Source organism: Yinghuangia seranimata, assembly GCF_029953285.1.
Classification (GTDB): Bacteria; Actinomycetota; Actinomycetes; order Streptomycetales; family Streptomycetaceae; genus Yinghuangia; species Yinghuangia seranimata.
The window spans coordinates 168,693-225,122 of the sequence record NZ_JASAOI010000014.1 but is presented as its reverse complement, the minus strand read 5'-3'; the positions used below and the strand labels follow the sequence as shown (position 1 = coordinate 225,122).

Genomic DNA, 56,430 nt, shown 5'->3' with positions numbered 1-56,430 from the left:
ACGGCACGCCCGCCGCCCGACGGCCGCGCTGCCGACGGCCGACTCCCGCGACGCGCCGCCTCGGGCCGGGCATCAGACGGCGGCGTGCCGCGCGCGGGCAGCGTACGCGCCACGCGACCGCCGCATGCGCGGGTCCGCGTCTGCGGGGCCGCGTCTGCGGGTCCGCAGGTCCGCCGGTCCGGCCGGTCTGGTCGGCAGGTGTCGCCACTGTTCAGCGGCCAGACGAAGGCGGGCTGTCGACCACGCGTGCAAACGCGCGGTCGACAGCCCGCCTTGTCCGTCAGTGCCTCCGTCAGGCGGCGAACCGCCCTACGGGCACAGGCCAGCCCAGGCCAGAACCCACGTCACATGTTGATCATGTGCCCCGCGAGGCCGTGGATGGCCTCCTTCACGGCCTCGCCCAGGGTCGGGTGGGCGTGGACGTTGCGGGCGATCTCGTGGACGGTCAGGTCCCACTGCTGCGCGAGGGTGAGCTCCGGGAGGAGCTCGGTGACCTCGGGGCCGATCAGGTGCGCGCCGAGCAGCTCGCCGTACTTGGCGTCGCTCAGGATCTTGACGAAGCCGACCGGCTCGCCGAGGCCGTGGGCCTTGCCGTTGGCGGTGAAGGGGAACTTCGCGACCTGCACGTCGTAGCCCTGCTCGCGGGCCTGGGCCTCGGTGAGGCCGAAGCTGGCGATCTGGGGCTGGCAGTACGTGGCGCGCGGCACCATCACGTACTCGATCGGCATGGTCTCGGCGCCGCCGATGGTCTCGGCCGCGACGACGCCCATCGACTCCGCGGTGTGCGCGAGCATCAGCTTGGCGGTGACGTCGCCGATCGCGTAGATGTGCGGGACGTTGGTGCGGCAGTACGGGTCGACGTCGATCGCCCCGCGCTCGGTCAGCGCGACGCCGGTGTTCTCCAGGCCGTAGCCCTGCACGCGCGGCGCGAAGCCGATCGCCTGGAGCACCTGGTCGGCCTCGATGACCTGCTGGGCACCGTCCTTTCCGGTGACGGTGACCTTGACGCCGGCCGCGTGCTCCTCGATGGCGTCAACGCGGGTCGAGGTGAGGAGGGTGATGCCGAGCTTCTTGTAGCGGCGGGCGAGTTCCGCGGAGACGTCCTGGTCCTCGAGCGGCACGACGCGGTCGAGGAACTCGACGATCGTGACGTTCACGCCGAAGCTGTTCATCACGTAGGCGAACTCGACGCCGATGGCGCCCGCGCCGACGATGACGATGCTGGACGGCAGTTCGTTCGCGAGGATCTGCTCCTCGTACGTCCGCACCCGGGCGCTCAGCTGGGTGCCGGGCAGCAGGCGGGTGGTGGCGCCGACGGCGATGATGCAGTTGTCGAACGTCACGCGGGACGACGTGCCGTCCGAGCCGGCGACCTGGAGGGTGTGGTCGTCGAGGAAGGTGCCGATGCCCGCGTACTGCGTGATGGCGTTCTTCTTCATCAGGTAGTGGACGCCCTTGACGCGGCCGTCCGCGACCCGGCGGCTGCGCGCGTGGGCCTCGCTGTAGTCGAGCGAGACCGGGCCCTCGATGTTGATGCCGAAGCCCTTGGCCTCATGCGTGACGAGGTGCGCCAGCTCGGCGCTGCGCAGCAGCGCCTTGGACGGGATGCAGCCGACGTTGAGGCAGACGCCGCCCCAGTACTTCTCCTCGACGATCGCGGTGCGCAGCCCCAGCTGCGCGGCGCGGATCGCGGCGACGTAGCCGCCCGGGCCAGCTCCCAGGACCACCACGTCGAAATGTCCGTCGGCCATGCCGGAATCCCCTCTCCTTCTGTTCGGTGCGTGTGCGGCGCGGCCTTGTGGGCCGTACTCGCTCGCCGTCACACAGCTGTCCCACCCTGCTATCCCAACATTGCGGCCCGCGGGCCGCACAACCGGGTCTCGGGTTCGGCGGCGTGCCGCGGCTCAGCGTGGCAGCCGACGCCACAACGGGCGCGGCATCAGCCGCATTCCCGCGAACACCGGCCGCAGCGCGCCGGGCACCCAGACCTCTCCTCTGCCGCGCAGCAGGGCCTTGACAGTCGCGTCGGCGACCTGGTCAGGGGTGCTGGACAGCGGCGCGGGGTCCATGCCCTCGGTCATCCGGCCGATCACGAAGCCGGGGCGCACGAGCAGCAGGTGGACGCCGCTGCCGGCGAGGGCGTCGGCGAGTCCGCTGGCGAAGCCGTCCAGGCCGGCCTTGGCGGACCCGTAGACGTAGTTCGCGCGCCGGACGCGGACGCCCGCGACGGAGGAGAACACCACGAGGCGGCCGTGTCCCTGGGCGCGCAGCAGCGTGGCGAGGTGCGTGAGGATGCTGACGTGCGCGACGTAGTCGGTGTGGACGACGGCCAGCGCGTGCTCGGCGTCGGTCTCGGCGCGGGCCTGGTCGCCGAGGATCCCGAACGCGGTGACGACGACGTCCAGCGGTCCGTACGTGTCGGCGGTCTTGTCGAGGAACGCGCGGTGGCCGGCGACGTCGTCGGCGTCGAACTCGACGCGCACGACGTCGGTGGCGCCCGCGGCGCGGAGTTCTGCTTCCTGCTCGTCGAGGTCGGCGCTGCGCCGTGCGGCCAGGATGACGCGCTCGGCGCCGCGTCCGGCGAGGCGTACCGCGACGGCCGTTCCGATCTCGCTGCGGCCGCCGAGGACCAGCACTGTTCCCATCACGGGGACAGTCTGCCGGATTCCGGGCCGCGCGAGGTCCAGTCCGGCGTCCGGCCCGGGTGGCGGAGCGCTGTCCGGCCGCGGCGTCCCCCGCCGGACCGGCCGCTCCGGTCCGGCGGGGGCGGGGTCACTGGCCGGCCAGCGCGCTGTGCGTGGTCCAGGCCGTGTAGTCGGCGTTCCAGTCGCCGAAGCCGTTGCCTGCGGTGACGACGCTGCCGCCGGTCGAGCCGCTGACCTTGACGATGTCGCCGAGGGCCGCGCGGTCGAAGAACTTGCGGGCGTCGGCGTCGCCGAGGCCGACGCAGCCGTGGCTGAGGTTGGCCTTGCCCATCGAGGCGGCGTTCCAGGGGGCGGCGTGGACGAAGGTGCCGGACAGCGTGAGGCGTACCGCCGAGGAGACGTCCTTGTCGTACGCGGTGCCGAGGCCGACGGTCTCGGAGTTCATCCGGACCTTCTCCTGCTTCTCCAGGACGACCATGGTCCCGTTGTAGGTGGGGGTGGCCGTGGCGCCCGCGGAGATGGGGGCGGTCATCACGGTGGTGCCGCCTTCGGTGACGGTGAGCGTCTTGGCGGCGACGTCGACGGTGGTGACGCGCGCGGTGCCTATGGTGAAGGTCGTCTGGTAGTCGCGGACGAGGAAGCGGTCGTCGCCGGTGCCGACGCCGTTGAGCTTGGCGTCCATGGTGACCTTGGTGCCGGGCTTCCAGTACTCCTTGGGCCGCCAGTCGACGCGGTCGTAGCCGAGTTCGTCGGTGAGCCAGCCCCAGGAGCCTTCGGCGGCGGGCTCGGTGGTGACCTTGAGGGCGCGTTCGACGGCGGCGCGGGCCTCCTTGCCCTTGACCGGGAAGTCGAACTTGAGCGACACGGGCATGCCGATGCCGACCGTCTGGCCCTTGCTCGGCTGGATGGTGACCTTGTTGACCTTGGCGGGCGGCGCGCTGCTGGAGGGCGGCGCGGAGGGTGACGCGGGGCCCGGGGCGGGCGGGTTCGCGGCGTCGGGTCCGGGCGCGGCGGGTGCCGGGCTGCCCGACTTCGCGGCCGGTTTGCCGCCGTCGTCCGAGCAGGCGGTCGTCACTGCGAGCAGGGCCGCGAGGAGCGCGGCGACCGCGGGCAGGGTACGTCGCCGCGGGGCGCGGTTCCGGCTCACCGGCCGCGCGCCAGGTAGATCTGGAACGCCCGGTGGAGCGGCCTGTTGAGCGGGTAGACCCACTCCCCCAGGTTCTCCACGACGTGTCCACCGGTGCCGAGTTTCCAACGCAGTACTCCGAATCTACGGTCGTCGGGGTCGATGACCGGGCTGACCCCGCGCATGTCGTGGACGGGTACGCCTCGTGCGTACGAGTCGCGGATGATCCGCCACTGCAGCGCGTGGCTGGGCCGGACGCCGCGCCCCCGGTCGGCGGACGCTCCGGTCTGGTACCAGGCCCGGCGCCCGGCGCTGACGAGCGTGTGGGCGGCCAGCAGTCGGCCTTCGTGGCGGGCCAGGTAGAGCTTCATGCGCCCCGGTTCCTCGTCGTTGAGGACCCGGTACTGGCGCTGGTAGTAGCCGAGGGTGCGGCCGAGGCGGAACCCGTTGCGCGCCTCGGTCTCGCGCAGCAGGTCGAAGAACTCCGGCAGGTCGGCCTCGGTGCCGATGCCGAGCTGGACGCCGGACTTGTCGGCCTTGACGATGCCGCGCCGCCACTCCTGGTTCATGCCGGCCCGGATCTCGTCCAGGGTGCGCCCGTGCAGCGGGAGGTGGAAGACGTGCCGGGGCTGGGCGTCCTCGCGTCCGTCTCCTGAGCCGGGGCGCCAGCCGAGGGCGTGCAGGCGGTCGGCGAGGGTCGCGCCGACCGGGTCGATCTCGTCGGGGATGACCTGGTCGAGGTGGGTGCGGCCGGCCTTGACGGCGGCCTTGACCGTGGCACCGTACCAGCGCCGGTGTTCGGGCGCGGGTCCCATGCGGACGGTGAACACGCCGGCGCGCTTGAGGTGCTCGAGCAGCGGGTCGAGCCAGCGGCCGAGGTCGTGGTCGGCCCAGTCGATGACGGGGCCTTCGGGCAGGTAGGCGAAGCTGAGCGGAAGCTGCGGCACCCGGCGGTAGAGCACGAGTGCCGCACCGACTTGGCGGCCGCCCACGTCGAACCAGCCGAGACTCTCGCCGTGCCAGCCGTCCTTGACGTCGGCCCAGGACGGGTACTGGAGGAATCCGGCGTCGCCGTGTGCGGCGAGGTACGCGAGGTGGGCGCCGCGTTCGACGGGGGCGACGACGAAGGCGCCCGGAGCGTGTGCGGCGGGGCCGGTCCGCGGATTCGGCACGGCGTGCAACGTGGGTGCGGGCGGCGGGGGTTCAACGGGTGGAAGGGGGGCCGGGTACGGAGGGGTGAGCGGGGAGCGCTGCCGGATACGGGTGGCCGGGTGTGCGGTGTCACGCCGCAAAGTGACCAATTCTCCTCCTGTGTCGTCGGGACGCCTCAACCCTTCGAGTCCGCGTGATGAGTCATTCGTTGCGCGTTTTGAGCGGCTGATTTCGGATGTGTCGGATGTGCAACGCGGGGCGGTGGTGATCGCGTTATAAAAGTGGACACCCATGCCCGGAGCGGGAAATCAGCAGAGAGGGGGCGCATGACGCACGTAGGGACCGCGCCCACGCGCACGGAGTCGGCCGGGGCGGGCCGGGGTGCGACGGCGGCGAAGGTGCCCGCTCCGCGGGGACGTAGCCGGATTTCTCCGGTTCTGGGCGGTGCCGCGCTCGCGGTGGGCTCGGCGGTGTCGCGGCTGACCGGGTTCGCGCGCAGCGCGATCGTCGTCGCGGCGCTGGGCACGGGGTTGTTCGCGGACGGCTACAACGTCGCCAACACGGTGCCGAACATCCTGTACATCCTGCTGGTCGGCGGCGCGCTCAACTCGGTGCTGGTGCCCCAACTGGTGCGCGCGGCGCGGCGGGACGCGGACGGCGGGGCCGGGTACACCGACCGTCTGGTGACGGCCGTGTGCTGCCTGCTCCTGCTGCTGACCGCGGCGACGGTGGCGGCGGCGCCGTGGATCGTGTCAGCGTACGCGCACTTCACGGGCGCGCAGCGGAACCTGACGGTGGTGCTGGCCCGTTACTGCCTGCCGCAGATCTTCTTCTACGGCGCGTTCGCCCTGCTGAGCGAGGTGCTGAACGCGCGCGGCAAGCCGGGCCCGCCGGCGTGGACGCCGATCCTCAACAACGTCATCGTGATCGCGGTGTTCGGCTCGTACCTGAAGGTCGCGCACGGCGCGAACCACGCGGGCGAGGTGACGCCGGGTCAGCTGCGGCTGCTGGGCCTGGGGACGACGCTCGGCATCGTCGTGCAGGCGCTGACGCTGCTGCCCTACCTGCGCGGCGCGGGCGTGCGGCTGCGGCTCCGGTTCGACTGGCGCGGGCACGGGCTGGGCGCGCCGCTGCGGATGGCCGGGTGGGCGGTCGCCCTGGTGGGCGTCTCGCAGGTGGCGTACTGGCTGACGACGCGGCTGGGCACGACGGTGTCGAACCGCGCGGAGCAGGCCGGGATCGGGCACGGCGTCGGCTACACGGCGTACGCCAACGCGCAGTTGCTGTGGATCGTGCCGCACGGCGTGATCACGGTGTCGCTGGTGACGATGCTCATGCCGAAGATCAGCCGGGCCGCCGCCGACGGCGACATGCTCTCGGTGCGCGACTACGTGGGGCGCGGTCTGCGCTGGAACGCGGCCGCGATCGTGCCGTGCGCGTTCTTCTTCCTGGCGCTGGGGCCGCAGATCACGGCGGTGGTGTTCCAGCACGGGGCGACGACGGCGGCGGACACGCGGGCGATGGGGCTCATGCTGTGCGCTTTCGCGCCGGGGCTGATCGCGTACTCGGCGCAGCACATCGTGCAGCGCGGGCTGTACGCGCTCCAGGACGCGCGCACGGCGTTCTGGGCGAACGTCGCGATGGCGGTGACGGGGTCCGCGCTGTCGCTGGTGGCGTACTGGACGCTGCCGCTGCGGTGGTCGGTGACGGCGATGGCCGGGGCGTACAGCCTCACGCAGGTGGTCGGGCTGCTGTGGCTCGCGGTGGTGCTGCGCCGCCGACTGGGCGGTCTGGGGTCGGTGCGGGTGATCGTCGCGCACCTGATGCTCGGTGTGGCGGCGGGCTGCGCGGGGGCGCTGGCGTGGCTGGCGGCCCGGTCGTGCCGGGCCGCGATGGGCGAGGGTCCGATGGCGGCCGGGGCGGCGTTGGCCGCGGGCGCGGCGCTGTTCGGGCTGCTGGTGGGTCCCGTGGCGTGGTCGCTGCTGGACGCTCCGCGCCTGCGCCGCCGCTCGAAGGCGGCCGGCGGGCCGCTCGAGGTGCCGGACGCCTGACGCCGGGTCATCATTGCGCTGATGGGGTGTCAGCGTCCCGTGCCCGGTCATCCTTTCGGGCGCGGCCGCGCGCGCCAAGTGGCGGCCCGCGCGCGCTCCCCGCAGTGTTGACGCATGATCGTGGCGCACGGGCTGACGAAGAGGTTCGGCGAGAAGACGGCCGTCGACGGGGTGGACTTCAGTGTGCCCGGCGGCACGGTGACCGGCTTCCTGGGGCCCAACGGCGCGGGCAAGTCGACGACGATGCGGATGATCCTGGGCCTGGACCGGCCGACGGCCGGCGTGGTCACCGTCAACGGGCGGCGGTACGACCACCTCGCGGCACCGCTGCGTGAGGTCGGGGCGCTGCTGGACGCCAAGGCGATGCACGGCGGCCGCAGCGCGTACAACCACCTGCTGTGGATGGCGGCGTCGAACCGCATCCCCAAGCGCCGGGTGTCCGAGGTCATCGAGATGGTCGGTCTGAGCGACGTGGCGAAGAAGCCCGCGAAGGGCTTCTCGCTGGGCATGGGGCAGCGGCTCGGCATCGCGGCGGCGATGCTGGGCGACCCCGGGGTGCTGATGTTCGACGAGCCGGTCAACGGGCTCGACCCCGAGGGCATCCTGTGGATCCGCAACCTGATGAAGCAGCTGGCGTCCGAGGGCCGCACGGTGTTCGTGTCCAGCCACCTGATGAGCGAGATGGCGCTGACCGCCGAGCACCTGGTGGTCATCGGGCGCGGGCGGATCCTGGCCGACACCGACATGCGCACGTTCATCGACGAGAACTCCACCAACTACGTGCGGGTGCGCTCGCCGCAGCCGGAGGCGTTGCGCGACGCGCTGGCCGCGCAGGGGATGCAGGCGGAGCCGGACGTGGCCGGGAAGGGCGCGCTGCGGGTCGAGGGCGCGGACACCGGCCGGGTCGGCGACGCGGCCGGGCAGGCCGGCGTGTGGCTGCACGAGCTGACGCTGGTGCAGTCGTCGCTGGAGGAGGCGTTCATGCGGCTGACCGCGGAGAGCGTCGAGTACCACGCGGGCGTGCCCGGCACCCACGTCCCGTCGCATCCGCCGCACAACGGCGACCCCGAGCCGGGCGCGGAGCAGCCGGTCGGCGGCGGCACCCCGGGATGGGGTCCCCCGCAGCAGCCCGGGGGCTGGGGTCCGCCGCAGCCGCCGGGCGGTCCGGCCGGCACCGAGGGAGGCAACTGATGACAACGGTGACGGCGCGGCGCGGGATGGTCCCCGAGGGCGACGCGGAGCCCGAAGGCCGGGTCGGGTTCGGGGCGTTCCTGAACGCCGAGTGGATCAAGGTCCGCACGGTGCGGTCGACGTTCTGGACGCTGGTGACGATGGCCGCGCTGAGCATCGGCCTGACCGTGATGATCTGCGCGGTGGTGGCCGACAGCCTGTCCAAGGACGTCGCGGAGGCGGCGGTCACCGGCAAGCGGCTGGACGCCTACCCGGACCAGTTCGTGTTCTGGGGCATGACGTTCGGGCAGATCGCGGCGCTCGTGCTGGGCGTGCTGGTGATGTCGGCGGAGTACGCGACCGGCATGATCCGCTCGACGCTGACCGCGATGCCGCGCCGCACGCAGGCGTTCCTGGCGAAGGCGTCGATCCTGGCGGTCGTGCTGCTGGTGCTCGGCATGCTGATCGCGCTCATCTCCTACCTGGCCGGCAACCCGTTCCTGGAAGCGAAGGACATCGGAGTGGAGCTGAGCGACCCGGGCGTGGGTCGCGCGCTGATCGGCAACGGCCTGTACCTGGCGGTGCTGGGGCTGTTCGGGTTCGCGTTGGCGGCGCTGCTGCGGCACACGGCGGGCGCGATCACCATCGGGCTGGCGCTCATCTATGTCATCGGCGGGCTGGTGGGGCTGCTGCCCGGCAAGTGGGGCGAGTGGGTGACCAAGCTGATGCCCGGCAACGCGGGCGGGCAGGTCGCGGTCGCGCGCCGGTGGGACGACACGATGCTCAGCCCGTGGGTGGGGTTCGGGGTGTTCTGCGCCGAGGTCGGCGTGCTGCTGATCCTGGGGTGGTTCCGGTTCACCCGCAAGGACGCGTGACCCGGACGCCGCTCCCCCGCGTTCACCCGTACAGCCCTGCCCGCGCAGGGCCGTACGAGTGAGCGCTGTCAACCACACGGGTGTACGCCCCGGATGGCGGTCACCCGGCCGCGCGGCGCACGGCAGGGTCTTCGTGTGACCGACGCGCCAACCGCTCCGCCGCCAACGAATCCCGCGTCCGCGGCCCCCGGCGACCCGCTTGTCGTCCTCAAGGGCGTCAACAAGCACTTCGGGTCGCTGCACGTGCTGCGCGACATCGACCTGACCGTCGCCCGCAATGAAGTCGTCGTGCTGATCGGCCCGTCCGGGTCCGGCAAGTCGACGCTGTGCCGCACCGTCAACCGCCTCGAGAGCATCGAGACCGGCAGCATCACGCTGGACGGCGAACCGCTGCCCGCCGAGGGCCGCGCGCTGGCCCGGCTGCGCGCCGAGGTCGGCATGGTGTTCCAGTCGTTCAACCTGTTCTCGCACAAGACCGTGCTCGACAACATCACGCTCGCCCCGACGAAGGTCCGCAAGCTGGGCCGCGCCGAGGCCGAGCGGCGCGCCCGCGAACTCCTCGGCCGGGTCGGGCTGACCGAGCACGCGCACAAGTTCCCCGCGCAGCTCTCGGGCGGCCAGCAGCAGCGCGTCGCGATCGCGCGGTCGCTGGCGATGGACCCCAAGGTGATGCTCTTCGACGAGCCGACCTCGGCCCTCGACCCCGAGATGATCAACGAGGTGCTCGAGGTGATGCGCTCGCTCGCCGCCGACGGCATGACGATGATCGTGGTGACCCACGAGATGGGCTTCGCGCGGTCCGCCGCGAACCGCGTGGTGTTCATGGCCGACGGCCAGATCGTCGAGGCCCGCCCGCCCGCCGAGTTCTTCGCGTCGCCCGAGAGCGACCGGGCGCGCGACTTCCTGTCCAAGATCCTGCACCACTGAGGGGGCGGAGCATGCACGCACGCACCCGGCGCGGTGCGCTCGCCCGCGGCGCGGCGGCGGCCCTGCTCGTCCTCGTGCTGGGCGGCGCGGCGACGGCCTGCGGCAAGGCCGGCACGCCGCCGCCCAAGGGGCCCGACCAGGGCGCGCTGCCGGCGTACCCGGTGAACCGGGCGGCCGACGTGCCCGACTCGCCGACCTGGAAGGCCGCCAAGGAGCGCGGGAAGCTGGTCGTCGGCACCAAGGCCGACCAGCCGTACGTCGCGCAGCAGGACCCGGCGACCGGCGCCTACTCGGGCTTCGACGTCGAGATCGCCAAGATGATCGCGGCCGACCTCGGGTTCGGCCCGGACCGCGTCGAGTTCAAGACCATCACCTCCGCGAACCGCGAGACGGCGCTGCAGAACGGCCAGGTCGACTACTACGCCGGCACGTACACCATCAACGACAACCGCAAGAAGCTCGTCGGGTTCGCGGGCCCGTACTACCTGGCCGGGCAGTCGCTGCTGGTGCGCGCCGACGAGAAGAAGATCGACGGGCCGCAAAACCTCGCCGGGAAGAAGGTCTGCTCGGTCGCCGGGTCGACGCCCTACCAGCGGCTGCAGAAGGACTACCCCGACGTCCAGCTGGTCGGCTACGACAGCTACTCGGTGTGCGTCGACAACCTCATCAGCTACCAGGTCGACGCCGTGAGCACCGACGACACGATCCTCAAGGGCTACGCCGCCAAGGTGCCCGACCAGCTGAAGATCGCCGGGCAGCCGTTCTCGCAGGAGCCGTACGGCATCGGCGTGCCCCGGGGCGACCGCGCGTTCCGGCTCGCGATCGACGACGCGCTCGCCAAGTACGAGGCGAACGGCGACTGGAAGGCCGCCTACGACGCGACGCTCGGCCTGTCCGGGGTGCCCGCGCCCGCGCCGCCGCCGATCGACCGCTACTAGTCACTTCTCTGGGGCCGGGAGCCGCACGATGAACGTCCTGACGGAAAACTGGGACACCTACTGGGAGGGCTTCCTCGGCACCGTCAAGCTGACCGCGGTGTCGGCGGTCCTGGCGCTGCTGCTGGGGGTGTTCGTGGCGGCGTGCCGCGTGTCGCCGGTCAAACCGATGCGGGTGTTCGGCGGGGTGTGGGTCAACATCCTGCGCAACACGCCGCTCACGCTGCTGTTCTTCGCCGTCGTGCTGGGGCTGCCCCGGTTCGGCGTCGTGCTGCCGTTCTTCACGTTCGCGGTGCTCGCGCTGGGCTGCTACACCTCGGCGTTCGTGTGCGAGGCGGTGCGCGCCGGCATCAACACGGTGCCGACCGGGCAGGGCGAGGCGGCGCGCAGCCTGGGGATGACGTTCGGTCAGACGCTGGGCCTGATCGTGCTGCCGCAGGCGTTCCGCTCGGTGATCCCGCCGCTCGGCAGCACGATGATCGCGCTGGCGAAGAACTCGGCGATCGCGGGCGCCTTCAGCGTCGTCGAACTGCTGGGCACCTACCGCACGCTGAGTGAACTCGGCTTCAACATCGTGTGGACCTTCGTCTGGATCGCCGTCGGCTACCTGATCATCACGCTGTCGATCAGCCTGGTGTTCGGCCTCATGGAGAAGCACTGGGAGGTGGCGCGATGACCGGCCCGGTGACCGGCCCCGCGACCGCGACCGTCACGCTCGAGCCCGAGCGCAAAGGGAAGGCGAAGGTCGAACAGGCCTCCGCGCTGTACGACCCGCCCGGCCCCAGGGCGCTCGCCCGGCATCGCCTCTACGGGATCCTCGCCCTCGTCGTCTTCGCGGGGATCTTGGCGTGGATCGGCTACAAGCTGGTCGACACCGGCCAGTTCGCCGCCGACAAGTGGAACCCCTTCACGTACCAGGGCATCCAGGACCTGCTGCTGCGCGGCCTGGGCAACACGCTGCGGGCGTTCGTGTGGGCGGCGGTGCTGTCGCTGGCGCTCGGCACGGTGCTGGCCGCGGGCCGGCTGTCCGACCACCGGGTGGTGCGCTGGGCGGCCACGGCGGTCGTGGAGTTCTTCCGCGCGATGCCGGTGCTCGTGATGATCTTCTTCGTCTTCGTCGCGCTGAAGACCGAGCCGCGCGTCGCGCTGATCACCGGGCTGACGCTGTACAACGGGTCGGTGCTCGCCGAGGTGTTCCGCGCGGGCGTGCACGCGGTGCCGCGCGGGCAGCGCGAGGCCGCGTACGCGCTGGGCATGCGGAAGACGCAGGTCATGACGTATGTGCTGATCCCGCAGGGGGTGCGCACGATGCTCCCGGCGATCGTCAGCCAGCTGGTGGTGGCGCTGAAGGACACCTCGCTGGGCTACCTGATCTCGTACGAGGAGTTCCTGTACGCGGGCAAGCAGGTCGCCACGAACCTGGACTACGGCCTGCCGTTCATCCCCGTCGTCATGGTCATCGCGCCCGTCTACATCGGCATGTGCATGCTGCTCTCGGGCCTCGCCACGTGGCTGGACCGCAGGGGGCGCCGGTCGGCCCGGACGTCCGGCTGAGCGCGTCGAACAATCGGTCGGTCGCTTTCCGGATTGTTCTCCGGATTTCCGGTTATTGGTACGAAGAGTACCGATAGGAGTCTTCATGACCATCGCCGGCGGACTGGCCCTCATCATCATCGGCGCGATCCTCAGGTATGCCCTCGAGTGGCAGCCCACGTGGGTGGACCTGGACGTGCTGGGCACGATCCTCATGATCGGGGGCGCGGTCGGCCTCGCCGCCGGGTTCGTGATGACCGCGATGAGGCGGCGCCGGCAGGCGGCCGCGCAGGTGTACGAACAGCGCTACTACCGCGACCCGCCCAGCCCCTGACACGGCCGCGGCACATGTGCCGCACCCCACACCCCCGACCGGGATGCCCCGGTCGGGGTTTTTTGTTGTCCACGCCGATGAGTTCGGCACGGCGCGGGAGTCGGAAAAGGAGAAGCGCGCGGGGCATTGCGGAAAGTACCTTTCCTATATCGCCTCTAGAGTCGTGACGAACACGACGACGGGAAACCGGGCGTCGCGAGGGGCGGGCGGACAACGGGGTTCCGCCAGGGGATGAGGAGTCGAAGCATGGAACGCAGCGCGATCAAGAGCACCGTCACCGGCAACGGTCCCGTCGCCTCGTTCCTCCGCTTCGTGGCGTTCGGCGGCGGCACCGGGCTCGCGGCGAGCGGCCTCCTGGTCGCGCTGTCGGCGTACCTGTCCCTGGCGGTCGCGAACCTGGCCGTGACGGTCGTGTCGACCTACGTCGCCAACGAACTGCACAGCCGCATGACGTTCCGCAGCGGCGAGCGCGGGTGGCGGATGCACGCCAAGTCGACCGGCACGGCGGCCGCGAGCTACGTGTTCACCACCGCGGCGATGCTGGCGCTGCACGGCGTCATCGCGGCGCCGGGCGTGCTGACCGAGCAGGCCGTGTACCTGAGCGCGTCGGCGCTGGCCGGCATCGGCCGGTTCGCGGTGCTGCGGGTGTTCGTGTTCGCGGCGCGCGGGCACGAGGCCCGGCCGGTGCGGGTGCAGCCGGTGCTGGACCGCACGGCGGTCGTGGTCGCGGCCTGACGGTTCGCCCGGCCGCCCGGTCGCCCGGTCGAACAGCGTGCGGGTCGTTCACTCGTTCGAGAGAATCCGGCCGGTTCGCGTAGGCGGGTCCGGGCGGCGCGGCGTAGCGTGCGACAGGTACGGGGGTTGCCCGGACGTCCTCGGAGGCCGCCATGTCCGAATCCCTTCTGCTGGCCGTCGGAACCCGCAAGGGGCTCTGGCTGGGCCGCTCGCACGACGGCGGCGCGGGCTGGGAGTTCACCGGCCCGCACCACCCGATGACCGGCGTGTACTCGGTGCTGATCGACACCCGGCCGGCGGTCGGGGGCGGCCAGGTGCGGCTGCTGGCGGGCGTGGTCAGCGAGCACTTCGGCCCGGCTGTGGCGGCGAGCGACGACCTGGGCGCGAGCTGGGGCGAACCCGTCGTCGCGACGGTGGCGTTCCCGAAGGACACGGGCGCGTCGGTGGAGCGGGTGTGGCAGCTGCAGCCGGGCCCGCCCGCCGAGCCGGAGACGGTGTACGCGGGGGTGGAGCCGTCCGCGCTGTTCCGCTCCGGAGACGGCGGCCGGTCGTTCGAGCTGGTGCGCGGCCTGTGGGACCACCCGCACCGGCCGCACTGGGAGCCGGGGTTCGGCGGCATGGCGATCCACACGGTGCTGCCGCACCCGACCGAGCCGGGCGACGTGACGGTGGCGATGTCGACCGGCGGCGTGTACCGGACCACCGACGACGGCAAGACGTGGCACGCGTCCAACACCGGCATCCGCGCGTACTTCCTGCCGGACAACGAGTACCCGGAGTTCGGGCAGTGCGTGCACAAGATCGCGCGGCATCCGGCGTACCCGGAGCGGCTCTTCCTGCAGAACCACCACGGCGTCTACCGCAGCGACGACGGCGGCGCGACCTGGGTGTCGATCGCCGACGGCTTGCCGAGCGACTTCGGGTTCCCGATCGCCGTGCACCCGCACCGGCCCGAGACCGTCTACGCGTTCCCGCTGACCGCGGACGCGATGCGCTTCCCGCCCGAGGGGCGGTGCCGCGTGTACCGCAGCGACGACGCGGGCGGCACGTGGGCGCCGCTCGGGGACGGCCTGCCGGGCGGTGGTTTCTGGACCGCGGTGATGCGCGACGCGCTGTGCCTTGACGACGCGGCCGAGCCCAGCGTGTACTTCGGCACGCGGTCCGGCGAGGTGTACGTCGGCCGCGAGGGCGGCGCGCACTGGACGCGGATCGCCGAGCACCTGCCCGACGTGCTGTGCGTGCGGGCGGCCACCGTGTGAGCGCGGCGCCGCGGCCGCCCGCCCCCGGCGGTCCTGTGCGGCCGTGTGCGGCCCGCGCACGCGATCACTAAGCGAGGCTTACCGGTCGTTACAAGCTTTGGCGTTGTTCCGATCCCCCGGGTGCCAGATCGTTGACCTGCAACGATACGAACCTGGGAGAGGAAGCATGACCGAGAGCACGACCCAGGAGCAGCCGCGCCGTCCCGACTTCGGTGTCGAGACGTTCCGCCTCGCCGTCATCATCGGCAGCGTGCGGGACAACCGGGTCGGCACGGTCGTCGCGGACTGGTTCATCCGTCAGGTGGAGCGGCGCGCCGAGCTGGACATCGACGTGATCGACCTGGCCGAGGTGGACCTGCCGGTCGCGGTCGGCCGCAAGCCCGCCCCGCCCGAGTCCCCGACCGCGTACACCGTGCGCCGCCGCCTCGACGCGGCGGACGCGTACGTCGTGGTCACCCCCGAGTACCAGCACGCGTGCCACAACTCGCTCAAGCGCCTGGTGGACTGGCACAGTTCGCCGTGGCAGGCCAAGCCGGTCGGGTTCGTGTCGTACGGCAGCGCGGTCGGCGGGAACCGCGCGATCGAGCTGCTGCGCCCGGTGTTCGCCGACTGCCACGCGATGCCCGTGCCGGACAAGGTCGTCCTGCCGACCATGTGGAACCTGCTGGGCACGGACACGCTGACCCACCGGCCCGCGCCGTTCGACGCGGCCGCGGAGACGATGCTCGACCGCGTGGCCTGGTGGGCGGTCACGCTGCGGCGCGGCCGCGAGCTCCGCCCGTACGCCGCGTGACGCGCGGGGCCGAGGGCATGGAGACACCGCCGTACCGGCAGCGCATCGACCTGCCCGCCGCGGCGGCCGGCGGCTACCAGGCGCTGGCCCGGCTGGACAGCCTGATCCGCCGCGACGGCCTGGTCGACGACCGGCTGCGCGAACTGGTCAAGCTGCGCACGTCCCAGATGAACGGCTGCGCGCTGCACCTGGAGCGGCACTCCCGCGAGGCGCGCCGGCTGGGCGAGCCCGAGCAGCGGCTGCACCAGCTGGCCGGCTGGCGCGAGTCGCCGCTGTTCACCGCGTCGCAGCGGGCCGCGCTGGCGCTCACCGAGGCGGTCACCCGGCTCGGTCCCGACGGTGTGCCGGACGACGTGTACGACGACGCCGAGCGGCACTTCGGGCCGCAGCAGCTGGGGAACCTGATCCTGACCGTCGCGGTGACGAACGCGCTCAACCGCATCGCGGTCACCGCGCGGCTGCAGCCTCCGGCTCCGGAGCCGGACGCGCCGCCGCGGCGCCCGGCGCGCTGAGCCGCCGCACGTCCGGGGACAGCAGGGCGCCCGCGGTCGCGACGACGACGACCGCGGCGCACGCCAGCACGGCGCGGTGCGGCCCTATCGCCTCCGCGAGCGGCGCCGCGAGCACGAGGCCGAGCGGGCCGAACATGAAGGAGCCGAGCGCGTCGTAGGCGCTGACCCGGGACAGCGCCTCACGCGGGATCTCGCGCTGCATGGTGGTCTCCCACAGCACGCCGAACACGTCGAACGCGGCGCCGAGCAGCACCGACCCGAGGGCGATCGCGACCAGCGGCGCGTGGACGCCCAGCAGCACGAGGGGCACCGCGGGCACGAACACCATCAGCGTGGCGACCAGCAGCGGGCGGCGCGGCCGGATCCGGATCGCGATGAACACGCCCGCGAACATGCCGACCGCCTCGCCGCCGAGCACGACCGACCAGCCCGTCGCGCCGCCCAGGTCGGCCTTGGCGATGACCGGGCCGAGGACGCCGAGGACCGCCTGCAGCGCGCCGATGACGAACGCGAACTGCAGGACGATCGCCCACAGCCACTGCCGCGACCTGAACTCGACCCAGCCCTCGCGCAGTTCGTCGAGCATCGAGCTCTCGCCGCGGACCGTGACGGCGGGCAGCCGCAGGCTCGCCAGCAGTACGGCCGAGGCTACGAAGCAGCCGGCGTTCACTGCGAGCGCCCAGCCGGGCCCGACCAGCGCGACGGTGCCGCCGGCGAACGCGAGACCGAGCACCTTGGCGGCGTTGACGCCCATGCGCAGCACGCCGTTGGCGGTCTGCAGCCGGTCCTCGGGGACGACTTCGGGCACGACGCCGGTCAGGGCGGGGAAGAACATCGCGATGGCGATGCCGGTGATCGCGGCGAAGGCGGCGACCAGCGGGATCGGCGCGTACCCGGTGACGAACATCGCGGCGAGCGCGCCGAACGCGGCGGCGGACAGCAGTTCGGCGCCGGTCATGACGCGCGAGCGCGGGAAGCGGTCGGCGACGACGCCGCCGAACAGCAGGAGCAGCACCTCGGGCACGGCCTGCGCGGCGAGTACGACGGTGAGCGTCGTGGCGTTCGCGTCCGGCAGATCGAGGACGCCGAACGCGAGGGCGACGGGCCCGAACCCTGAGCCGAGGACCGAGATGGTGCGGGCGAGGAACAGGGCGGTGAACCTGCGGTCGGCGAACAGGTCGCGACCGCGGGGTCGTTCGGGGTCGGCGTCGGTGTCGGCGCCGGTTTCGGGGCCGGCCGTTCCGATGTCCGCCGTCATGGCCGCAGCCCTCCACCGCCCGGGTCCGGGGCCGCCGCCCGGGCTGCTGTCGTCCAGCCGTCGCCGCGTCGCCCGCGTGTGCGCGCACCGAGTCCGGCACGCCGCCGCGCCAAGTTACTGCGGCGCGTTTGGCTCGGCAACGGACTTATCCGCGCCGCGCATCCGCACGGTTGCGGGGCCTCCGGGGAACACCGGGTGAACGCGCGTCGACACGTCGGGGGCATGATCGTCGCGGAGTCCTCATCAGTCGCCTCCCGGCACTGCGGCAGGGCTCCGGACATGGGATCGTGTTCGCATTCGAGAAGGGGGTGACAGCCATGGTGTGGCTCATTGTCAGCGTGGTGCTCTTCGCCGCGGTTGGCGTGTACGCGCGTGGCGTGATGAAGGCCGGCAAGGCCCGCCGGGTGGTCGCGCCCGAGACGGGCTCGCTGGACCTGTACCACCTCGCGTTCCTCGCGGGTGGTCCCGGCCGCGCGGCCGACGTCGCGCTGCTGGCCGCGCGGGCGCGCGGTGAGGTCCAGATCGCGCCGGACGGGCGGATCGCTCCCGGCCAGGGCGCGGGCGGCGGCGACATGTACGGCGCGGCCGTGGACGCGGCGGTGCGCGGGGCGGGCGGCAACGCGACGGTCGCGGGCGCGCGTGTGGTGGTCGCGGGGCACGGGTCGATCCGGGCGCTGCGCGACCGGCTGTTCCAGCAGGGTCTGCTGAATCCGGCCAAGCACACCGCGAACCTGGGCACCGTGCGCCTGGCGCTGTGGATCGCGCCGCTGGTCGCGATCGCGGGCCTGTTCATCAAGCCGCTGGCCGGCTCGCCGACCCACCACACGGGGCTGTGGATCGGCAACCTCGCGCTCGTGCTGCTCGGCACCCTCGGGTGCGCGACGATGCTGTTCTTCCTCTTCACCCGGTACGACAAGCTGCAGTCGCCACTGAACGACCAGTCGATGTTCTACCTGTGGAACCAGGTGCGCGACCCTCAGCAGTTGCAGCACATCTCGCAGGCGGTCCCGGGTGGTCCGGGGCTCGGCGAGGTCGCGCTGTTCGGCCTGGACCGGATCCAGGACCCCGCGCTGCGCGGGGTGTTCACCCAGGCGGTGCAGGTGACGGCGGGCCAGATCACCAGCGACGGCTGGAACGAGCAGCAGTGGCGGCAGGCCGCGGAGTCGCGCGGTCCGCTGGGCGCCCCGTCGTACAACGACGTGCGCTACGCGGCGCAGCAGCAGGCGCAGAACCCGGGGCAGGCCCCGGGCCAGGTGCCGGGCCAGCAGGGCGGGTACCCGCAGCAGCCGGGGCAGCAGACCGCGTACCCGACGCCGGGGCAGGCGCTGCCGAACCACGGCATGTACGGCGGCGGCGCGCAGGCGTACCAGGACCCGGTGCGGGCGCCGTGGGAGGACCAGCCGGGCCAGCACTGAGTCCCGACGCTCCAACGCGGCCCCGCCCGCCCGGAACACACCGGGCGGGCGGGGCCGTTCGTCGTGTGCGGGTGCGGTTCAGGCCGGGACGGGGGCGCTGGTGATGACCGCGAAGCGGGCGCCCTCGGGGTCGGCGACCAGCGCGAAGCGGCCGATCGCGGGGTTGTCGTCGACCGGCGTGACGACGCTGCCGCCGTGGGCGGTGACCGCGGCGACGGCCGCGTCGCAGTCGGCGACCTCGAAGTACGGGTGCCAGCCCACCGGGACGGCCGCGCCGGAGCCGGTGGTGACGCCGCCCTGGCGGCGGTCGCCGTCGCCGGTGCCGGTGGCGACCACGAGGTAGGTCAGGCCGGGGATGGGCGCGTCGGAGTAGGTCCAGCCGAGGACCTCGCGGTAAAAGTCGCCGGCGCCGCCGACGTCGCCGGTGAACAGCTCGGTCCAGGTGAGCGCGCCGGGCGCGTTGACCAGGTCGACGCCGCCGTTGAGGCCGGGCTGCCAGACGGCGAAGTCGCCGCCGGTCGGGTCGGTGTAGTGGGCCATGTACCCGAGGCCCATGACGTCCATGGCCGGCATGCGGACGGTGCCCTCGGCCTGTTCGACGGCCTTGGTGGTGGCCTCGGCGTCCGGGGTCTGGAAGTAGATCGTCCAGGCGGACCTGGCGCCTTCCTCGGTCAGCGGGCCGATGGCGGCGACGTTCTTGGCGTCGACCGTGAACATGCCGTAGCCGCCGGCCTCGGGGCCGGCGGAGACGTACTCCCACCCCAGGACGGCGCGGTAGAACGCGGTGGCGGCCGGGATGTCGCGCGAGCCCAGGTCGAGCCAGATCGGTGCGCCTGCGACGGGGGCGGTGTTCAGCATGGTCCCTCCGGGGGTCCGACGTGCGCCGCCCCTACCCGGGACGGCGGCCTGCACAAGTGCAGACTCCCGGGACCGCGCGGACTCATCGGTCCGACCACCACATTCGAAAGAATCTTCGAACGACTAGTGTGCCGAGGGTGAGCCTCGTGAACAGCGGTACCGTGCCGGGCCCGAACGACGCCGACGCCGGCTTCGTGGTGGGCTTCGACCTCGACATGACGCTGATCGACGGCCGCGTCGGCATCGCCAGGGCGTTCCGCGCGCTGTCCGCGGAGACGGGCGTGTTCGTCGACGCCGACCTCGTCGTCTCGCGGCTGGGCCCGCCGCTCGAGCAGGAACTGGCGGAGTGGTTCCCGCGCGAGGACATCCCGGCGGTCGCGAAGCGCTACCGCGAGTTCTACGGCGAACTGGCCATCACCAGCACGGTCGCCCTGCCGGGGGCGCACGAGGCGCTCGCCGCCGTGCGCCGCCACGGCGGCCGGTCGATCGTGGTGACCGCGAAGAACCAGCCCCAGGCCCGGCTCCACATCGACCACCTCGCCCTGGAGGTCGACGAGGTGGTCGGCGGCCTGTGGAGCGACGGCAAGGCCGCCGCGCTGCGCGAACACGGGGCGTCGGTGTACGTCGGCGACCACCTCGGCGACGTGCGCGGCGCGCGGGCCGCCGACGCCGTGTCGGTGGCGGTGGCCACCGGGCCGATCTCGGCCGCCGACCTCGCGGCCGCGGGCGCCGACGCCGTCCTGGCCGACCTGACGGCGTTCCCGGCCTGGCTCGACACCTACCGCAAGGCCACGACGGGCTGACCGACACGCGCCCCGCCAACCCGTTCGGGCGCGACGGCGTGCGGGTACGCCCTGCCCGGCCGACGATGGAATCTCGGGCGGTCGGCACCGCGGCGCGCCTCGGCGCGGGGTCCGGCCCCCGGGAAGGGGCTCCGGTGTCATCGGGTGCGTTGCCGTGGGTCGACCAGCGCATGCTCGCGCTGCTGCTCGACGGCACGCCCGCAGGCGTCGGCGTCCTGGACCGGAACCTGCGCTACGCCTACGTGAACCCGGCGCTCGCCCGCATGAACGGCGTGCCGGCCGCCGAGCACATCGGCCGCACGATCGCCGACGTGCTCCCCGGCCTCGACGCGGGCATGGACCAGCTGCGCGCGCTCCTCGCCGACGGCCGTCCTCGCGAGATCCTGACCAGCGGCCAGACCCGCGCCGAGTCGCCGTACGGCCGCCGCTACTGGTCAGGCGTCTACCACCGCATCGAGGTCAACGGCGTCGTGCTGGGCGTCGCGGGTGTCGTCGTCGAGGTGAGCGAAGCGCACCGGGCGCACGCCGAGCTGGAGCAGACCAGCCGGCAGCTGGCGATGTTCGACGACGCGGCCCAGCGCATCGGCACCACCCTGGACATGGAGACCACCTGCGCCGAGCTGGCCGACTTCGCGGTGCCGCTGCTCGGCGACCTGGCCGCCGTGGACGTGTTCCCGCCCGACCACGAGGCGCCGGTCCACACCACCCCGCACGGCGTCCTGCGGCTGATGCGCGCGGCGCTGGCCGCGACGCCCCGGCTGCGCTCGGTCGCGGACGCGGTCGACCAGCCGGGCGACATGATCGACTTCCAGGAGGGCTCGGCGATCCACCGCTGCCTGGCGTCCGGCTCCGTTGTGGTGGAGAACTTCGCGACCGACGAGGTCCTGGAACGCGCGGCGCCGAACGCCTCGCGCCTGGCCTTCTACCGCGCGGCGGGCGCCCACTCGGGCATGGTCGTGCCACTGTCCGCGCGTGGGCACGCGATCGGCACGATGACCATCCTGCGGGCCGGCGGCTCCCCCGGCTTCGACGCCCAGGACGCGGTCGCCGCGCGTGAGCTCACCGGCCGGGCAGCGGTAGCACTCGACAGCGCCGTGCACTACACGCACCAGCACGCGATCGCCCTGGAACTCCAGCAGGCGCTGCTGACCGAGCCGCAGGTTCCCCAGCTCGACCTGGAGATCGCGTCGAGGTACCGCCCGGCGGGGTCCAGTGTGCTCGTGGGCGGCGACTGGTTCGACGCGATCCCGCTGTCGGGCGGCCGCACCCTCCAGGTCATGGGCGACGTCATGGGCCACGGCGTCGAGGCCGCCGTCGCGATGAGCCACTACCGGTCCATGCTGCGAGCCCTCGCCGACACCGACCTCGCACCCCACGACATACTCACGCGGCTCGACCCCATGGTGTCCGCCGCGGGGTTCGAGCGCGCGGCGACCTGCCTCCTGGCGATCCTCGACCCGGCCGCCGGCGAATGGGTGTTCGCCAACGCCGGCCACCTGCCGCCGGCCCTCGTCGAGGCGGGCCGCGTCCGCCTCCTCGACGTGCCCGCCGGCCCGCCGCTGGGCACCAACATCGGCGGCTACAGCGCGACCACCGTGCCTGCGCCCGCAGGCCCCGTCCTGCTGATGTACACCGACGGCCTGGTCGAACGCCGCGGCGAGGACATCGACGCCTCCCTCGCCCGCCTGACCGGACTGGACCTGCCCCGCGACACCGGCCTCGAGGAACTCCTGGACACCGTCCTGGACGCGCTCGCGCCCGGCGCGGAGGACGACATCGCACTGCTCGCCTCACGGCAGCGGCCCGACCCCGGCACGAAGGAACGACCATGAACCGCTTCACCGACCGCAAGGCGCTCGTCACCGGCGGCGGGTCCGGCATCGGGCAGGCCACCGTCCTCCGGCTGCTCGCCGAGGGCTGCACCGTGGCCGCGATGGACATCGCCGCCCCGGGCCTCGAGGACACCGCGGCGAAGGCCAACGAGGCGGGCCACGGCGAGCGGCTCAGCACGCAGGTCGTCGACATCGGCGACGAGGCCTCGGTGACGACGGCCGTACCCGCCGCGATGGAACGCCTCGCCGGGCTCGACGTCCTGGTCAACGCGGCGGGCATCCTGCGCTCCGCGCACACGGCGGCCATGCCGCTGGGCGACTGGAACCAGGTCATCCGGGTCAACCTGACCGGCACGTTCCTGATGACCCGCGAGGCCCTGCCCGCACTCCTGGCCTCGGGCCGCGGCGTGGTGGTGAACTTCAGCTCCACGTCGGCCGCGTTCGCCCACCCGTACATGGCCGCCTACGCCGCGAGCAAGGGCGGCGTGCAGTCCTTCACCCACGCGATCGCCCTCGAATACGCCGCCCAGGGCCTGCGCGCGGTCGCCGTCGCCCCGGGTTCGATCAGCAGCGGCATGACCGACGCCTCAGGAGCCAGCGGCCAGAACCGAGGCCCGGGCATCCCGGAAGACGCCGACATGCGGCTGTTCTCCAAACTGATGCCCGCCCTGAACCCCTCCGGCTCCGAATTCGGCTTCGCCGGCCCAGAGGCGATCGCCGGCATCGTGGCCGCCCTCGCCTCCGACGACGGCGCCTTCGTCACCGGCACCGAAATCCGCATCGACGGCGGCACCCACATGTAGCCGGTGACGCAAGTGTGACGCGAACACCCCCGAATGAGGGAGTTCTGGTGATTCGCATACGTGACGGCAAAGTGATGGGGGGTCGGGCCCGCGCGCCCCACGCTGGAACGCCAACCCGGCAGCGCAACAAAACCCGCAACAAAACCGCACCGCACCCCACGCAAACCGCAGCCCGGCGGGGAAACGAAACAAAGCACCTTCACACCCCGCGCCCCTCCCGCTAGTTGCGAGGTGTTCAGCGCGGACGGCTCGCGGGTCAAGGCGCCCCCTCGAACCCAAAACAGGTCACCTGACCCGCGTCAGAGACACCGCGCCTTGACGCGCGGGCCGTCCGCGCGAAAATCAAAGAGCGGGAGGGGCGTCAGGCCACCGAAAGCGAACCAGACCCCGCTAAAGCCAGCCCTTGTCCGCCGCGAGCCGCGCGGCCTCGGCCCGGTTCCGCGCCCCGGTCTTCTGCATCGCCGTGGACAGATAGTTCCGCACCGTCCCCGACGACAAATGCAACCCCGCCGCGATCTCGTCGTTGGTCGACCCCGAGCCGACAGCCCGCAAGACATCCCGTTCGCGGTCGGTCAACGGACTCGCCCCGTCGGCAAGCGCCGCCGCGGCCAGGGCGGGGTCGATGACCCTCTCCCCCGCGAGGACGCGCCGTATGGCCGCGGCGAGTTGGGCCGCCGGCGCGTCCTTCACGAGGAACGCGTCCGCCCCCGACTCCATGGCCCGACGCAGGTAGCCCGGTCGTCCGAACGTGGTCAGGATGACGATCTTGAGGTCGGGGAACGACGCCCGCAGGACACCGAGCGCGTCGAGCCCGCTCATCCCCGGCATCTCAATATCCAGCAGGGCGACGTCGACGTCGTTGGCCCGGACCGCGTCCACAACAACGTCACCCCGAGCGGCCTGGGCGACGACACGGATGTCGGGTTCGAGCTCGAGGAGCGCCGCCAGCGCCTCCCGCACCATGGCCTGGTCCTCGGCGAGCAGCACCCTGATCATGGCGTCGAGGGTAGGGGCACGCGGGCGACCAGGGCGAACCCACCCAGCTTCCCCGGTCGGGCGTCGAGCGTCCCCCCGACGTCGGAAAGCCGCTCGGAGAGGCCGGTGAGCCCGTTCCCATACGTCGAACCGCCGCCCCCCTGCCCGTCATCCTCCACCGCCAGCTCGAGAACAGGCCCGTCGAGCGTCTCACGCCGCGTCAACGCCACAGTGCAGCGGTCGGCCCCACTGTGCCGAACCACGTTGGTGACAGCCTCACGCAGAGCCCACGCCAGCGCGGCCTCCCCCTCGGCGTCGAGCCCGTGGTCGGCGTCGACATCCGCAGGCAACCGAGCAGCGACACCGGCAGCGGTCAACGCCGTACGGGCCCCGGCGAGTTCGCCGGGAAGCGTAGGCCGTCGGTAACCGGTAACGGCCTCACGGACATCGACCAGCGCCTGGCGGCTGACCCGTTCGATGTCGGCGACCTCGCGCGCGGCCTTGTCGGGATGGTCGGGCAGCATGCGCCCGGCGAGCTCGGACTTGAGCGTGATGAGCGAGAGCGAGTGGCCGAGCAGGTCGTGCAGGTCGCGGGCGAGCCGGAGACGTTCCTCGTTCGCCGCGAGCTGGGCGACGGTCGCCCGGGCCTGCCGGAGTTCGGCGGTGGTGCGGACGAGCTGCCGTACGCCGATCATCGCGAACCCGCCGAGAAGCGCAGGCACCAGCAGCGCGGGCAGGAAGTCCCGTGCCGCCTCGGTGATGCTGCCGACCGCGAGGAGCAGCAGCACGGTCCCCAGCACAGCCCAGCGCGCGAGCCGTCCCGGCAACACCGCCCCGCAACCGACCGCGACGTACACGAACAGCACGAGCCACGCGGCACCGAGAGTCAGCGAGAGCACCAGCGCAAGCGCCACGAGCACGACCAGCGGCCCGAGGATCTCCCGAGCGATCATCGCCTTGGACGTGTTGCGGAAGACCAGCACCAAGTAGCAGCCGACGAACACCACGAGCCCGGTCCAGCCCACGATGTCCGCGAACAAGGTGTGGTTGTCGTGCACGAGGTCACTCACAGGCGCGCCGAGATAGGCGAGCCAGATGCCGATCCACAGCAGCTTGACGACGGCCTGCTGCCGGTTCTCGGGCGCCTGGCCGATGGACACCCGGTCGGCCTCGGTCTCGCGCAACGCGTTCGCGGTCATGCGCGAGGCGAACGGTGTCCAGCGGTTCCAGCGTTCGTCGGCCACCGTGTTCACCGTTCCGTTCCCGTGCCTTCGTCGTCGTTGATGCCTGCCCCCCGTCTCAGGCCTTCAGCGTGTCCTTGCGGTACAGCCAAGCCGCCCCGCCGGTGAAGAGCAGGAGGTAGCCGACCATGACCGCCACGTCGGAGGCCGCGGGCGCGTCGCCGACCTCGATCGCCCGGCCGATGGCAGCGTACGCGTGCGTCGGCAGCCAACGGACGACGTCGTTGAGCCACTCGGGGTACCCGGTGGTCGGGAACCACAGTCCGCCCAGGATCGACAGCCCGAAGTAGATGATCATGGTGACCGGGCGGACGGCATCGCCGGAGACCAGGTACCCGATGGCCACACCGAGCGCCGCGAAGACCATGCTCCCGGCCCAGATCGACCCGGTGAGCGCGAGCCACTGCCACGCTTCGAGCCGCACGTGCTTGGCGGTCGCGGCGAGCCCGAACACGATGAGGATGGACGGCAGGCTGACCACGGCCGCCGAGGCGACCTTGGCGATGACGTAGCCGCGTCCCGGAAGCGTGGTGAGTCGGAGCTGCCGCACCCAGCCCTGCTCGCGTTCCTTGGCGATCCGCTCGCTGTTGCCGACGAGCACCGAGGTGAGCGCGCCGAACGACGCCATCGCGACGGTGTAGTAGAGCGTCAGGGTGAGGTTGGTGCCGGACACCTTGTCGTTCGGGTCCGCGCTGCCGGCGATGGCCAGGAACAGCCCGGCCGGGTAGAGCAGCGAGAAGAACATGAACTTCTTGTTGCGCAGGGTGCGCGCGATCTCCAGGCGGATGAGGGTGTTCATCGGGCCGCCTCCTCAGCGGTCGCGGCGTCGCGCTCCTCGGCCGTGGCGGCGTCGGTGATGGCGATGAAGGCCTGTTCGAGGCCGAGCCCGGCCACTTCGAGGTTGCGGGGGTAGAGGCCGAGCGCGTACACCGCGTGGACGGTCGCGTCGGCGTCGGAGGACTGGATGCGGACGGTGCGGCCCGACACGTCGAACGCCGTCAGCGCCGGCAGTGCGGACAGCCGGCTGCCGGCGTCGGAGGCCAGGTCCGCCGCGTCGAGGTCGAAGGTGACGCGTCGGGCCCCCGCGCGGGCCTTGATCTCGGCGGCGGTGCCGTCGGCGAGGATGCGGCCGCGGTGCAGGACGAGGATGCGGTCGGCGACCTCGTCGGCCTCTTCCAGGTAGTGCGTCGCGAAGAGGACGGTGCGGCCCTGGTCGGCCTGCTCGCGGATGGTCGCCCAGAAGGCCTGCCGGGCGCTGACGTCCATGCCGGTGGTCGGCTCGTCGAGCACGATCAGGTCGGACGCGCCCGCGGTGGCGAGCGCGAAGCGGACGCGCTGCGCCTGGCCGCCGGACAGCTTGTTGACGAGCCGGTCGCCGATGTCGGCGAGCCCGGCGCGGGACAGCACCTCGTCGACCGGGTGCGGGCGCGGGTGCAGGTCGCAGGCGAGCCCGACGAGCTCGCGGACCCGGACCTCCTCCATGAGCCCGCCGCTCTGCAGCATGGCGCCGACCAGGCCGCGCTCGATGGCCTCGCGCGGGCTGACGCCGAACAGTTCGACCTCGCCCTGGTCGGGGCGGCGCAGGCCGAGCAGCAGGTCGAGGGTCGTGGACTTGCCGGCGCCGTTGGGGCCGAGCAGTGCCACGGTCTGGCCGGGCAGCAGCTCGACGTCGAGGCCGTCGACGGCGCGGACCGTGCCGTACGCCTTGGTGACGCCCCGGAACGCGACGGCGGCGCGGTGGGTGGTGCGCGCGCTGTCGGTCGCGGGGACTGTGGTGGCTGTCATGGCTCTACGATCGCGCCGCACAAGGCGCGGTCGGCAGTGCCGCCGCGCGCGTGTGCGGCATGACAGATGTCATGCCGCACACGTGACCGGCGGTCGCCGTCAGTCGAGCAGCGCTTCCTCGGTGATGACCTCGGTCTCGGCGTTCAGCGTCTCGCCGCGGAAGAAGGCGGGGTAGTAGACGTTCAGCGCGAGCATGACGAACACGCCGAGCAGCAGCAGGCCGACGCCGATGACGAACACGCTGCCCATGCCGAGGATCTGCGAGCCGCTGCCGTACTCCGGGTCCCAGATGTCGTACAGCGTCTTGAGGAAGACGGCGCTGAGCATGATGCCGCCGACGACCGGGATCGCGGACTTGACCGTGAAGTCGCGCACCGAGGCGGTGGCCTCGCGGCGGAAGTACCAGGCGCACGCGAACGCGGTGAGCGCGTAGTAGAAGCAGATCATCAGGCCGAGCGCGTAGATGGCGTCGACGAGGAAGTTCTCGCTGGCGAAGGTCAGGACCGCGTAGAAGATCCCGGTGGCGACGCCCTGGATCACCGTCGCGAAGACGGGCGTCTTCAGCCGCGGGTGGACGGACGCGAAGCGCGCGGGCAGCGCCTCGTACGCGCTCATCGCCAGCAGCGTGCGGGCGCCGGGGATGAACGTGGTCTGCAGGCTGCCGGCCGAGCTCGCGAGCACCGCGAGGAACAGCAGCAGGCCGAGGCCCGAGCCCATCACGGGGTTGGCGAGGGTGGCGAAGACGTTGTCCTGGGTCTCGGCGTTGTTGAGGCCGAGGCCGGAGGAGCCGGTGCCGGCGTACATGAGGGCGGCGACGCCGCACAGCACGTAGGACAGCACCAGGACGACCATCGAGAGCAGTGCGGCGCGGCCGGGCGTGTGGGTGCTGCCGGCGGTCTCCTCGTTGGCGGAGAGCGACGTGTCCCAGCCCCAGTACATGAAGATCGACAGCGACAGGCCGGCGGTGAACGCCGCGAACGAGAACCCGCTGGCCGGGTTGAGCCAGGACCACGAGAAGTCGAGCGAGCCGGGCGTGCCGCCCTGGCCTATGCGCACGAACAGCATGACCGTGAAGACCACGAGCACGGCCATCTGGAAGAAGACCAGGCCGTACTGGAGGGCCTTGCCGTCGCTCATCTTGCGGCAGCTGAGCGCGGTCGCGACGGCGATCACGACCAGGCAGGTCAGCACGTGCAGCGGCTTGTTGTCGTCGAGCGAGGAGATCCAGTCGCTGCCGGTGGCCTCCCCCGCGGTCAGGTAGAGGAACGAGGTGGCGACGCCGGCCTGGCTGGCGAGCACGATGACGGTGGAGAGCATCATGCCCCAGCCGCACATCCAGCCGACCCAGGGGCCGAACGCCTTGACCGTCCACGTGAAGGACGTGCCGCAGTCGGGGATGCGCCGGTTGAGCTCGCGGTAGGCGAACGCGACGAGCAGCATCGGCAGGAAGCCGGCGAGGAAGATGGCGGGCAGGTGCACGCCGACCTCGCCCGCGGTGGGGCCGAGGGTGGAGGTCAGGGCGTAGACCGGGGCCACCGAGGAGAGGCCGATGACGGTGCTGCCGAGCAGGCCGAGCGATCCTCCGCCGAGCCCCTTATCTTTCGGGCCCGCCACACGGTCCCGCACAGTTCCTTGGTACACGAGGCGAGACCATAACCCGGGTCCTGACCTGCGGCGAAACCGGAGGTTGCCGGTTTTGTCCGAGGCCCGACCGTCAACAGACAGGCTGTCAGGACCTGCGGGCTGAGGTCTCCCGGACGTCGGATCCGGGGGCCGGGAGGGGGTCCGGAACCGCGTCGGGCGTGGGCGGGCTGATGATCCACAGCACCTCGGCCGGACCCGGTCCGGGGTTCACGAGGCGGTGCGGCACCGAGGTGGAGTACTCGACGCTGTCGCCCTCCTCCAGGTGATGCTCCTCACCGCCGATCTGGACGCGCGCGCTGCCGCGCAGCACGAGCACCAGCTCCTGCGCGTCGCCGTGGGTGTACGCGTCCTCGCCCGTTGAACCGCCGGGCTCGAACTCCGCCGAGTAGACCTCGAGGTGTCGCAGCGGCGGCCGGGTGAGCATGAACTTGCGGGCGCCGAGGCCGAGGCCCGCCTCGGGCCGGTCGGCGCGGCGCAGCACGCGGTGGGCGGCCGGCGCGCCGGTCTCGATGAGGTCGGCGACCGCGACGCCGAGGGCGGTGGCGAGCCGGCGCAGCGTGCCGACGCTGGCGTCGGTGCGGCCGTTCTCCAGTTGGCTGAGGAAGCTCGCGCTGACGCCCGCGGCCGCGCCGAGCTGACGGAGAGTCAGTCTGCGCATGCGGCGGTAGTCGCGGACCCGTTCTCCGATGTGCACAAACGGGAAAGTAGCGATCACCGGATCCGCCGGGCAACCACCCGGCCGGCCGCGGGCCGGAGGTGGCGCGGCGACCTGATAGCGTCACTGAACAAGTTGTTCAGTGGTGATGAACATCGCGTTCATCCATGATCGGGAGTGCTTTCTCATGCGGATCCTGCTGGTGGGAGCGGGCGGCGTCGGTTCGGCCGTGGTCAAGATCGCGGCGCGCCGGGACTTCTTCACCCACATGGTGGTGGCGGACTACGACGCGGACCGGGCCGCCAAGGCCGCCGCGGCGCCCGGCGACACCCGGTTCAGCGCCGCCCAGGTGGACGCCTCCGACGAGGCCGCGGTGCGGGCGCTGCTCGCCGCGTACGGCTGCGACGTCCTGCTGAACGCGACCGACCCGCGCTTCGTCATGCCGCTGTTCCGGGCCGCGCTGGCGTCGGGCGCGCACTACCTCGACATGGCGATGTCGCTGTCGTACCCGCACCCCGAGAAGCCGCACGAGCTGACCGGCGTGAAGCTCGGCGACGAGCAGTTCGCGCTGGCCGGCGAGTGGGAGGAGGCCGGGCGCCTCGCGCTGGTCGGCATCGGCGTCGAGCCGGGGCTGTCCGACGTCTTCGCGCGCTACGCCGCGGACGAGCTGTTCGACGAGATCGAGGAGCTCGGCGTCCGCGACGGCGCGAACCTGACCGTGGACGGCTACGACTTCGCGCCGTCGTTCTCCATCTGGACGACCATCGAGGAGTGCCTCAACCCGCCGGTCGTGTACGAGAAGGACCGCGGCTGGTTCACCACGCCGCCGTTCAGCGAGCCGGAGGTGTTCGACTTCCCCGAGGGCATCGGCCCGGTCGAGTGCGTCAACGTCGAGCACGAGGAGGTCCTCCTCATGCCGCGCTGGGTCGACGCCGAGCGGGTCACCTTCAAGTACGGGCTGGGCGACGAGTTCATCGAGGTGCTCAAGACCCTGCACAAGCTGGGCCTGGACCGCACCGCGCCGGTCGAGGTCGGCTCCGACGCGGGCCGCGTGCGGGTCTCCCCGCGCGACGTGGTGGCCGCGTGCCTGCCCGACCCGGCGACGCTCGGCGAGCGCATGCACGGCAAGACGTGCGCCGGCACGTGGGTCAAGGGCGTCAAGGACGGCGCGCCCCGCGAGGTGTACCTGTACCACGTGGTCGACAACCAGTGGTCGATGGCGGAGTACGGCTCGCAGGCGGTCGTGTGGCAGACCGCGATCAACCCGGTCGTCGCGCTCGAACTGCTGGCGAACGGCACGTGGTCGGGCGCCGGGGTGCTCGGCCCGGAGGCACTGCCGGCGCGGCCGTTCCTGGACATGCTCAACGCGTACGGCTCGCCGTGGGGCATCCGCGAGCAGTAGGCGGCACGCGAACGGGCCTGGGGCCGCGGCGGTTTCCCGTCGCGGCCCCAGGCCCGTTCTCCGTGGAGGTCAGCCGAGCGGCGTCGGCACGGTCGGCCGGTCGGTCATCCGGTGCCGCGGCCCGTCCTCGACGCCCCGGGGCATCTTCGACGGCCACCAGTTGCGGTGCCCGAGCAGCACCATCAGCGAGGGCAGCACCACGATGCGGACCACGATCGCGTCGATGAGCACCGCGGCGGCGAGGCCGACGCCCATCTGCTTCATGTCCATCATGCTCAGCGTCGCGAACACCGCGAACACCGACACCATGACGATCGCCGCGCTGGTGACCACGCCGGCGGAGCCGGTGATCCCGCGTTCCACCGCCTTCTTCGTCGGCATCCCGGTCAGCGCCGCCTCGCGGATCCGGCTGACGACGAACACGTGGTAGTCCATGGACAGTCCGAACAGGACCACGAAGAGGAACAGCGGAAGCCAGGCGATCACCGTGCCGTTGGACGTGAAGTCGAGGAGGCCTTCCGCCCAGGTGTGCTGGAACACCGCCACCAGCAGGCCGAACGCTGCCATGGCGGACAGCAGGTTGATCGCGATCGCGGTGAGGGCGACGACCACCGAGCGGAACGTGAACGCCATCATCACGAAGGTCAGCAGCAGCACGAACCCGATGACCAGCGGGAGCTTGTCCTTGACGTGCTGCGCGTAGTCGAGGTTGTCCGCGGTCTCCCCCGCCACCGCGAACTCGGCGCCGGAGACCTTCCCGACGGTCTGCGGCAGGATCGTGTCGCGGAGCTCCTTCAGCGCGTCCTTGGCCTGCTTGCTGGTGCTCCCGAACGGCGCGGTCACCTTGGCGCGGAACGCGCGGCCGTCGGCGGACGCCTTGATGTCGGCGGGCTGGGTGTCGTGGGTGAACAGGGCGCTGGTGCCGGTGCGGGCGACGGCCTGCTCCAGCGCGGCGCGCGCCTCGGCGTTCCGGCCGGCCGGGGCGACGACGTAGATCTCGCTGGAGACGTGCTTGTTCGGGAACGCGGCGGTCATGCGGTCGTAGGTCTGCATCATGGGCATCGAGCGCGGGAAGTCGTCGATGCCGGTGTTCTGCAGCTTCATGCCGAACGTGGGCAGCGCGAGAGCGACCAGCGCGAGCACCGACACCGCGAGCGTCGCCTTCGGGTGGTTCAGGGCCGGCTTGAGCATGGCCTTCCACACACGCGGCTCGCGGTCCTGGCGGGCGGTCAGGCGCCACAGCAGCGGGACGCGCGGCCGGTCGATCTTGTTGCCGAGCTTGGCCAGCAGCGCGGGCAGCACGGTCAGCGAGCCCAGCATCGCCACGAGCACGACGATGATCCCTGCGGTGGCCAGCCCCGAGAAGATCGCGTCCCCCGCCACATACATGCCCGCCATCGACACCGCGACCGCGAAGCCGGAGACGACCACCGCGTGACCCGACGTCTGCGCCGCGACCTCGATCGCGTCGATCTTCCCGAGCCCCTTGGCCCGTTCCTCGCGCTCACGCCGCACGTAGAACAGCGAGTAGTCCACGCCGACCGCCATGCCGATCATCATGATCACGTTCGCGGCGCTGCCCGGGTCGGGGAACACCGCCGACGCCAGGCCGAACAGGCCCACAGACCCGAGGACCGCGGTGATCGCCAGCAGCACCGGCACCGCGGCGGCGAGCAGCGCGCCGAACGCGACCATCAGGATGATCAGCGTCACCGGGAGGCTGAACAGCTCGGCCTGGCCGAGGTCCTTGCCGATCTGCTCGGAGATGCCCTTGGCGCCCGACCCGTCGCCCATCTCCTCCAACCGCAGTGTCGGGAACCGCTTCTCGACGTCCTTGCGGGCCTTGATGATCGGGTCGACGTGCTTGGACGCGTCCTTCGGGTCGCCCTTGTACTCGACGGGGACCAGGTAGGCGGACTTGTCGGCGGACACCATCACCGCACCGACGTTCGCGACCTCCTTGAGCCCCTTCATCCCCGCAGTGACCGCGGCCGCGGCGCGCTCGGCGGTGGCCTGGTCCAGCGCCCCGGACTTCGCCGTGATCAGCACGTTCTCCGACGCGGGCGCCACCAGCCCGTACTGCCGCGCGATGTCCCCGGCCCGCCCCGACTCCCCGACCCCGGTGTCCGCGCTGGTGGCCTTGTGCGTCCCGGCCATCCCACCGACCACCACGCAGACGACCACGAACACGATCCACATGCCGATCGCCCGCCACGGATGCGTAGCACTCCACCGCGCCATCCGCACCGTCGTAGCCCTACGCTGCCTGCCCATCTCCGGCCCCCTCGTGTGCGTGGTCTCCTTCACGACCACGAGTCTTCTGGCGCGCAGGCATACGGACATTGCCCCCAGCCGCCGAAGGGGGGTGGGTCTAGACCCCCACCGGCAAGCGACTGGACCCACCGCGCGCTGCACGCGGCGCGGAGCACGGGTACGCGACCGAACGGGTGGTGTGTGGGGCGGGGGTGGGGGGATTCGCGGTGTAATCGGGGGCGCGAGGTGCGTACTGCGGATGGATGTCGGCGGCGCGGGCGGGTCGGTGGACGGGCTCGGGGTCGTCGGAGAGGAGGGCCTATGACGGCGGACCGGCACGGGCTGGAGTTGAGCGGGATCGGCGCGGAGGGGGTCGCGCTGTTCGAACGGGCCCTGGACGACCTGTTGTTCTTTCGGCCGGCGGTGGTCGGGAACCTGGCGGCGGCGCGGGAGGTCGCGCCCGAGGCGCCGTTGCCGCATGTGTTCGCGGCGTATCTGGGGCTGTTGGCGACCGAGGAGCACGACGCGGCGGAGGCGCGGGAGGACTTCGTGCGTTTCCGGGCGGGGCTCGAGCGGGCGTCGGCGACGCCCCGGGAGCTGGCGCACGTCGACGCGGCGAGTGCGTGGCTGGACGGGGACATCCTCGCGGCGGGGCGGCTGCTCGGGGAGCTGACCGTCGCGTACCCGCGTGACGCGCTCGCGTTGATGGTCGGGCACCAGATCGACTTCCTGACCGGCGACGCGGTCCGGCTGCGGGACCGGGTCGGCGGTGCGCTGTCGGCGTGGGACGAGGACGACCCGCACTACGGACACCTGTGCGGGATGTACGCGTTCGGCCTGGAGGAGGCCGGGCACTACGACCGTTCGGAGCCGGTCGGGCTCGCCGCGGTCGCGGCGAATCCGCGGGACGTGTGGGCCGTGCACGCGGTGGTGCACACGTACGAGATGCAGGGCCGGTTCGGCGAGGGTGTCGCGTTCCTCGACGCCCGCACCGAGGACTGGTCGGCAGGGAACTTCCTTACGGTGCACAACTGGTGGCACTACGCCCTGTTCGCGATCGAGGTCGGCGACGTCGCGCGTGCACTGGCGGTGTACGACGCGGCCCTCCACAACAAGGAGTCCGCCGGGCAGGCGATGGAACTCCTGGACGCGTCGGCCCTGTTGTGGCGCCTGTACCTGGCTCGTCAGGACGTCGGCGACCGGTGGTCAGCGCTGGCCGACGCGTGGGCGGGGCGCAACGACGGCCCGTACTACGCGTTCAACGACACGCACGCGGTGATGGCCTACCTGGGCGCGGGCCGCTTCGCCGAGGCCGAGGGGCTGTTGCGCGACCGGAGGCGGTGGTTGGCCGCACCGCATCCGGGTGTCACGAACCACATGATGACCGAGGAGATCGGCGTCCCGGTCTGCCACGCGCTGATCGCGTTCGCCCAGGGCCGCTACGGCGAGGCGGTCGACGTGCTGGCCCCGCTGCGGCTGCGCCTGAACCTGTACGGCGGCAGCCACGCGCAGCGCGACGCGGTGCAGAAGACCCTGCTGGAGGCCGCGATCCGCGCGGGCCGCGACGACCTTGCCCGCACCCTGCTGAGCGAACGCCTCGGCCTGCGCCCGACCAGCCCGTACAACTGGCTGACGCAGGCCCGTCTCGCGGAGCGTCTGGGCCGCGAGGCCGAGGCCGCGGCGGCCCGGGCGAAGGCGGAGCGGCTCACCCGCGGCGTGTAGCGGCCCGCGGATCCGGGGTGTTCCCGCCCGAGCCCCACCACCGAGCGAGAGTGCTGGACAAAGTCAAACACCTCTGCCAGGGTGCGAAGCATGAGCACCTCAACACCCGTCGCGTTCGTCACCGGTGCGAGCCGCGGCATCGGCCGCTGCGGCGCGCTCGCGCTCGCCGAGGCCGGGTACGACCTGGTCCTGACCGCCCGCACGCTGCACGAGGGTGAGGGTCGCGGCGGGCCCACCACGTCGGGCGGCTCGCAGGAGGCCGTCGCCGTGGCCGGCAGCCTCGAGACGACCGCGCGCGAGGTCGAGGCGCTCGGCCGGCGGGCGCTGGTCGTGCGCATGGACCTGATGGACCGCGCGTCGGTCGAGGCCGCCTGCGACACCGCGTTGGACACGTGGGGCCGGGTCGACGTGCTCTTCAACAACGCGATCTACCAGGGCCCCGGCGCCATGGACCGGTTCCTGGACCTGCCGCTCGACGCCGCGCAGAACATGCTGACCGGCAACTACCTGCACCAGATAGTCCTGCTCCAGCGCATGCTGCCGCACCTGCTCAAGCAGGAGCGCTCGTACGTCATCAACATGACGTCCGGCTCGGCCAGCATGAACCCGCCCGGCCCGGCCGGCGCCGGCGGCTGGGGTCTCGCGTACGCCGCGTCGAAGGCCGCGTTCGCGCGCGTTGCGGGCGTGCTGCACGCCGAGTTCCACGAGCGCGGCCTGCGGGCGTTCAACGTCGACCCCGGCCACATCCTGACGGAGGCCCAGAAGGCCCGCGGTTCGGGCAAGCACCTGGAGGCGCACTTCCGCAGCGCGCCCGCCGAGGTGCCGGGCGCGGTCATCGGGTGGCTGGCGTCGGCGCCCGAGGCGGACGCGTACCGCGGTGAGATCGTGCGCGCGCAGAAGGTCTGCAAGGACCTCGGCCTGGTGCCCGGCTGGCCGGAGCCGCGCCAGGCTTGACCGGAAATGCCCCGGCGCCCGCTCCCGCCGTTCGGCGGAGGCGGGCGTTTCGGCGTGCCCTCGCGGCCCTTGTCGCCGCTGATTCCCCGTTCTGTGTACGCGCGTTCCGCTTATCTGTACTGTGGTACACATATCCGAGGGGGCGTGATACCGCGATGCAGCACGACCAGATCCGGCCACCGCGAGGTCCGGCCGACCCGCAGCGTCGCGAGCGGATCATCACCGCGACCGTCGACGTGCTGCTGGCACACGGCATGGAGGGCTTGACGCACCGCGCGGTCGCCCATCGCGCCGGAGTGCCGCTCGGGTCGACCACCTACTACTTCGCGACGCTCGACGAGCTGCGGCACGCGGCGTTGCAGCGCGTGGTGGGGGCGTACACGGGCTATATGCACGCGTGGGCAACCGAGTTGGGGCAGCCGACGGCAGTGGAGCTGGCCGAGGCGATGACCGAGCTGGTGTGCCTCGCCATCGACGACTTCACGGAACACGTGATCGTCGACCACGAGTTGAGCGTCGCGTCGATGCGTCAGCCGCGGCTCAAGGAGCTGGCGTGCCTGTACTCCAGCACCACGGTCGCGGTACTGGAGACGCTCACGACCCCGGTCAAGGCCCGTGCCCTCGCGGCCGCCATGGACGGGCTTTCGCTGCTCGGCCTGACGTCACCGGAGCCGCTTCCACGGGCGTACGTCGAGACCGTCTTCCGCGCGATCCTCACGCCCGACGCGCCGAACGGCCCCGACGCCCCGCACGCGGACGCCGACACGGAGGCCCCGTGACCCTCCAACAGCTGCGCTACCTGCTCGCCGTCGTGGAGCACGGCGGCATGACCGCCGCCGCGCAGGCGCTGTTCGTCGACCAGTCGGCGCTGTCCCGTTCCCTCCAGGCGCTCGAACGCGAGCTCAAGGCCGACCTGTTCGTGCGCTCCGGCCGCGGCGTCGTGCCGACGCCGGAGGGCACCCGGATCGCACGGCTCGCGAAGAAGCTGCTCGGCGGCGTCCGCGAGATCGAGGCGACGTTCCGGACGCCCGTCGAGGAGCCGAGCGGCCGACTGACCCTCGGCGGTACGCAGAGCCTCGCGATCGAGCTGATCACCTCGGTGGTGCCGCAGTTCCGCGCCCGGCACCCGGGGTGCCGGGTCGAGGTGATTCCGTTCGACGGCCCCGAACCCGCCGCCGAGGCCGCGCGTTCCGGCACCGTCGACCTGCTCCTCGTGGACCTGCCGGCGCCGTCCGACCTCAAGGTCATGCCGCTGCGGCACCTGGAGATCGTGCTGCTGTCGCCGCCCGCGGTGCGGCTGCCCGACCCGGTGCCGTGGGAGGCCATGCGCGGCCTGCCGCTGATCATGCCCACCCCGGGCAGCAAGCGCCGCGCCCAGTTCGAGCAGCTCTTCGCCCGGCACGGCGTCGTCCCGACCGTCGCGATGGAGACCGACGAGCGCGGCGCGTGGGTGTCGTGCGTAGCTGCCGGGCACGGCTCGCTGCTGTGGTACCGCGATCTGGCCGACCGCTTCGCCTCCTTGGTCGCGGTCCGTTCGCTCTCACCGCCGTTGATCCGCACGATGGCGTTCGCATGGGCGCGGCGGCCGCTCACCCTGGAAGCGCGGGCGCTGCTGGAAGACGCGCGGTCCCGGGGCGTCGAGGAGACCAAATACATCTGAGCAAAGCGGCCCCGGGTCAGGCCGCCCGGGCCCGCGTCACGGCCAGGGTCTCGGCCACGAGCGGCGCCACCTGGTCGAGTTCGATCAGGAAGCCGTCGTGCCCGTACGGCGAGTCCACCCACCGCAGCGGCCCCGCGGTCGGGATCGTCGCCGCCAGCGCGCGCTGCTGCGCGGGCGGGTAGAGCCGGTCGCTGGACACCGCCGCGACGGTGGTCGGCGCCGTGATCCGGGCCAGCGCGTCGGCGACGCCGCCTCGGCCGCGCCCCACGTCGTGGCTGTTCATGGCCTCGGTGAGGACCACGTAGCTGCCGGCGTCGAACCGCGCGGTCAGTTTGGCCGCGTGGTGGTCGAGGTACGACTCGACGGCGTACCGCCCCGGCGGCGCGTCGTCGGGCTGCCGGTCGCGCCCGAAGCGGGCCTGGAGTTCGGCCTCGCTGCGGTAGGTGATGTGCGCGATGCGGCGCGCCAGCCCGAGGCCGCGCCAGGGGCCGGCGTCGGGCGGCAGGTGGTGGTAGTCGCCGCCGTGCCAGCCCGGGTCGCCGCGTACCGCGTGCGTCTGCGTCGCGCACCAGGCGATCTGCTCGGCGCTCGCGGCGGCGCCGCACGCGACGAGGAAGAGCGCGCCGACCCGGTGCGGGTGGGTGACCGCCCACTCCAGCGCGCGCATGCCGCCCATGGACCCGCCGACGACGGCCGCCCACCGGCCGACGCCGAGCGTATTGGCGAACGCCGTCTCGGCGGCGACCTGGTCGCGGATCGTCAGCCGCGGGAACCGGCTGCCCCACGGCCGCCCGTCGGGGGCGGGTGAGGCGGGGCCGGTCGTCCCGCGGCAGCCGCCGAGGACGTTCGGGGCGACGACGAACCACCGGTCGGTGTCCAGCACGCGGCCGGGCCCGACGAGTCCGTCCCACCACCCGGCGGTCGGGAACCCGGGCCCCGCGTCGCCCGCCACGTGGCTGTCGCCGGTGAGGGCGTGCAGCACGAGCACGGCGTTGGACAGGTCGGGCGCGGGGGTGCCCCAGGTCTCGTACGCGACGCGCACGTCCGGCAGTTCGGCCCCGCACTCCAGGCGCAGCGGCCGGTCGAGGACGATCGTGCGCCGGGCGGCGAGCCGGGGTGGTGCGGTGGTCACGGCGCGGCCTTACGCGGTCGCGCGGGCCGCGGCGAACCCGGCTTCGAGGTCGGCGGTCAGGTCGTCGAGGTCCTCGATGCCGACGGACAGCCGTACCAGGCCGGGCGTCACGCCGGTGGCGGCCTGCTGCTCGGGGGTGAGCTGCGCGTGCGTCGTGGAGGCGGGGTGGATGACGAGGCTGCGCACGTCGCCGATGTTGGCGAGGTGGCTGAACAGGGTCAGCGCGTCGACGAACCGCCGGCCGGCCTCGACGCCGCCCTTGAGTTCGAACGCGACGATGGCGCCGGCGCCGCGCGGGAGGTAGCGCGCGGCGGCGTCGTACCAGCGGCTGTCGGGCAGTCCGGCGTAGTGCACGCGTTCGACGTCGTCGCGGTCGGCGAGCCAGCGGGCGATCGCGGACGCGTTGGCGACGTGCCGTTCCAGGCGCAGCGACAGGGTCTCCAGTCCCTGCAGGATGAGGAAGCTGGTCAGCGGTGCGATGGACGCGCCGACGTCGCGCAGCAGTTGGACGCGGAGCTTGGCCGCGTACGCCCCCGCGCCCAGGTCCGGCCAGTAGCGCAGGCCCCCGTAGCTCTCGTCGGCCGCGGTGAACCCGGGGAACCGGTCGGGGTGCGCGCCGAAGTCGAAGGTCCCGGCGTCGACCACGACGCCGCCGATCGCGGTGCCGTGCCCGCCGAGGAACTTGGTCGCCGAGTGCACGACGACGTCGGCGCCGTGCTCGATCGGGCGCAGCAGGTAGGGCGTGGGCACGGTGTTGTCGACGACCAGCGGGACGCCCGCCTCGTGGGCGATGCCGGCGACGGCCGCGATGTCGAGGACGTTGCCGCGCGGGTTGCCGAGCGTCTCGCCGAACAGCAGCTTCGTCTCGGGCCGGATCGCCGCGCGCCACGCCTCGGGGTCGTCGGGGTCCTCGACGAAGGTCACCTCGACGCCGAGCTTGGGCAGCGTCCAGTGGAAGAGGTTGTAGGTGCCGCCGTACAGCGAGGCGCTGGAGACGATGTGGTCGCCCGCGCCGGCGAGGTTGAGCACCGCGAGGGTCGTCGCGGCCTGCCCGGACGCGGTGGCGACCGCGGCGACGCCGCCTTCCAGCGAGGCGACGCGCTGTTCGAGGGCGTCGGTGGTGGGGTTGTGGATGCGGGTGTAGATGTGGCCTTCCTGCGACAGGTCGAACAGCCCGGCGGCGTGGTCGGTGTCGCGGAAGACGAACGAGGTGGTCTGGTACACGGGGACGGCCCGGGCCCCGGTCGCCGGGTCGGGGGCGGCTCCGGCGTGGATCTGCCGGGTCTCGAACGCCCAGGCGGACGGGTCGGTGGACGCGGCGGCGAGGTCGGCCGGGCTTTCGACGGTGGCGTCGACGGTCATGGGAACTCCTGCGGGGGCGTGGTGCGGGAACGCTCCGGCGGCGCACGCCTGTTCGGCGTCGCGCGGCGGGGGCGGAAGCGGTGGGGCCGACAGCTGGTCGGCGAAACGGGGGCGGCGCGGCCCGACGGAACCCTCGGGGGCCGTCAGGGCATCGCGGTCGCCGTCAGCGGCTCGTACGACACGCCATGCTCGTCACGCGGGCGAGGTCCACGTGGCGGCGGGCGACGAGCAACGGCTGAGGCATGCCGTGAGCGTAGGCGGCGCGACCGGCGCCGACCAGGCGTTTTCCGGCGTGTCGCGGATCGCGCAACAGGGTGTTCGCGCGGTGTTCACAACTCGCGGGCTCAGCCGATCGCTCCGCGGGTCCGCAGGTCGGCGATCTCGGCGTCGTCGTAGCCCAGTTCGGCCAGAACGGCTGCGGTGTGCTCGCCCAGGGCCGGGATCGCGCCCATGGGCGGGGTGTAGCCGGGGATCACCGGCGGCGGCAGCAGCGCCGGTACGTCGCCGCCCGGCGTGGCGACGGTCTGCCAGCGGCCGCGGGCCGCGAGGTGCGGGTGGGCGAGGACGTCGCTCGGCGTGTTGTAGCGGGAGTTGCCGATGCCGGCCGCGTCGGCGCGGGCCTGGATGTCGGCCAGCTTGTGGCGGGCGCACCATGCGGCGATGGCCTCGTCCAGCGCGTCGCGGTGCCGGACGCGGTCGGCGTTGGCGGTGTAGCGCGGGTCGGCGGCCAGGCCGGGGCGTTCCAGCAACTCGTCGGCCAGGCGCTGCCATTCGCGGTCGTTGGTGGTGCCGAGGACGACGGTGTGGCCGTCGGCGGTCGGGTAGGCGCCGTACGGGGCGACCGCGGGCGAGCCCATGCCGCGCGGCTCCTGGTCGACGCCGGTGTGCCGGGTGTAGGTGAGCGCGTAGCCCATGAGTTCGGCCATGGTGTCGAACATGCTCACCGACACGGTCGGGTCCACGGGTCGCCCGCGTCCGCGCCCGGCCAGCAGCGCGAGGACCGAGATCGCCCCGTACAGGCCGGTGCACACGTCGGCCATCGGCGGCCCGGGCTTGGCCGGCGCGCCCGGGTGGCCGGTGATCGAGCACGCCCCGGACTCGGCCTGCACCAGCAGGTCGTAGGCGCGTTTGCCGGAGAGCGGTCCCCCGGCGCCGTAGCCGTCGATCTCGACGGCGATCAGGTCGGGGTGGCGTGCGGCGAGGGCGTCGCGGCCGAGCCCGAGCCTGCCGGCGGCGCCCGGGGCGAGGTTGGAGACGAGGACGTCGGCGCGCCCGAGGAGGCGGTGCAGGACGGCGACGCCGCCGGGGTCCTTGACGTCGAGCGCGACCGACTCCTTGCCGCGGTTGAGCCACACGAAGTGCGCGGCCTGGCCGTGCACGACGTCGTCGTAGTGGCGGGCGAAGTCGCCGCCGCGCGGGTGCTCGACCTTGATGACGCGGGCGCCGAAGTCCCCGAGGGTGCGCGTGCACATCGGTGCGGACACGGCCTGTTCGAGGCTGACGACGGTCACGCCCGCCAACGGGCCGTCGCTCCGGGGCTCTTCGCTGTGGTCCGCGTGTGCCACTCCGGCCTCCTCGGGTCGGATGGCATGCTAATCGACGTACGCGGGCCGCCTGTTGCCGTCGGCCGGACGCGGCAGCGCGGCCGGCAGGTCGGTCTGGACGTCCACGGAGGCCGCGGCCGAGTCCCGGGCCCCGCCGCGCGTCGCCGCCATCCCCGCGCCGACCACGAGCAGGACGCCCACCACGGACAGCGGACCCGGCACCTGGCCGAGGATCACCAGGCCGATGACGACCGCGATGGCCGGCTCCACGCTCATCAGCACGCCGAACGCGTTGGCGGCCAGCCGCCGCAGCGCGGCCACCTCGAGGCTGAACGGCAGGACGGGGTGCAGCACCGCGAGCGCCAGCCCGATGCCGAGCAGCTGCCAGGTCAGGTCGCCCGCCTCGGTGGGCGCGGCGACGAAGGTGGCGACGACCGCCGCGGTGGGCAGCGACACGGCGAGGCCCTTGAGCCCGGTGACCTTGTCGCCGACGTGCTGCGTCAGCAGGATGTAGCCGGCCCAGCCGACGGCCGCGCCCAGCGCGCAGGCGACGCCGACCCCGTCGACGCCGCCGTGCCACGGCTCGGTGAGCAGGACGACGCCGGCCGCGGCGGGCAGCGCCCAGATCCGGGCCCGGCCGCGGGCCGCGTACAGGGAGACGCCGAGCGGGCCGAGGAACTCCAGCGCGCTGGCGGTGCCGAGTGGGATCCGCGCGGCGGCGCTCATGAAGAGCAGCATCATGCCGGCGGTGACGACGCCGAGGCCCATGCAGGCGAGCAGGTCGCGGCGGGCGAAGTCGGAGGGCTTGGGCCGGACCAGGACGAGCAGGATCACGCCCGCGCACATGAGGCGCAGCCAGGTCGCGCCCAGCGGGCCTATTCGGTCGAAGAGCTGCACCGACACGGCCAGCCCGGTCTGCACGCAGAGCATGGCGCCCACGGCCATGAGCGCCCCGCCCTGGGCGCCGCCGAGGGCGGGCCGGGCCGTGCGGGTCCCCGACACCGCTTCTTTCGTCGTCATGCCCCGAGTAGACCGCCGAACGATCATTCGCGTCCACGTGCTGATTATTGATGATCCGTTCACGAATCATGGACAATAGGGAGATGGAGACCCGCCGCCTGGAGATGCTGGCCGAGCTGGAGCGCCTGGGGTCGATGCGCGCCGTCGCGGAGGTGATGCACACCACCACCTCCACGGTGTCGCAGCAGCTCGCGGTGCTCGCGCACGAGATGGGCGCGCCGCTGTTCGAGCCGGACGGGCGCCGGGTGCGGCTGACCCCGTACGGGCGGCGGCTGGCCGAGCACGCGGTGACGATCCTGGCCGCCGTCGAGGCCGCGCGCCGCGACCTGGGGCCGACCGCCGAGCCGAACGGCACGGTACGGGTGGGCGGCTTCCAGACGGCGGTCAGCGGGAGCCTGCTGCCGGTGCTGCGGGAGCTCTCCGGCAGCCACCCGCGCGTGCACGTCCTGGTGCGCGAGCACGAGCCGGCCGAGGCGCTCGGCATGCTGGCCGCCGACGAGGTCGACCTGGCGCTGGTCTACGACTACAACCTGTCCCCCGCGCCGCCCGACCCCGCGCTCGCGGTGACGCCGCTGTGGCGGACCCGGTGGGGCCTCGGCGTCCCGGCGGAGGAGGCCGCCGCGTGCGCCGGGGCGCGGACCTCGCCCGAGCTGTTCGCGCGCTTCCGGGAGCGCGAGTGGATCGTCAACTCGCGCAACACCGCCGACGAGGAAGTGGCCCGCAGGATCGGCGCGCTGGCGGACTTCACACCCCACGTCACGCACCGCGCGGACAGCCTCGACCTGGTCGAGGAGCTGATCACCGCGGGCCTGGGCGTGGGCCTGCTCCCGCAGGACCGCCCGACGACCGCCGGGGTGCGGGTCGTACCGCTCGAGGATCCGGCCGTGTACATGCGCGCGTACGCCGTGACCCGCCTCGGACACCGCGACTGGCCGCCGCTCGCGCTCGTGATCGACCGGTTGACCGAGCGCGCGGAGGCCGGGGCGTTCCCGGGACGTGTGGCCGGCGGCTGACCCGCGCGGGCGCTCCGGGCACCCCCGCCTGTTAGCACCGTGTTCACAAGTGGACGACGGCGCTCCGCACGTGCTTTCATCGCCGCCATGGCCTCGCCACAGATCCTGTCCGCGCTCCTCGACCCGTTCTGGGCCGGGCGCCGCGCCGACCACTTCGACCAGATCTGTCGCTGACGCGCGTCCGCGCACCGCCGCCCCCGCCCCCGCGTTCCGGGGGTACGGGGTCCGCGGTGCCCGGCATACGAGCCGTCCGATGCCCCCGCCGCGGAACTCCCGTCGGCGTACCGGCATATCGCGCTGACTCGCCGCACGAGGAACCGTCATGACGACCGTCGCCCCCCGTCCCAGCACGCCCTCCGCCGACCCGGCCGCGCCCGCCCCGGCGCCGGCCGCACTGCCGGTGATCGACATCTCGCGCTTCCGCGGCCCCGCCGCCGAGCGCGCCGCCCTGCTCGACGAACTACGCCGCGCCGCCCGCGAGATCGGCTTCTTCTACGTGGTCGGCCACGGCGTCGACCCGGCGCTGCGCCGCCAGGCGTACGACGTGGCCCGCGAGTTCTTCGCGCTCCCCGAGGAACAGCGCCTGGAGATCGAGAACGTGCGGTCCCCGCAGTTCCGCGGCTACACGCGCACCGGCACCGAGTACACCGCGGGCGGCCCCGACTGGCGCGAGCAGCTGGACATCGGCCCCGAGCGCCCGGCGCTCGACCTCGGCCCGGACGATCCGGCGTACCTGCGCCTGGTCGGCCCGAACCAGTGGCCGACCGCCCTGCCGGCGCTCAAGGACGTCGTGCTGCGCTGGCAGGCCGAGGCGCTGCGGGTCAGCCGCGAGGTCCTGCGCGCGCTGGCCGCCGCGCTCGGGCAGGACGACGGCTACTTCGACCGCTGGTTCGACGACGAGGCGGCCGTGCACGTCAAGGTCGTGCACTACCCGGGGCGCCCGGCGGCGGACGTCGAGCAGGGGGTGGGCGCGCACAAGGACTACGGCTACCTCGCGCTGCTCCAGCAGGACGACGTCGGCGGTCTCCAGGTGCAGGCGCGCGACGGCTCGTGGATCGACGCGGCGCCGCTGCCGGACTCGTTCGTGTTCAACATCGGCGAGATGCTGGAGATCGCGACGCGCGGCTACCTGCGTGCCACCCGGCACCGCGTGGTCGCCCCGCCGTCCGGCGTGGACCGCTACTCGCTGCCGTTCTTCCTCGGCCCGCGTCTGGACGCGGTCGTCGAACCCCTCACGCTCCCGGCCGCGTTGGCGGCCGAGGCGGACGGGGTGACGGAGGACCCGGACAACCCGCTCAAGCCGGCGTACGGCGAGAACGCGCTGCTGGGCTGGCTGCGTTCGCACCCTCGGGTGGTGGAGCGGTGGTGGTCGGACCTGGTGCCCGCAGCGGCCGGGTCCACGGCGGCAGCGCCGCCCGAGCCGCTTGAGGAGCCCGAACCCGGCCGTCCCACACTGTCGTTCGACACCCTCCAGGTGCACGCCGGGGCCCGCCCCGACCCCGCGACCGGCGCCCGCGCCGTCCCGGTCTACCTGACCAGCAGCTACGTGTTCCGCGATGCCGCGCACGCCGCCGACGCGTTCGCGCTCACCGACCTGAAGACGCACGCCTACACCCGGCTGTCCAACCCGACCACGTCCGTCGTCGAGGAGCGCATCGCCGCGCTGGAGGGCGGAACGGCGGCCGTCGCGGTCGGCAGCGGCCAGGCCGCGACCACGCTGGCGCTGCTCAACCTCGCCCGCGCCGGCGACCACGTCGTCGCGGCGGCGTCGCTGTACGGCGGGACCCGCACGCTCCTCGAACACACCTTCGCGGACCTGGGCGTCGCGGTGTCGTTCGTCGACGACCCCGACGACGTCGGCGCGTGGCGCGCCGCCGTCCGGCCGCAGACCCGGGCGCTGTTCGGCGAGAGCATCGGCAATCCGCGCGGCAACGTCCTCGACATCGCGGCCGTCGCCGAGGTCGCGCACGAGGCCGGCGTCCCGCTGGTCGTCGACAACACCGTGCCCACGCCCTACCTGCTGCGGCCGCTCGAACACGGCGCCGACATCGTCGTGCATTCGACGACCAAGTTCCTCGGCGGGCACGGCACCGCGATCGGCGGCGTCGTCGTGGACGGCGGCCGGTTCGACTTCGGCGCGGCACCGGAGCGGTGGCCGGGGCTGACGGCACCTGATCCGACGTACCACGGCCTGGCGTTCTGGGAGCGGTTCGGCGCGGACGGCGTGGCGTACGCGCTGCGCCTGCGGGTGCGGCTGCTGCGCGACCTCGGCCCGGCGGTGTCGCCGCTCAACAGCTTCCTGCTGCTCCAGGGCCTGGAGACGCTGTCGCTGCGGATCACCCGGCACACCGAGAACGCCGCGACGGTCGCGGCGTGGCTGGCGGCGCGGCCCGGTGTCCAGCGGGTGGACCACCCCAGCCTGCCGTCGAGCCCGTGGCACGCGGCGGCCAAGCGGTATCTGCCGCGCGGCGCGGGCGCGGTGCTGGCCGTCGACCTGGCGGGCGGTGCCGAGGCGGGCCGCCGGTTCGTGGAGGGCTTGCGGTTGTTCAGCCACTTGGCCAACATCGGCGACGCGCGCAGCCTGGCGATCCATCCCGCGTCCACGACGCACGCGCAGTTGGACGCCGGGCAGCAGCGTCTCGCCGGGGTCTCCCCCGGGCTCGTCCGGTTGTCCATCGGCCTCGAAGGCATCGGCGACCTCCTCGCCGACCTGCGTCGCGGCCTCGACTCGGCCGCGGAGGCCCGCTCATGACGGTTCATCACACAGGTCGGCCGGCGCACGCGACGCCGCGCGAGGAGCGCCTGACCGGCGCCCGCGGCCAGGTCCACGTGCGCGTGTGGAGCCCGGCCGACGCCGAGCCCGCAGCGGTCGTGCTGTTCCTGCACGGCCTGGGCGAGTACGCGGGGCTGTACGGCCCGCTCGCCGAGCACCTGACCGCGGACGGCGTGGAGCTGTGGGCGCCCGACCACATCGGGCACGGGCTCAGCGACGGCACGCGCGTGCTGGTGGAGAGCGTCGACGCGGTCGCGGACGACGCCGAACTGGTGCTGGCCCGGATCGCCGCCGAGCGTCCGGGGGTTCCCCTGGTGATCGCGGGTCACTCACTGGGCTCCGCCGTCTCCCTGCTACTTGCGGCGGAACGCCCGGCGGCAGCGCACGCACGCGCGCTCGTCCTGGCGGGTGCGAGCGTCGGCATGGGCGATCCGGACGCGGGCCCCAAGGGCGGCCTGCGCGCGCTCCTCGACGAGCACGGCATCGACCCGATGGACCTGCGCAAGGACCCGTCCGAGCTGTGCGGCGACGCCGCGTACGCCGAACAGGTCCGCAACGACCCGCTGGTGTGGGACGGCGGCCTGCGCTACGAGACCCTCGACGCGCTGGAGGCCGCCGGAAGGCGCATCGCCGACGCGGTCGCGTCGGGCCGGGTGACGCTGCCCGTGCTGTTCCTCCACGGCGGCGCCGACGACCTGGCCCCCGCCGCGGCCGTCGAGGCGACCGCCGCCCGGCTGCCCGACGCGCGCGCCCGGGTCTTCCCCGAGGACCGGCACAACGTCCTGGCCGAGACCGACCGGGCCGACGTGTACGCCGAGTTCGGGGCGTTCGTCCGCACCCACACCACCGACTGACCCGGCCCGGCTCCGCCGGCCCTCGCACCCCGTCTCCGCACCGGCGTCCCGCCCGCGCGGCTTCCTCTCCACCATCCCCCCGCGCATCCGCGCACCCACTCGCAAGGAGATCAGTCCACCATGCGCCGCTCCATACCCCGTCTCGCGACCGCCCTCGTGCTCACCGGCCTGGCGACCGCCGCGTGCGGCACCGGCGGTTCGTCGGACGATCCCGCGAACCCGAGCGCGGGCGTGCCCGGTCAGACGAGCGCCGCGTCCGCCGCGCCCGACTCGGCGCTCAACCCCAACGCCACCGTCAACGTCCGGCTCGTCCTCGAACCGACCAGCCTGAACCTCACCACGACGGCCGGCGCGGCGCTGGAACAGCTGCTGCTGGACAACGTGTACCAGGGGCTGCTGACCGTCGACACCAACGCGGACAACAAGATCGTGCCGGCGCTGGCCGCGTCGTACGAGACGTCCGCCGACGGCCTGACCTACACCTTCCACCTGGCCAAGGGCGCGGCGTTCCACGACGGTTCGCCGCTCACCGCCGACGACGTGGTGTGGTCGCTGCGGCAGGCCACGGCGCCCGGCTCCAAGCAGCCGAACGCCAAGACGCTCGGCTCGATCGCGAACGCCGCGGCGCCCGACCCCGGCACCGTCGTCCTGACCCTCAAACAGCGCGACAACGACCTGACGTGGGCGCTGACCCAACGCGCCGCCGTCGTCTACAAGAAGGGCACCGACTTCACGAAGCTGGACGCCGCGGAGAACGGCTCCGGGCCGTTCAAGCTGGAGACCTGGCAGCGGGGTTCGGCGATCACGCTGGTGCGCAACGACGCGTACCAGGGGCCGGGGCCGAAGGCCAGGTCGGCCAAGGTGGTGCTGCGGTACATCACCGACCGCAACGCGGCCGACAACGCGGAGTCGACCGGGCAGACCGACGTCCAGACCAGCGCCGACGCGACCCTGCTCCAGCCGTTCACCGGCAACGCGGGCTTCACCGTGCTGCGCGGCACGACGACGGACAAGTACACGCTCGCGTTCAACAACGCCAAGGCGCCGCTGAACAACCCTGCGGTACGGCACGCGCTGCGCCGGGCGGTCGACAAGGCCGCGCTCATCCAGGCGCTGGGCGGGGCGGGGGTCCGGGTCGGCGGCCCTGTGCCGACGTCCGACCCGTGGTACCAGGACCTGACCTCGGTGGACGGCTACGACCCGGCGGCGGCGAAGCAGGCGCTCGCCGCGGCGGGCTACCCGGACGGGCTCAAGCTGACCCTGAAAATCCCGAGCATCTATCCGGCGGCGATCGGCGACGTCCTCGTCTCCGACTTCAAAAAGGCCGGCATCGAACTGACGGTCAGGCAGCAGGAGTTCACCGCCTGGCTGACCGAGGTGTACACCAACAAGGACTACGACCTGAGTCTGGTCAACCACGCCGAGGCCCGCGACCTGGGCAACTACGCGAACCCCGGCTACTACTTCGGCTACGACAACAAGCAGGTCCAGGACTGGTTCGCCCAGGCCACCGTCGCGCCGGACGAGAAGACCCGGGTGGACCTGCTGGGCAAGGTCGGCCGCCAGGCGTCGGAGGACGCCGCGGCGGACTGGCTGTTCCAGGCCCAGACGCTGACCGTGGTGCGCAAGGGCGTGTCCGGGGCGCCGCAGCACTACACGAGCAGCCGTCTGCCGCTGGCGGGCGTGGGGATCGTGAAGTGACGGGACGATCGGCCGGGTTCGGCGGACGCGGCGGGAAGGTGCCGCCGCCCCGGATAGCGGGTGACGCGGCACGCAGCGGTGGCGGGCCCGGCGCGCTCGCCGGGTTCTTGAGACGCGGCGGCTTCGGAGGGCGCGGCAGGTTCCGCGAGGCTGAGGCCGCACCGCCGGTCGCGGCCGCGCGCGGCGAGGGCGTCCTCCACGCGCTCCTCGAGTTCGCCACGCCGGGCCTGATCGCCGTCGCCCGCGCGTTCGGGGTCGTCGTCGCGAGTGCCGGGGCCGACGAGGACGCCGCCCCGGCACCCCACGCGGCCCCGTACGCCCGGCTGGACGGTGGGGGCGGCCGCGTGTGGGCAGCAGCCCGCCCACGACCCGATGAAGCCCGCCGCGAACCACATCCCGGCCGCGACGAGCCTGTACGCGACGACGCACCCTTCCATGCACCGCGCTCCACCGCCGTGCCCCCGCCCGGACCGCTTCGCGCGCGCCCGTCCTGGTTCGGGCGGCGGTCGGCGCGGCGCACCGTCGTGTGGTCGGCGGAGCCTGCCCCGGGGCGGTCCCAGGCATGACGGTGTTCGTGGTGCGCCGCCTCGCCCTGCTCGTCCTCGCGCTCTTCCTGGCCAGCCTGCTCGCGTTCGCGCTGCTGCGACTGCTCCCCGGGGACGCGGCCGCGGCACGCGGCGGGATCACTGCTGATCCCGCGCAACTGCGGGCGATCCGCCACGAGTTGGGTCTGGACCGGTCGTTGGCGGAGCAGTACCGGTCGTGGCTCGGCGGGGTGCTGCACGGCGACCTGGGGCGTTCGCAGCTCAACGGGACGTCGGTCACGGCGGAGCTGGGCGAAAAACTGCGGGTGACCGGCCCGCTCGTGCTCGCCGCGCTGGCTCTCGCGCTGGCCGGCGCGGTGCCGCTCGGCGTGCTTGCGGCGTTGCGGCACCGGACCCGGCTCGGCACCGGCATCAGCACCGTCGGACAGCTCGGCATCGCGCTGCCGACGCTGTGGGTGGGCCTGCTGCTGGTCACGGTGTTCGCCGTCGAGGCGCGGCTGCTGCCCGCCCAGGGCTTCCCCGTCGAAGGGTGGTCCGCGCCGGGAGAGGCCGCGCGCAGCCTGGTCCTGCCCGTGGTGACCCTGGCGCTGTCCGAGGGCGCGGTGCTGCTGCGGTTCGTGCGCTCTGCGGCGCTCGACGTCCTCGGCCGGGACTTCCTGCGCACGGCCCGGGCCTCGGGGCGCACGCGGGCGGGGGCGCTGTGGCGGCACGGGCTGCGGAACGCGGCGGGCCCGGTGCTGTCGGTCCTCGGCGTGCAGGTGGCGGCGCTGCTGGTGGGCGCGGTCGTGGTGGAGAAGGTGTTCGCGCTGCCGGGGGTGGGCTCGATGCTGGTCGCGGACGTCGGCAACCGCGACATGGTCAAGGTGCAGGGCGAGGTGCTGGTGGTCGTCGCGGTGGTGCTGGCGGTCGGGTTCCTGGTCGACGTCGCGCAGCGGCTGATCGACCCGCGGCTGCGGGAGACGGCGTCGTGACCGGCACGACCTGGTGGCGGGCGCTGCTGCGGGACCGGAACGGGCTGCTCGGCCTGGTGCTGGTCGGGACGCTGGTGGTCGCGGCGGGCGTGTCGTGGGTGTGGACGCCGTACGACCCCGCGACGACCGACCTGAAGGCCCGCTGGGTGCTGCCGCTGCGCGACGGCCACCTGCTGGGCACCGACATGCTCGGCCGCGACCAGTTCAGCCTGCTGCTCGCGGGCGCCCGGGAGACGCTGGCCGTGGCGGTGCTGGCGACCGCGATCGCGAGTGTGGTCGGGGTGGCCCTGGCGTTGGCGGCGACGCTGCCGACGCGTTGGGTGTCCGCGTCGGTCGCCCAACTCGTGGACGTGGTCATCGCGTTCCCGGCGCTGCTGACCGCGATGATCCTCGCGGCGGTCTTCGGAGGTTCGCTGTGGACGGCGGCGACGGCGGTCGGCATCGCGTCCGGCGTGCACGTCGCGCGGGTCGCCCGCGCGGAGATCGACCGGGTGCGCGGCACCGACTACGTGCTCGCGGCGACGGCGGCCGGCTCGGGCACGTGGCGCACCGTGCGGCGGCACGTGCTGCCGAACATCGCCTCGACGCTGATCGTGCAGCTGTCGCTGGTGATGTCGGTGGCGTCGCTGACCGAGGCGATGCTCGCCTATCTGGGGTACGGCAGCCCGGCGCCGGCCGTGTCGTGGGGCCGCATGCTGTACGACCAGCAGCCCTACATCGAGGCGCGGCCGCTGCTGGTCGTGTGGCCGGGCCTGGCGGTCGCCCTGTCGGTGCTCGGGTTCAACCTGCTGGGCGACGCGCTGCGGGACGCGACCGACCCGAAGGTGCGTGGAGCAAAAGCGGGTTCGGGGGCTGCTGTCGGGGCCGGGTCGGCCGGGCGGGTGGGTGGCGGCGCCCAGGCCGCAGGTGCCGCCGGCGCGGCGGTCGACCATTCATCGACCGGGCTGGCGGGCGACGCGGTGCTCCCGGTGCTCGACATCCGCGGCCTGACCGTCCGCATCAACGGCCGCACGGTCGTGGACGAGGTCGACCTGTCCCTCGCGCCCGGCGAACGCGTGGGCCTGATCGGGGAGTCCGGGTCCGGCAAGTCGCTGACCGCGCTGGCGGTGCCGGGGCTGCTCCCGGACGGCGCGGAGGCGTCGGGGAGTATCCGCTTGGCCGGGCGGGAGCTGCTGGGGCTGCGCGAACGCGAGCTGGCGAGGGTGCGCGGCGACCAGGTCGCGGTGGTGTTCCAGGAGCCGTCGACAGCGCTGGACCCGCTGCGGCGGGTGGGCGCGCAGATCGCCGAACCGCTGCGCCTGCACCGGGGCATGACGCGCCGCCAGGCCGCCGCCGAGGCCGTCGAACTGGTCCGGCGGGTGGGCCTCCCCGACCCGGAGCACGCGGTGCGGTCCTGGCCGCACCAGCTGTCTGGCGGGCAGCGGCAGCGGGTCGGCATCGCGATCGCCCTGGCCTGCCGCCCCGCGGTGCTGATCGCCGACGAGCCGACCACCGCCCTGGACGTCACGGTACAGCGGGAGATCCTCGGACTGCTGGACGAGCTGACCCGGGAGGAGGAGACGGCGCTGCTCTTCATCACGCACGACCTCGCGGTGGTGGCGGGTGTCGCCGACCGCGTCGCCGTCATGCGCGGCGGCCGGCTGATCGAGGAGGGCACGACGGAGGAGGTAGTGCGGGCACCGCGCGAGCCGTACACGAAGGACCTGCTGGCGGCGGCGAGGGCGACGGCGTTCGATCCGACAGGCAACGCGCCCGAGCACATGGCGGTGAACCCGTGACCCACGCAGAAACCACACCAGAGGTCGGAGCCACGCCGCCGCTCCTCCAGGCCCATGGCCTGTCCCGCTCCTACCGGCTCCCCCGGCGCTCGTTGCGCGGGCCTGCGCCCGTGCGGGACGCGTTGCGCGGGGTCGACCTCGTCCTGCCCGAGGGCGGTGCGTTGGGCGTGGTCGGCGAGTCCGGGGCGGGCAAGTCGACGCTGCTGCGGCTGCTCCTCGGCCTCGACCGGCCGGATTCCGGACGGGTGCTGTTCCGCGGCCGGGAGGTGCGCGCGTCGCGGCGGCCGCGCGATCTCGTCTGGTTCCGGCGCGAGGTGCAGGTGGTGCTCCAGGACCCGATGGGCTCGCTCGACCCGCGGGCCCGCGTGCGGGACATCGTCGCCGAGCCTTTGGAGTGCCTCGGCGTCGACGGCGACCACGCCGCCCGCGTCGTCGAGGTGCTCGCCGCGGTGGGCCTGGAGTCGGACGTCCTGCGCCGCTACCCCCACGAGTTCTCCGGCGGGCAGCGCCAGCGCATCGCGATCGCCCGCGCCCTCGCGCCGAGCCCGACGGTGTTGGTGGCGGACGAGCCGGTCAGCGCGCTGGACGTCTCGGTGCGCGCGCAGGTCCTGGACCTGCTGGAGGAGCTGGCCGTCCGGCTCGGACTCGCCCTGGTGCTGGTGTCGCACGACCTCGGTGTCGTGCAGCGGCTGTGCGACCGGGTGCTGGTTCTGAAGGACGGTTCGGTGGTCGAGCAGGGCCTGACGGGTGACGTGCTGGCCCGGCCGACGCACCCGTACACGAGGGAACTGCTGGACGCAGTACCGGTGTTGCCGGGTATGGCGGGATGATTCGGGCGGCCGGTTTTCGCCGTGCCACGGCGGAACCGGCCAAACAGCGCGCCACGCTTCCGGCCGGGGCCTGCCCCTGGTAGGTGTTGCGGGGCCCCAGCCGCCCCGGAGGTTGCGTTGAAGACCGTGGTCCACCGTCCCCTGACCAGTCCGCGACGCCTCGCGGGGCTGCTGTTCGCGGTCCTGCTGCTGCTCGTCGGCCCGTGGGCCACCCCGTCGGCGCACGCCGCGATCCCGGTGACGCCGTACACGTCGCTCACCAACCAGTTCCAGAACTACGGCAACACATCCGGACAGTGGAGCGGCGGCGACGGCTCGGAGTCGCTGAAGCTGTCGGACGGGCGCGTGCTGTGGTTCTTCAGCGACACCTACTACGGAACCGTCGACACCAGCGGCCACCGGCGGCCTTTCCAGTCGTACTTCCTGCACAACTCGATGGTGGTCCAGAACGGTTCGTCGATGTCGACCGTCGTCGGCCCGGCGAACGCGAACGGGCAACGCACCCAGCTGGTCAACGCGGCGGCCTCGGGCGAATGGCTGTGGGGCGCCGACCAGATGCAGGTCGGGGGCACGGTCTACAAGTTCTACCAGCGCATCCAGCAGGCCGGGTCGGGCGGCTTCGGATTCCAGGTCAACGGCGTCGAGCTGGTCGCGATGCCGGTCGCGTCGATCACCGACCCGACCACGTACACCAAGGTGTCGATCCCGTCGCCGTACGACTGCGTGCCGGGGACGCACTGCACGCTGTGGGGCACCGCGCTCGTCAGCGACGCGAACTACACGTACATCTACGGCACCGAATACGAGAAGGTCGGCGGCACGCTCAACAAGTGGCTGCACCTGGCCCGCGTGCCGAAGGGGAACTTCTCGGCGACGTGGAACTACTGGACGGGCGGCGGCTGGAGCACCTCCGCGTCGGCTTCGACGCGGATGATGAACGGAGTGGCCGAGGCGTTCTCAGTGACGTACGTCGGCGGCCGGTACGTGCTGCTGACGCAGGGTCTGACGGGCGGCCTGGCCGGCAACATGGAGGCCTACTTCTCGTCGACGCCCACCGGGTTCACCGGCGGCAACAAGACCGTGCTCTACATGACCCCGGAGACCACGACCGACTGGGGCAACTGGACGTACGGCTACCGGATCGTGCCGTACCTGACCAGCGGCAACACCATCGTCGTCTCGTACAACGTCAACTCGCAGTACGTGGACAGCGCGTGCGCCGAACAGAGCAACTGGCAGGCGAACGTCTACCGGCCGAGGTTCGCGCAGATGACGCTGCCGACGAGCGCGCAGGGCGGCGCGTACATCGCGCCGACGAAGCCGCCGATCGGCGGCGACTGGACGATGAGCCCGGCGGCCTACTGCACGGACAACACCGTTGCGGCGCCTGCCCCGAAGAACCTGACGTTCACCGCGCAGGCCGGCGCGCGGCTCAAGGCGACCTGGACGGCACCGACGCCGGGCGCGTGGTCGTACGTGGGCCACTGGCGCGACGCGACCGCAGGCGGGGCGTGGAGCGACCTGGTGTGGTTCACCCCGGACGCGACCGAGTGGACGGCGACCGGCCTGGTGCCCAACCACACCTACGAGTTGCAGATCTACTCGTCGGCCTGGTCGGGGGCCAAGAGCGCGTGGACGTCGGTCGTGTCAGCGACTGCATACCTCTCGACGCCGACGGGAGTCCAGGCCTCGCGGTTCGACTCCGGCACGTGCCGGGTGACGTGGAACGACTCTCAGCCGGACGTGTACTGGCAGGTCTACGAGCACGACGTCGCGACGGGCGGGGACCGCAATTTCGGCCCGTTCTCGTCGAAGGTCGCGGCGGTAGGGCTGCTGACGCCCTCGCACGCGTACCAGTACCGGATCGCCGCCATCAACGCGTACGGCTCGAGCAGCCTGTCGACGACGGCGACCTGCGCGGCGTTCTAGCGCTTGAGGCCGGTGACCAACGAGGCCCAGGAGCGGGCCTCGACGGTCAGGTCGCCGAGGAGGGGGGCTTTGCTGTCGCGGACGCCGACGCCTTCGACGAGGAGCGCCGCCTCGACGCAGTTGCCTTGCGTGTTGCCGCTATAGCTGGACTTCCGCCACACGGCCCGAACTGTGCTCACAGGTTCTCCAATACATCGCGCATGTACTGTGCGGAGCGACGCGGCGACAGGGTCTCGGCGCGCAACAGATCGTATCGGCGCTCGATTTTGTCCACCGCCTGATCGTCGGCGATGAGGCGCCCTTCGCCTACGCCCTCCTCATAGGCGACTTCCCCGCGCTCGGGAACTGTGAGCAGCACAAATCCGCCATTCATGCATGCGTGAAGACCGCAGTCGACCGGAAGCACCTCGACGGTCACGTTGGCGAGTTCGCTCACCTTGAGCAGATGCGTCAGTTGTTCCACCGCCACCGGTGACGGCACGAACGCCAGTCGCTGCAAAGCCGCTTCGTCGAGCACCGCCCAGTAGTCCGGCGGCTTCGACCGCGTGAAGATCTCCTGCCGCAGCAGCCGTGTGGCGGCGAGGTCGTCGATCTCGTCCGGCGGTGTGCGGACCTGGCGGAACAGCTCGCGCGCGTAGCCCTCCACCTGCAAGAGCCCTGGGACGACCTGCGGTTCGTAGGTCCGGATCCGCGAGGCGGCTTCCTCGGCCTTGGTGTATCCGGCAAACCACGCGGGCAGCCCCTGCGTCGCTCTGCGTGCCATCCGATACAGCCGCAGCAGGCGCCCCCGGGCGTTGAGCACGTTGTCGTAGGCCCGGATCGTGTCGAGCTGCGGACGGCGGTGAACCGTCTCCACCGACCCCACATGACTCTCGGAGGAGTGTGCCCGGGTGGCCAGTTGCGCCTGCGTCATCCCGGCGGTTTTGCGGTGTTCCCGCAGTTCATAGGCCAGCAGGTGCCAGGGCGACTCGTCGGGGTCGATGTCCTTTTCCGCGGTCATGTCTGCCACCCCTCGGAAATCCGAGCGTCGTTATCGGCCATTTCCAAGCTATCCCGACCCGTGTTCGCTCTGTAGCGAAACCGTCACTCGGGAGGCTGACATGGACGAGAACCGGGCGAGCCGGATGACCCTCCGCGCGTACGACCGCACGCCGGACGGCGTCGAGATCGCGCGCGGGGACCCGCAGAGCGTCACCCGCTACCGCGACATCCTTGCGGCCACACCGCTTTCGCCCGCGGTGTGGCCGCCGTGCCGGTGTCCGTTGTGCGCGCCCGTCGGCTAGAGCGTCAGGACCATGCCCTCTTCGGCGATGACGACCTCGCCGTCGAAGCCGGTCCGGGCGTCGTCGGCCCAGCGCTTGCGGTCGCTGCCGGGCCAGAAGTGCGTGAGCATCAGGCGCTTCGCACCGGCCCGCGTGGCCCACTGGCCCGCGTCCACGGTCGTCAGGAGATAGGGCTCGTCGTGTTCCTCAACCGTCCCCTGCAACGTGACGCCGGCGATGAACAGGTCTGCTCCCGCCGCCAGTTCGGCGAGTTCCGGCGCGGGCCCGGCGTCGGCGCTGTACATGACGGTCAGCCCCGGCGCGCTCAGCCGCACCCCCGCGTGCGGGACATAGTGCGGGAGCAGGGCCGAGTCGAGCCGGAACGGGCCCACCTCATAGCTCGCCGGAA

The 56,430-nt window shown here is 72.6% G+C and carries 51 protein-coding genes and 1 pseudogene (1 of these 52 cut by a window edge); 31 read left to right on the top strand and 21 right to left on the bottom strand.

What is annotated here, in order from left to right:
- Positions 1-344: 344 nt before the first annotated feature.
- The 4 genes from lpdA to QI554_RS10690 all read right to left on the bottom strand — a co-directional run bounded on the left by lpdA (position 345) and on the right by QI554_RS10690 (position 4,943).
- The gene (lpdA, locus tag QI554_RS10705; RefSeq protein ID WP_281468497.1) at positions 345-1,751 is read right to left on the bottom strand and encodes a dihydrolipoyl dehydrogenase; all 1,407 of its coding nucleotides are present in this window, start codon (positions 1,749-1,751) and stop codon (positions 345-347) included.
- Positions 1,752-1,904: 153 nt separating this feature from the next.
- Positions 1,905-2,645: a decaprenylphospho-beta-D-erythro-pentofuranosid-2-ulose 2-reductase gene (dprE2, locus tag QI554_RS10700; RefSeq protein WP_281468494.1), complete on the bottom strand. Its 741-nt coding sequence runs from the start codon at positions 2,643-2,645 to the stop codon at positions 1,905-1,907.
- Positions 2,646-2,772: 127 nt separating this feature from the next.
- The gene (locus tag QI554_RS10695; protein ID WP_281468492.1) at positions 2,773-3,792 is read right to left on the bottom strand and encodes a L,D-transpeptidase; all 1,020 of its coding nucleotides are present in this window, start codon (positions 3,790-3,792) and stop codon (positions 2,773-2,775) included.
- Positions 3,789-4,943, bottom strand: coding sequence for a lipid II:glycine glycyltransferase FemX (locus QI554_RS10690; protein WP_281468489.1), 1,155 nt, complete (start codon positions 4,941-4,943; stop codon positions 3,789-3,791). Before QI554_RS10690 ends, QI554_RS10695 begins: the two co-directional genes overlap by 4 nt.
- Positions 4,944-5,249: 306 nt before the next feature.
- Between QI554_RS10690 and murJ the strand changes: the two genes are divergently transcribed.
- From murJ to QI554_RS10630, 12 genes are all read left to right on the top strand, one after another.
- The gene (gene murJ / locus QI554_RS10685) at positions 5,250-6,974 is read left to right on the top strand and encodes a murein biosynthesis integral membrane protein MurJ (RefSeq protein ID WP_281468487.1); all 1,725 of its coding nucleotides are present in this window, start codon (positions 5,250-5,252) and stop codon (positions 6,972-6,974) included.
- Positions 6,975-7,088: 114 nt separating this feature from the next.
- Positions 7,089-8,165 (top strand): ATP-binding cassette domain-containing protein, encoded by a 1,077-nt coding sequence (locus tag QI554_RS10680; protein WP_281468485.1) that lies wholly within the window; start codon positions 7,089-7,091, stop codon positions 8,163-8,165.
- The gene (locus tag QI554_RS10675) at positions 8,165-9,019 is read left to right on the top strand and encodes an ABC-2 transporter permease (protein WP_281468484.1); all 855 of its coding nucleotides are present in this window, start codon (positions 8,165-8,167) and stop codon (positions 9,017-9,019) included. The genes QI554_RS10680 and QI554_RS10675 overlap by 1 nt, the downstream gene beginning before the upstream one ends.
- A gap of 135 nt (positions 9,020-9,154) precedes the next feature.
- A complete protein-coding gene (locus QI554_RS10670) occupies positions 9,155-9,946 on the top strand; it encodes an amino acid ABC transporter ATP-binding protein (protein WP_425527950.1) in 792 nt (263 codons plus the stop codon).
- Between the two features lie 11 nt (positions 9,947-9,957).
- Positions 9,958-10,884: a glutamate ABC transporter substrate-binding protein gene (locus QI554_RS10665; protein WP_281468482.1), complete on the top strand. Its 927-nt coding sequence runs from the start codon at positions 9,958-9,960 to the stop codon at positions 10,882-10,884.
- A 28-nt stretch (positions 10,885-10,912) separates the two neighbouring features.
- A complete protein-coding gene (locus tag QI554_RS10660) occupies positions 10,913-11,557 on the top strand; it encodes an amino acid ABC transporter permease (protein ID WP_281468480.1) in 645 nt (214 codons plus the stop codon).
- Positions 11,554-12,435, top strand: a complete 882-nt coding sequence (locus QI554_RS10655) for an amino acid ABC transporter permease (RefSeq protein ID WP_281468478.1) — start codon at positions 11,554-11,556, stop codon at positions 12,433-12,435. The genes QI554_RS10660 and QI554_RS10655 overlap by 4 nt, the downstream gene beginning before the upstream one ends.
- An 85-nt stretch (positions 12,436-12,520) precedes the next feature.
- The gene (locus QI554_RS10650; RefSeq protein WP_281468475.1) at positions 12,521-12,748 is read left to right on the top strand and encodes a hypothetical protein; all 228 of its coding nucleotides are present in this window, start codon (positions 12,521-12,523) and stop codon (positions 12,746-12,748) included.
- Between the two features lie 246 nt (positions 12,749-12,994).
- A complete protein-coding gene (locus QI554_RS10645) occupies positions 12,995-13,483 on the top strand; it encodes a GtrA domain-containing protein (RefSeq protein ID WP_281468473.1) in 489 nt (162 codons plus the stop codon).
- 152 nt (positions 13,484-13,635) lie between these two features.
- Positions 13,636-14,742: a WD40/YVTN/BNR-like repeat-containing protein gene (locus QI554_RS10640; RefSeq protein ID WP_281468471.1), complete on the top strand. Its 1,107-nt coding sequence runs from the start codon at positions 13,636-13,638 to the stop codon at positions 14,740-14,742.
- Positions 14,743-14,908: 166 nt separating this feature from the next.
- A complete protein-coding gene (locus tag QI554_RS10635) occupies positions 14,909-15,535 on the top strand; it encodes an NADPH-dependent FMN reductase (protein ID WP_281468468.1) in 627 nt (208 codons plus the stop codon).
- Positions 15,532-16,047: a carboxymuconolactone decarboxylase family protein gene (locus QI554_RS10630; protein WP_281468466.1), complete on the top strand. Its 516-nt coding sequence runs from the start codon at positions 15,532-15,534 to the stop codon at positions 16,045-16,047. Before QI554_RS10635 ends, QI554_RS10630 begins: the two co-directional genes overlap by 4 nt.
- On the opposite strand, the gene QI554_RS10625 is transcribed toward QI554_RS10630, so the two are convergent.
- On the bottom strand, positions 15,983-17,305 hold the full coding sequence (locus QI554_RS10625) for an MFS transporter (RefSeq protein WP_281468464.1): 1,323 nt from the start codon (positions 17,303-17,305) through the stop codon (positions 15,983-15,985). The genes QI554_RS10630 and QI554_RS10625 overlap by 65 nt on opposite strands.
- 317 nt (positions 17,306-17,622) lie before the next feature.
- Between QI554_RS10625 and QI554_RS10620 the strand changes: the two genes are divergently transcribed.
- Entirely contained in the window at positions 17,623-18,720 is a 1,098-nt protein-coding gene (locus QI554_RS10620) for a TIGR04222 domain-containing membrane protein (protein ID WP_281468462.1), read from the top strand.
- 78 nt (positions 18,721-18,798) lie between these two features.
- Here QI554_RS10620 and QI554_RS10615 read toward each other — a convergent pair whose 3' ends face one another.
- Positions 18,799-19,578, bottom strand: a complete 780-nt coding sequence (locus tag QI554_RS10615) for a VOC family protein (protein ID WP_281468460.1) — start codon at positions 19,576-19,578, stop codon at positions 18,799-18,801.
- Between the two features lie 137 nt (positions 19,579-19,715).
- Between QI554_RS10615 and QI554_RS10610 the strand changes: the two genes are divergently transcribed.
- The 3 genes from QI554_RS10610 to QI554_RS10600 all read left to right on the top strand — a co-directional run bounded on the left by QI554_RS10610 (position 19,716) and on the right by QI554_RS10600 (position 23,016).
- Positions 19,716-20,381, top strand: a complete 666-nt coding sequence (locus QI554_RS10610) for an HAD family hydrolase (protein ID WP_281468458.1) — start codon at positions 19,716-19,718, stop codon at positions 20,379-20,381.
- 170 nt (positions 20,382-20,551) lie between these two features.
- Positions 20,552-22,213, top strand: coding sequence for a SpoIIE family protein phosphatase (locus QI554_RS10605; protein WP_281468729.1), 1,662 nt, complete (start codon positions 20,552-20,554; stop codon positions 22,211-22,213).
- Positions 22,210-23,016 (top strand): SDR family NAD(P)-dependent oxidoreductase, encoded by an 807-nt coding sequence (locus QI554_RS10600; RefSeq protein ID WP_281468456.1) that lies wholly within the window; start codon positions 22,210-22,212, stop codon positions 23,014-23,016. The genes QI554_RS10605 and QI554_RS10600 overlap by 4 nt, the downstream gene beginning before the upstream one ends.
- Positions 23,017-23,406: 390 nt before the next feature.
- Here QI554_RS10600 and QI554_RS10595 read toward each other — a convergent pair whose 3' ends face one another.
- The 6 genes from QI554_RS10595 to QI554_RS10570 all read right to left on the bottom strand — a co-directional run bounded on the left by QI554_RS10595 (position 23,407) and on the right by QI554_RS10570 (position 29,355).
- Positions 23,407-24,012, bottom strand: a complete 606-nt coding sequence (locus QI554_RS10595; protein WP_281468454.1) for a response regulator transcription factor — start codon at positions 24,010-24,012, stop codon at positions 23,407-23,409.
- Positions 24,009-25,190 (bottom strand): sensor histidine kinase, encoded by a 1,182-nt coding sequence (locus QI554_RS10590; protein ID WP_281468727.1) that lies wholly within the window; start codon positions 25,188-25,190, stop codon positions 24,009-24,011. The genes QI554_RS10595 and QI554_RS10590 overlap by 4 nt, the downstream gene beginning before the upstream one ends.
- Positions 25,191-25,290: 100 nt before the next feature.
- Positions 25,291-26,031 carry an ABC transporter permease gene (locus tag QI554_RS10585; protein WP_281468452.1) on the bottom strand — a complete coding sequence of 247 codons (741 nt, stop codon included), beginning with the start codon at positions 26,029-26,031 and terminating at the stop codon, positions 25,291-25,293.
- The gene (locus QI554_RS10580; protein ID WP_281468450.1) at positions 26,028-27,017 is read right to left on the bottom strand and encodes an ABC transporter ATP-binding protein; all 990 of its coding nucleotides are present in this window, start codon (positions 27,015-27,017) and stop codon (positions 26,028-26,030) included. Before QI554_RS10580 ends, QI554_RS10585 begins: the two co-directional genes overlap by 4 nt.
- A gap of 99 nt (positions 27,018-27,116) precedes the next feature.
- Positions 27,117-28,643: an APC family permease gene (locus QI554_RS10575; protein ID WP_281468448.1), complete on the bottom strand. Its 1,527-nt coding sequence runs from the start codon at positions 28,641-28,643 to the stop codon at positions 27,117-27,119.
- A 103-nt stretch (positions 28,644-28,746) separates the two neighbouring features.
- Complete coding sequence (locus tag QI554_RS10570) at positions 28,747-29,355, bottom strand: helix-turn-helix domain-containing protein (RefSeq protein WP_281468446.1); 609 nt, start codon at positions 29,353-29,355, stop codon at positions 28,747-28,749.
- A 148-nt stretch (positions 29,356-29,503) separates the two neighbouring features.
- On the opposite strand from QI554_RS10570, the gene QI554_RS10565 reads away from it, so the two are divergent.
- Positions 29,504-30,718: a saccharopine dehydrogenase family protein gene (locus tag QI554_RS10565; protein ID WP_281468726.1), complete on the top strand. Its 1,215-nt coding sequence runs from the start codon at positions 29,504-29,506 to the stop codon at positions 30,716-30,718.
- Between the two features lie 69 nt (positions 30,719-30,787).
- Here the strand turns inward: QI554_RS10565 and QI554_RS10560 are convergent, their stop codons facing one another.
- Entirely contained in the window at positions 30,788-32,992 is a 2,205-nt protein-coding gene (locus QI554_RS10560) for an MMPL family transporter (RefSeq protein ID WP_281468444.1), read from the bottom strand.
- Positions 32,993-33,292: 300 nt separating this feature from the next.
- Here QI554_RS10560 and QI554_RS10555 point away from each other — a divergent pair, with 300 nt between their 5' ends.
- The 4 genes from QI554_RS10555 to QI554_RS10540 all read left to right on the top strand — a co-directional run bounded on the left by QI554_RS10555 (position 33,293) and on the right by QI554_RS10540 (position 37,307).
- A complete protein-coding gene (locus tag QI554_RS10555) occupies positions 33,293-34,693 on the top strand; it encodes a tetratricopeptide repeat protein (protein WP_281468441.1) in 1,401 nt (466 codons plus the stop codon).
- Positions 34,694-34,783: 90 nt separating this feature from the next.
- Entirely contained in the window at positions 34,784-35,647 is an 864-nt protein-coding gene (locus tag QI554_RS10550; protein WP_281468439.1) for an SDR family NAD(P)-dependent oxidoreductase, read from the top strand.
- A gap of 155 nt (positions 35,648-35,802) precedes the next feature.
- Positions 35,803-36,426 (top strand): TetR/AcrR family transcriptional regulator, encoded by a 624-nt coding sequence (locus tag QI554_RS10545; protein WP_281468437.1) that lies wholly within the window; start codon positions 35,803-35,805, stop codon positions 36,424-36,426.
- A complete protein-coding gene (locus QI554_RS10540) occupies positions 36,423-37,307 on the top strand; it encodes a LysR family transcriptional regulator (protein WP_281468435.1) in 885 nt (294 codons plus the stop codon). The genes QI554_RS10545 and QI554_RS10540 overlap by 4 nt, the downstream gene beginning before the upstream one ends.
- 16 nt (positions 37,308-37,323) lie before the next feature.
- Here QI554_RS10540 and metX read toward each other — a convergent pair whose 3' ends face one another.
- The 4 genes from metX to QI554_RS10520 form a co-directional block, all read right to left on the bottom strand.
- Positions 37,324-38,439: a homoserine O-acetyltransferase MetX gene (gene metX / locus QI554_RS10535; RefSeq protein ID WP_281468433.1), complete on the bottom strand. Its 1,116-nt coding sequence runs from the start codon at positions 38,437-38,439 to the stop codon at positions 37,324-37,326.
- Positions 38,440-38,448: 9 nt separating this feature from the next.
- Positions 38,449-39,801, bottom strand: coding sequence for a bifunctional o-acetylhomoserine/o-acetylserine sulfhydrylase (locus QI554_RS10530; RefSeq protein WP_281468431.1), 1,353 nt, complete (start codon positions 39,799-39,801; stop codon positions 38,449-38,451).
- Between the two features lie 344 nt (positions 39,802-40,145).
- Positions 40,146-41,366, bottom strand: coding sequence for a CaiB/BaiF CoA transferase family protein (locus QI554_RS10525; RefSeq protein WP_281468429.1), 1,221 nt, complete (start codon positions 41,364-41,366; stop codon positions 40,146-40,148).
- Between the two features lie 27 nt (positions 41,367-41,393).
- A complete protein-coding gene (locus QI554_RS10520; RefSeq protein WP_281468427.1) occupies positions 41,394-42,365 on the bottom strand; it encodes an EamA family transporter in 972 nt (323 codons plus the stop codon).
- Positions 42,366-42,433: 68 nt separating this feature from the next.
- Here QI554_RS10520 and QI554_RS10515 point away from each other — a divergent pair, with 68 nt between their 5' ends.
- The 5 genes and pseudogenes from QI554_RS10515 (at position 42,434) to QI554_RS10495 (ending at position 48,706) form a co-directional block, all read left to right on the top strand.
- Positions 42,434-43,378, top strand: coding sequence for a LysR family transcriptional regulator (locus QI554_RS10515; protein WP_281468425.1), 945 nt, complete (start codon positions 42,434-42,436; stop codon positions 43,376-43,378).
- Positions 43,379-43,700: 322 nt separating this feature from the next.
- Positions 43,701-44,525: pseudogene (locus tag QI554_RS10510) on the top strand (isopenicillin N synthase family dioxygenase); the annotation flags it as partial.
- Between the two features lie 306 nt (positions 44,526-44,831).
- Positions 44,832-46,130 carry an O-acetylhomoserine aminocarboxypropyltransferase/cysteine synthase family protein gene (locus QI554_RS10505; RefSeq protein WP_281468724.1) on the top strand — a complete coding sequence of 433 codons (1,299 nt, stop codon included), beginning with the start codon at positions 44,832-44,834 and terminating at the stop codon, positions 46,128-46,130.
- A complete protein-coding gene (locus QI554_RS10500; RefSeq protein WP_281468423.1) occupies positions 46,127-47,005 on the top strand; it encodes an alpha/beta fold hydrolase in 879 nt (292 codons plus the stop codon). The genes QI554_RS10505 and QI554_RS10500 overlap by 4 nt, the downstream gene beginning before the upstream one ends.
- A 120-nt stretch (positions 47,006-47,125) precedes the next feature.
- Complete coding sequence (locus QI554_RS10495; RefSeq protein ID WP_281468420.1) at positions 47,126-48,706, top strand: ABC transporter substrate-binding protein; 1,581 nt, start codon at positions 47,126-47,128, stop codon at positions 48,704-48,706.
- Here QI554_RS10495 and QI554_RS10490 read toward each other — a convergent pair.
- Complete coding sequence (locus tag QI554_RS10490; protein WP_281468418.1) at positions 48,658-49,143, bottom strand: hypothetical protein; 486 nt, start codon at positions 49,141-49,143, stop codon at positions 48,658-48,660. The genes QI554_RS10495 and QI554_RS10490 overlap by 49 nt on opposite strands.
- A 125-nt stretch (positions 49,144-49,268) precedes the next feature.
- Between QI554_RS10490 and QI554_RS10485 the strand changes: the two genes are divergently transcribed.
- The 4 genes from QI554_RS10485 (at position 49,269) to QI554_RS10470 (ending at position 54,759) form a co-directional block, all read left to right on the top strand.
- Positions 49,269-50,222 carry an ABC transporter permease gene (locus QI554_RS10485; protein ID WP_281468416.1) on the top strand — a complete coding sequence of 318 codons (954 nt, stop codon included), beginning with the start codon at positions 49,269-49,271 and terminating at the stop codon, positions 50,220-50,222.
- Complete coding sequence (locus QI554_RS10480) at positions 50,219-52,000, top strand: dipeptide/oligopeptide/nickel ABC transporter permease/ATP-binding protein (RefSeq protein ID WP_281468415.1); 1,782 nt, start codon at positions 50,219-50,221, stop codon at positions 51,998-52,000. Before QI554_RS10485 ends, QI554_RS10480 begins: the two co-directional genes overlap by 4 nt.
- On the top strand, positions 51,997-52,830 hold the full coding sequence (locus QI554_RS10475) for an ABC transporter ATP-binding protein (RefSeq protein ID WP_281468413.1): 834 nt from the start codon (positions 51,997-51,999) through the stop codon (positions 52,828-52,830). The genes QI554_RS10480 and QI554_RS10475 overlap by 4 nt, the downstream gene beginning before the upstream one ends.
- A 126-nt stretch (positions 52,831-52,956) precedes the next feature.
- Positions 52,957-54,759 carry a DUF5005 domain-containing protein gene (locus tag QI554_RS10470; protein WP_281468411.1) on the top strand — a complete coding sequence of 601 codons (1,803 nt, stop codon included), beginning with the start codon at positions 52,957-52,959 and terminating at the stop codon, positions 54,757-54,759.
- On the opposite strand, the gene QI554_RS10465 is transcribed toward QI554_RS10470, so the two are convergent.
- Positions 54,756-54,938 (bottom strand): DUF397 domain-containing protein, encoded by a 183-nt coding sequence (locus tag QI554_RS10465; protein WP_281468409.1) that lies wholly within the window; start codon positions 54,936-54,938, stop codon positions 54,756-54,758. The two genes, QI554_RS10470 and QI554_RS10465, sit on opposite strands and share 4 nt — an antisense overlap.
- On the bottom strand, positions 54,935-55,759 hold the full coding sequence (locus QI554_RS10460; protein WP_281468407.1) for a helix-turn-helix domain-containing protein: 825 nt from the start codon (positions 55,757-55,759) through the stop codon (positions 54,935-54,937). The genes QI554_RS10465 and QI554_RS10460 overlap by 4 nt, the downstream gene beginning before the upstream one ends.
- A gap of 100 nt (positions 55,760-55,859) precedes the next feature.
- Here QI554_RS10460 and QI554_RS10455 point away from each other — a divergent pair, with 100 nt between their 5' ends.
- Positions 55,860-56,042 (top strand): hypothetical protein, encoded by a 183-nt coding sequence (locus QI554_RS10455; protein ID WP_281468405.1) that lies wholly within the window; start codon positions 55,860-55,862, stop codon positions 56,040-56,042.
- On the opposite strand, the gene QI554_RS10450 is transcribed toward QI554_RS10455, so the two are convergent.
- Positions 56,039-56,430: the 3' portion of an MBL fold metallo-hydrolase gene (locus QI554_RS10450; RefSeq protein ID WP_281468403.1), read on the bottom strand. 346 nt of this gene lie beyond the right edge of the window; the window shows 392 of its 738 coding nt (coding positions 347-738); its start codon lies beyond the right edge, outside the window; it ends in the stop codon at positions 56,039-56,041. The genes QI554_RS10455 and QI554_RS10450 overlap by 4 nt on opposite strands.

What these genes read in the sequence shown, in the direction of transcription:
- lpdA (WP_281468497.1), bottom strand. Translation starts at nt 1,751, where the DNA reads ATGGCCGACGGACATTTCGACGTGGTGGTCCTGGGAGCTGGCCCGGGC.
- dprE2 (WP_281468494.1), bottom strand. Translation starts at nt 2,645, where the DNA reads ATGGGAACAGTGCTGGTCCTCGGCGGCCGCAGCGAGATCGGAACGGCC.
- murJ (WP_281468487.1), top strand. Translation starts at nt 5,250, where the DNA reads ATGACGCACGTAGGGACCGCGCCCACGCGCACGGAGTCGGCCGGGGCG.
- QI554_RS10680 (WP_281468485.1), top strand. Translation starts at nt 7,089, where the DNA reads ATGATCGTGGCGCACGGGCTGACGAAGAGGTTCGGCGAGAAGACGGCC.
- QI554_RS10675 (WP_281468484.1), top strand. Translation starts at nt 8,165, where the DNA reads ATGACAACGGTGACGGCGCGGCGCGGGATGGTCCCCGAGGGCGACGCG.
- QI554_RS10665 (WP_281468482.1), top strand. Translation starts at nt 9,958, where the DNA reads ATGCACGCACGCACCCGGCGCGGTGCGCTCGCCCGCGGCGCGGCGGCG.
- QI554_RS10660 (WP_281468480.1), top strand. Translation starts at nt 10,913, where the DNA reads ATGAACGTCCTGACGGAAAACTGGGACACCTACTGGGAGGGCTTCCTC.
- QI554_RS10655 (WP_281468478.1), top strand. Translation starts at nt 11,554, where the DNA reads ATGACCGGCCCGGTGACCGGCCCCGCGACCGCGACCGTCACGCTCGAG.
- QI554_RS10650 (WP_281468475.1), top strand. Translation starts at nt 12,521, where the DNA reads ATGACCATCGCCGGCGGACTGGCCCTCATCATCATCGGCGCGATCCTC.
- QI554_RS10645 (WP_281468473.1), top strand. Translation starts at nt 12,995, where the DNA reads ATGGAACGCAGCGCGATCAAGAGCACCGTCACCGGCAACGGTCCCGTC.
- QI554_RS10640 (WP_281468471.1), top strand. Translation starts at nt 13,636, where the DNA reads ATGTCCGAATCCCTTCTGCTGGCCGTCGGAACCCGCAAGGGGCTCTGG.
- QI554_RS10635 (WP_281468468.1), top strand. Translation starts at nt 14,909, where the DNA reads ATGACCGAGAGCACGACCCAGGAGCAGCCGCGCCGTCCCGACTTCGGT.
- QI554_RS10625 (WP_281468464.1), bottom strand. Translation starts at nt 17,305, where the DNA reads ATGACGGCGGACATCGGAACGGCCGGCCCCGAAACCGGCGCCGACACC.
- QI554_RS10620 (WP_281468462.1), top strand. Translation starts at nt 17,623, where the DNA reads ATGGTGTGGCTCATTGTCAGCGTGGTGCTCTTCGCCGCGGTTGGCGTG.
- QI554_RS10615 (WP_281468460.1), bottom strand. Translation starts at nt 19,578, where the DNA reads ATGCTGAACACCGCCCCCGTCGCAGGCGCACCGATCTGGCTCGACCTG.
- QI554_RS10605 (WP_281468729.1), top strand. Translation starts at nt 20,552, where the DNA reads ATGCTCGCGCTGCTGCTCGACGGCACGCCCGCAGGCGTCGGCGTCCTG.
- QI554_RS10600 (WP_281468456.1), top strand. Translation starts at nt 22,210, where the DNA reads ATGAACCGCTTCACCGACCGCAAGGCGCTCGTCACCGGCGGCGGGTCC.
- QI554_RS10595 (WP_281468454.1), bottom strand. Translation starts at nt 24,012, where the DNA reads ATGATCAGGGTGCTGCTCGCCGAGGACCAGGCCATGGTGCGGGAGGCG.
- QI554_RS10590 (WP_281468727.1), bottom strand. Translation starts at nt 25,190, where the DNA reads ATGACCGCGAACGCGTTGCGCGAGACCGAGGCCGACCGGGTGTCCATC.
- QI554_RS10585 (WP_281468452.1), bottom strand. Translation starts at nt 26,031, where the DNA reads ATGAACACCCTCATCCGCCTGGAGATCGCGCGCACCCTGCGCAACAAG.
- QI554_RS10580 (WP_281468450.1), bottom strand. Translation starts at nt 27,017, where the DNA reads ATGACAGCCACCACAGTCCCCGCGACCGACAGCGCGCGCACCACCCAC.
- QI554_RS10565 (WP_281468726.1), top strand. Translation starts at nt 29,504, where the DNA reads ATGCGGATCCTGCTGGTGGGAGCGGGCGGCGTCGGTTCGGCCGTGGTC.
- QI554_RS10560 (WP_281468444.1), bottom strand. Translation starts at nt 32,992, where the DNA reads ATGGGCAGGCAGCGTAGGGCTACGACGGTGCGGATGGCGCGGTGGAGT.
- QI554_RS10555 (WP_281468441.1), top strand. Translation starts at nt 33,293, where the DNA reads ATGACGGCGGACCGGCACGGGCTGGAGTTGAGCGGGATCGGCGCGGAG.
- QI554_RS10550 (WP_281468439.1), top strand. Translation starts at nt 34,784, where the DNA reads ATGAGCACCTCAACACCCGTCGCGTTCGTCACCGGTGCGAGCCGCGGC.
- QI554_RS10545 (WP_281468437.1), top strand. Translation starts at nt 35,803, where the DNA reads ATGCAGCACGACCAGATCCGGCCACCGCGAGGTCCGGCCGACCCGCAG.
- QI554_RS10530 (WP_281468431.1), bottom strand. Translation starts at nt 39,801, where the DNA reads ATGACCGTCGACGCCACCGTCGAAAGCCCGGCCGACCTCGCCGCCGCG.
- QI554_RS10520 (WP_281468427.1), bottom strand. Translation starts at nt 42,365, where the DNA reads ATGACGACGAAAGAAGCGGTGTCGGGGACCCGCACGGCCCGGCCCGCC.
- QI554_RS10515 (WP_281468425.1), top strand. Translation starts at nt 42,434, where the DNA reads ATGGACAATAGGGAGATGGAGACCCGCCGCCTGGAGATGCTGGCCGAG.
- QI554_RS10500 (WP_281468423.1), top strand. Translation starts at nt 46,127, where the DNA reads ATGACGGTTCATCACACAGGTCGGCCGGCGCACGCGACGCCGCGCGAG.
- QI554_RS10495 (WP_281468420.1), top strand. Translation starts at nt 47,126, where the DNA reads ATGCGCCGCTCCATACCCCGTCTCGCGACCGCCCTCGTGCTCACCGGC.
- QI554_RS10490 (WP_281468418.1), bottom strand. Translation starts at nt 49,143, where the DNA reads ATGGAAGGGTGCGTCGTCGCGTACAGGCTCGTCGCGGCCGGGATGTGG.
- QI554_RS10485 (WP_281468416.1), top strand. Translation starts at nt 49,269, where the DNA reads ATGACGGTGTTCGTGGTGCGCCGCCTCGCCCTGCTCGTCCTCGCGCTC.
- QI554_RS10460 (WP_281468407.1), bottom strand. Translation starts at nt 55,759, where the DNA reads ATGACCGCGGAAAAGGACATCGACCCCGACGAGTCGCCCTGGCACCTG.
- QI554_RS10455 (WP_281468405.1), top strand. Translation starts at nt 55,860, where the DNA reads ATGGACGAGAACCGGGCGAGCCGGATGACCCTCCGCGCGTACGACCGC.